This is a genomic window from Haemophilus sp. C1 (genome assembly GCF_001276515.1).
GTDB lineage: Bacteria > Pseudomonadota > Gammaproteobacteria > Enterobacterales > Pasteurellaceae > Haemophilus.
The window spans coordinates 1-57,671 of the sequence record NZ_LDVZ01000008.1 but is presented as its reverse complement, the minus strand read 5'-3'; the positions used below and the strand labels follow the sequence as shown (position 1 = coordinate 57,671).

52 protein-coding genes and 4 pseudogenes (1 of these 56 running past the window's edge) are annotated in these 57,671 nt (G+C 37.9%); 22 read left to right on the top strand and 34 right to left on the bottom strand.

The features are described 5' to 3' along the window. The 4 genes in view from yidC to rpmH are tightly spaced (at most 12 nt apart) and all read right to left on the bottom strand, a layout consistent with a single transcriptional unit that may run on beyond the window. On the bottom strand, nt 1-746 hold the start of the coding sequence (yidC, locus tag ABW51_RS04745) for a membrane protein insertase YidC (protein ID WP_053465781.1). It extends 883 nt beyond the left edge of the window; the window shows 746 of its 1,629 coding nt (coding positions 1-746); it begins with the start codon at nt 744-746; the stop codon falls past the left edge of the window. After that, the gene (gene yidD, locus ABW51_RS04740; RefSeq protein ID WP_005631409.1) at nt 746-1,006 is read right to left on the bottom strand and encodes a membrane protein insertion efficiency factor YidD; all 261 of its coding nucleotides are present in this window, start codon (nt 1,004-1,006) and stop codon (nt 746-748) included. The genes yidC and yidD overlap by 1 nt, the downstream gene beginning before the upstream one ends. Continuing rightward, on the bottom strand, nt 970-1,329 hold the full coding sequence (rnpA, locus tag ABW51_RS04735; RefSeq protein ID WP_053465780.1) for a ribonuclease P protein component: 360 nt from the start codon (nt 1,327-1,329) through the stop codon (nt 970-972). The genes yidD and rnpA overlap by 37 nt, the downstream gene beginning before the upstream one ends. 12 nt (nt 1,330-1,341) lie before the next feature. Further along, a complete protein-coding gene (gene rpmH, locus ABW51_RS04730) occupies nt 1,342-1,476 on the bottom strand; it encodes a 50S ribosomal protein L34 (protein ID WP_005539760.1) in 135 nt (44 codons plus the stop codon). Nucleotides 1,477-1,730: 254 nt separating this feature from the next. On the opposite strand from rpmH, the gene dnaA reads away from it, so the two are divergent. From dnaA to ABW51_RS04710, 4 genes are all read left to right on the top strand, one after another. Continuing rightward, nucleotides 1,731-3,095: a chromosomal replication initiator protein DnaA gene (gene dnaA, locus ABW51_RS04725; RefSeq protein ID WP_053465779.1), complete on the top strand. Its 1,365-nt coding sequence runs from the start codon at nt 1,731-1,733 to the stop codon at nt 3,093-3,095. A 12-nt stretch (nt 3,096-3,107) separates the two neighbouring features. Next, complete coding sequence (dnaN, locus tag ABW51_RS04720) at nt 3,108-4,208, top strand: DNA polymerase III subunit beta (protein ID WP_053465778.1); 1,101 nt, start codon at nt 3,108-3,110, stop codon at nt 4,206-4,208. Between the two features lies 1 nt (nt 4,209). Continuing rightward, a complete protein-coding gene (gene recF / locus ABW51_RS04715) occupies nt 4,210-5,289 on the top strand; it encodes a DNA replication/repair protein RecF (RefSeq protein WP_053465777.1) in 1,080 nt (359 codons plus the stop codon). Between the two features lie 240 nt (nt 5,290-5,529). Continuing rightward, nucleotides 5,530-9,837: a S6 family peptidase gene (locus ABW51_RS04710; protein WP_053465776.1), complete on the top strand. Its 4,308-nt coding sequence runs from the start codon at nt 5,530-5,532 to the stop codon at nt 9,835-9,837. Nucleotides 9,838-10,122: 285 nt separating this feature from the next. Here ABW51_RS04710 and mtr read toward each other — a convergent pair whose 3' ends face one another. After that, nucleotides 10,123-11,379 carry a tryptophan permease gene (mtr, locus tag ABW51_RS04705; protein WP_053465775.1) on the bottom strand — a complete coding sequence of 419 codons (1,257 nt, stop codon included), beginning with the start codon at nt 11,377-11,379 and terminating at the stop codon, nt 10,123-10,125. Nucleotides 11,380-11,500: 121 nt separating this feature from the next. Here mtr and ABW51_RS04700 point away from each other — a divergent pair, with 121 nt between their 5' ends. Further along, the gene (locus tag ABW51_RS04700; protein ID WP_053465774.1) at nt 11,501-12,280 is read left to right on the top strand and encodes a M48 family metallopeptidase; all 780 of its coding nucleotides are present in this window, start codon (nt 11,501-11,503) and stop codon (nt 12,278-12,280) included. Nucleotides 12,281-12,307: 27 nt separating this feature from the next. Here ABW51_RS04700 and ABW51_RS10550 read toward each other — a convergent pair. The 7 genes and pseudogenes from ABW51_RS10550 to ABW51_RS04670 form a co-directional block, all read right to left on the bottom strand. Continuing rightward, nucleotides 12,308-12,409, bottom strand: a pseudogene (locus ABW51_RS10550) (IS3 family transposase); the annotation flags it as partial. Nucleotides 12,410-12,518: 109 nt separating this feature from the next. After that, nucleotides 12,519-12,794, bottom strand: a complete 276-nt coding sequence (locus ABW51_RS04695; RefSeq protein ID WP_053465773.1) for a hypothetical protein — start codon at nt 12,792-12,794, stop codon at nt 12,519-12,521. A 158-nt stretch (nt 12,795-12,952) separates the two neighbouring features. Next, the gene (locus ABW51_RS04690) at nt 12,953-13,276 is read right to left on the bottom strand and encodes a helix-turn-helix domain-containing protein (RefSeq protein WP_053465772.1); all 324 of its coding nucleotides are present in this window, start codon (nt 13,274-13,276) and stop codon (nt 12,953-12,955) included. Nucleotides 13,277-13,364: 88 nt separating this feature from the next. Continuing rightward, nucleotides 13,365-14,681 carry an MFS transporter gene (locus ABW51_RS04685; protein ID WP_053465771.1) on the bottom strand — a complete coding sequence of 439 codons (1,317 nt, stop codon included), beginning with the start codon at nt 14,679-14,681 and terminating at the stop codon, nt 13,365-13,367. 55 nt (nt 14,682-14,736) lie between these two features. Continuing rightward, complete coding sequence (gene menH, locus ABW51_RS04680; RefSeq protein ID WP_053465770.1) at nt 14,737-15,480, bottom strand: 2-succinyl-6-hydroxy-2,4-cyclohexadiene-1-carboxylate synthase; 744 nt, start codon at nt 15,478-15,480, stop codon at nt 14,737-14,739. Between the two features lie 61 nt (nt 15,481-15,541). Then, nucleotides 15,542-17,248, bottom strand: a complete 1,707-nt coding sequence (gene menD / locus ABW51_RS04675) for a 2-succinyl-5-enolpyruvyl-6-hydroxy-3-cyclohexene-1-carboxylic-acid synthase (RefSeq protein ID WP_053465769.1) — start codon at nt 17,246-17,248, stop codon at nt 15,542-15,544. A 14-nt stretch (nt 17,249-17,262) separates the two neighbouring features. Further along, on the bottom strand, nt 17,263-18,534 hold the full coding sequence (locus tag ABW51_RS04670) for an isochorismate synthase (protein WP_053465794.1): 1,272 nt from the start codon (nt 18,532-18,534) through the stop codon (nt 17,263-17,265). 155 nt (nt 18,535-18,689) lie between these two features. Here ABW51_RS04670 and ABW51_RS04665 point away from each other — a divergent pair, with 155 nt between their 5' ends. Together ABW51_RS04665 and ABW51_RS10045 are read left to right on the top strand one after the other, a co-directional pair. Continuing rightward, the gene (locus ABW51_RS04665; protein WP_053465768.1) at nt 18,690-19,904 is read left to right on the top strand and encodes a pyridoxal phosphate-dependent aminotransferase; all 1,215 of its coding nucleotides are present in this window, start codon (nt 18,690-18,692) and stop codon (nt 19,902-19,904) included. A gap of 498 nt (nt 19,905-20,402) precedes the next feature. Further along, a pseudogene (locus tag ABW51_RS10045) lies at nt 20,403-20,667 on the top strand (transposase); the annotation flags it as partial. A 48-nt stretch (nt 20,668-20,715) separates the two neighbouring features. On the opposite strand, the gene leuD reads toward ABW51_RS10045, so the two are convergent. From leuD to leuA, 4 genes are all read right to left on the bottom strand, one after another. Then, nucleotides 20,716-21,318: a 3-isopropylmalate dehydratase small subunit gene (leuD, locus tag ABW51_RS04660; protein ID WP_053465767.1), complete on the bottom strand. Its 603-nt coding sequence runs from the start codon at nt 21,316-21,318 to the stop codon at nt 20,716-20,718. Between the two features lie 24 nt (nt 21,319-21,342). Further along, on the bottom strand, nt 21,343-22,752 hold the full coding sequence (gene leuC / locus ABW51_RS04655) for a 3-isopropylmalate dehydratase large subunit (protein WP_053465766.1): 1,410 nt from the start codon (nt 22,750-22,752) through the stop codon (nt 21,343-21,345). Between the two features lie 76 nt (nt 22,753-22,828). Beyond that, entirely contained in the window at nt 22,829-23,905 is a 1,077-nt protein-coding gene (leuB, locus tag ABW51_RS04650; RefSeq protein ID WP_053465765.1) for a 3-isopropylmalate dehydrogenase, read from the bottom strand. A 162-nt stretch (nt 23,906-24,067) separates the two neighbouring features. Further along, nucleotides 24,068-25,615, bottom strand: coding sequence for a 2-isopropylmalate synthase (gene leuA / locus ABW51_RS04645; protein WP_053465764.1), 1,548 nt, complete (start codon nt 25,613-25,615; stop codon nt 24,068-24,070). Nucleotides 25,616-26,157: 542 nt separating this feature from the next. Here leuA and dprA point away from each other — a divergent pair. The 5 genes from dprA (at nt 26,158) to smpB (ending at nt 30,470) form a co-directional block, all read left to right on the top strand. Next, a complete protein-coding gene (gene dprA / locus ABW51_RS04640; protein WP_053465763.1) occupies nt 26,158-27,279 on the top strand; it encodes a DNA-processing protein DprA in 1,122 nt (373 codons plus the stop codon). Nucleotides 27,280-27,331: 52 nt separating this feature from the next. Continuing rightward, on the top strand, nt 27,332-28,108 hold the full coding sequence (gene yaaA, locus ABW51_RS04635; protein ID WP_053465762.1) for a peroxide stress protein YaaA: 777 nt from the start codon (nt 27,332-27,334) through the stop codon (nt 28,106-28,108). Then, complete coding sequence (locus ABW51_RS04630; protein WP_053465761.1) at nt 28,101-28,682, top strand: hypothetical protein; 582 nt, start codon at nt 28,101-28,103, stop codon at nt 28,680-28,682. The genes yaaA and ABW51_RS04630 overlap by 8 nt, the downstream gene beginning before the upstream one ends. Before the next feature lie 95 nt (nt 28,683-28,777). Continuing rightward, the gene (pfkA, locus tag ABW51_RS04625) at nt 28,778-29,743 is read left to right on the top strand and encodes a 6-phosphofructokinase (RefSeq protein ID WP_005633361.1); all 966 of its coding nucleotides are present in this window, start codon (nt 28,778-28,780) and stop codon (nt 29,741-29,743) included. Between the two features lie 244 nt (nt 29,744-29,987). Beyond that, complete coding sequence (smpB, locus tag ABW51_RS04620; RefSeq protein ID WP_053465760.1) at nt 29,988-30,470, top strand: SsrA-binding protein SmpB; 483 nt, start codon at nt 29,988-29,990, stop codon at nt 30,468-30,470. Nucleotides 30,471-30,524: 54 nt separating this feature from the next. Here smpB and ABW51_RS04615 read toward each other — a convergent pair whose 3' ends face one another. After that, complete coding sequence (locus ABW51_RS04615) at nt 30,525-31,313, bottom strand: outer membrane protein assembly factor BamD (protein WP_053465759.1); 789 nt, start codon at nt 31,311-31,313, stop codon at nt 30,525-30,527. 107 nt (nt 31,314-31,420) lie between these two features. Between ABW51_RS04615 and rluD the strand changes: the two genes are divergently transcribed. Together rluD and pgeF are read left to right on the top strand one after the other, a co-directional pair. Next, nucleotides 31,421-32,395 carry a 23S rRNA pseudouridine(1911/1915/1917) synthase RluD gene (gene rluD, locus ABW51_RS04610; RefSeq protein ID WP_053465758.1) on the top strand — a complete coding sequence of 325 codons (975 nt, stop codon included), beginning with the start codon at nt 31,421-31,423 and terminating at the stop codon, nt 32,393-32,395. A 1-nt stretch (nt 32,396) separates the two neighbouring features. Beyond that, a complete protein-coding gene (gene pgeF, locus ABW51_RS04605; RefSeq protein ID WP_053465757.1) occupies nt 32,397-33,131 on the top strand; it encodes a peptidoglycan editing factor PgeF in 735 nt (244 codons plus the stop codon). A gap of 43 nt (nt 33,132-33,174) precedes the next feature. Here the strand turns inward: pgeF and mnmA are convergent, their stop codons facing one another. The 10 genes from mnmA to ABW51_RS04555 form a co-directional block, all read right to left on the bottom strand. Further along, entirely contained in the window at nt 33,175-34,326 is a 1,152-nt protein-coding gene (mnmA, locus tag ABW51_RS04600; protein ID WP_156262549.1) for a tRNA 2-thiouridine(34) synthase MnmA, read from the bottom strand. Between the two features lie 116 nt (nt 34,327-34,442). After that, on the bottom strand, nt 34,443-34,703 hold the full coding sequence (gene nqrM, locus ABW51_RS04595) for a (Na+)-NQR maturation NqrM (RefSeq protein WP_005629187.1): 261 nt from the start codon (nt 34,701-34,703) through the stop codon (nt 34,443-34,445). 2 nt (nt 34,704-34,705) lie between these two features. Continuing rightward, a complete protein-coding gene (locus ABW51_RS04590; protein WP_053465755.1) occupies nt 34,706-35,746 on the bottom strand; it encodes an FAD:protein FMN transferase in 1,041 nt (346 codons plus the stop codon). Between the two features lie 144 nt (nt 35,747-35,890). Then, nucleotides 35,891-37,126, bottom strand: a complete 1,236-nt coding sequence (nqrF, locus tag ABW51_RS04585; RefSeq protein ID WP_005629183.1) for an NADH:ubiquinone reductase (Na(+)-transporting) subunit F — start codon at nt 37,124-37,126, stop codon at nt 35,891-35,893. A gap of 12 nt (nt 37,127-37,138) precedes the next feature. Next, nucleotides 37,139-37,735 (bottom strand): NADH:ubiquinone reductase (Na(+)-transporting) subunit E, encoded by a 597-nt coding sequence (nqrE, locus tag ABW51_RS04580; RefSeq protein WP_005631374.1) that lies wholly within the window; start codon nt 37,733-37,735, stop codon nt 37,139-37,141. A gap of 3 nt (nt 37,736-37,738) precedes the next feature. Then, nucleotides 37,739-38,365, bottom strand: coding sequence for an NADH:ubiquinone reductase (Na(+)-transporting) subunit D (locus ABW51_RS04575; RefSeq protein ID WP_053465754.1), 627 nt, complete (start codon nt 38,363-38,365; stop codon nt 37,739-37,741). Then, nucleotides 38,365-39,099: a Na(+)-translocating NADH-quinone reductase subunit C gene (locus ABW51_RS04570; protein ID WP_005629176.1), complete on the bottom strand. Its 735-nt coding sequence runs from the start codon at nt 39,097-39,099 to the stop codon at nt 38,365-38,367. The genes ABW51_RS04575 and ABW51_RS04570 overlap by 1 nt, the downstream gene beginning before the upstream one ends. Continuing rightward, complete coding sequence (locus ABW51_RS04565) at nt 39,092-40,327, bottom strand: NADH:ubiquinone reductase (Na(+)-transporting) subunit B (RefSeq protein ID WP_005631373.1); 1,236 nt, start codon at nt 40,325-40,327, stop codon at nt 39,092-39,094. Before ABW51_RS04565 ends, ABW51_RS04570 begins: the two co-directional genes overlap by 8 nt. Before the next feature lie 2 nt (nt 40,328-40,329). Further along, nucleotides 40,330-41,673: a Na(+)-translocating NADH-quinone reductase subunit A gene (locus tag ABW51_RS04560; RefSeq protein ID WP_053465753.1), complete on the bottom strand. Its 1,344-nt coding sequence runs from the start codon at nt 41,671-41,673 to the stop codon at nt 40,330-40,332. A 295-nt stretch (nt 41,674-41,968) separates the two neighbouring features. After that, nucleotides 41,969-42,280, bottom strand: a complete 312-nt coding sequence (locus ABW51_RS04555) for a BolA family protein (RefSeq protein ID WP_005631371.1) — start codon at nt 42,278-42,280, stop codon at nt 41,969-41,971. 92 nt (nt 42,281-42,372) lie between these two features. On the opposite strand from ABW51_RS04555, the gene ABW51_RS04550 reads away from it, so the two are divergent. The 4 genes and pseudogenes from ABW51_RS04550 (at nt 42,373) to raiA (ending at nt 46,552) form a co-directional block, all read left to right on the top strand. Continuing rightward, nucleotides 42,373-42,972 carry a YajG family lipoprotein gene (locus ABW51_RS04550; protein ID WP_053465752.1) on the top strand — a complete coding sequence of 200 codons (600 nt, stop codon included), beginning with the start codon at nt 42,373-42,375 and terminating at the stop codon, nt 42,970-42,972. Nucleotides 42,973-43,204: 232 nt separating this feature from the next. Beyond that, a complete protein-coding gene (gene gorA / locus ABW51_RS04545; RefSeq protein WP_053465751.1) occupies nt 43,205-44,575 on the top strand; it encodes a glutathione-disulfide reductase in 1,371 nt (456 codons plus the stop codon). 90 nt (nt 44,576-44,665) lie between these two features. After that, nucleotides 44,666-45,997 (top strand): annotated as a pseudogene (locus ABW51_RS10040) (IS3 family transposase). A 231-nt stretch (nt 45,998-46,228) separates the two neighbouring features. Then, nucleotides 46,229-46,552, top strand: coding sequence for a ribosome-associated translation inhibitor RaiA (raiA, locus tag ABW51_RS04515; RefSeq protein WP_009499739.1), 324 nt, complete (start codon nt 46,229-46,231; stop codon nt 46,550-46,552). A 159-nt stretch (nt 46,553-46,711) separates the two neighbouring features. Here the strand turns inward: raiA and ABW51_RS10340 are convergent. Continuing rightward, a pseudogene (locus tag ABW51_RS10340) lies at nt 46,712-46,998 on the bottom strand (IS3 family transposase); the annotation flags it as partial. Between the two features lie 238 nt (nt 46,999-47,236). On the opposite strand from ABW51_RS10340, the gene ABW51_RS04510 reads away from it, so the two are divergent. From ABW51_RS04510 to tsf, 4 genes are all read left to right on the top strand, one after another. Beyond that, a complete protein-coding gene (locus tag ABW51_RS04510) occupies nt 47,237-47,995 on the top strand; it encodes a class I SAM-dependent methyltransferase (RefSeq protein ID WP_053465747.1) in 759 nt (252 codons plus the stop codon). Nucleotides 47,996-48,004: 9 nt separating this feature from the next. Further along, nucleotides 48,005-48,430, top strand: a complete 426-nt coding sequence (locus tag ABW51_RS04505) for an ACT domain-containing protein (protein WP_053465746.1) — start codon at nt 48,005-48,007, stop codon at nt 48,428-48,430. 166 nt (nt 48,431-48,596) lie between these two features. Further along, nucleotides 48,597-49,319 carry a 30S ribosomal protein S2 gene (rpsB, locus tag ABW51_RS04500; RefSeq protein ID WP_005645552.1) on the top strand — a complete coding sequence of 241 codons (723 nt, stop codon included), beginning with the start codon at nt 48,597-48,599 and terminating at the stop codon, nt 49,317-49,319. Between the two features lie 133 nt (nt 49,320-49,452). Continuing rightward, nucleotides 49,453-50,304: a translation elongation factor Ts gene (tsf, locus tag ABW51_RS04495; protein WP_053465745.1), complete on the top strand. Its 852-nt coding sequence runs from the start codon at nt 49,453-49,455 to the stop codon at nt 50,302-50,304. 168 nt (nt 50,305-50,472) lie between these two features. Here tsf and lpxD read toward each other — a convergent pair whose 3' ends face one another. The 6 genes from lpxD to uppS form a co-directional block, all read right to left on the bottom strand. After that, complete coding sequence (lpxD, locus tag ABW51_RS04490) at nt 50,473-51,498, bottom strand: UDP-3-O-(3-hydroxymyristoyl)glucosamine N-acyltransferase (RefSeq protein ID WP_053465744.1); 1,026 nt, start codon at nt 51,496-51,498, stop codon at nt 50,473-50,475. Nucleotides 51,499-51,510: 12 nt separating this feature from the next. Next, nucleotides 51,511-52,119: an OmpH family outer membrane protein gene (locus ABW51_RS04485; protein WP_053465743.1), complete on the bottom strand. Its 609-nt coding sequence runs from the start codon at nt 52,117-52,119 to the stop codon at nt 51,511-51,513. 110 nt (nt 52,120-52,229) lie between these two features. Continuing rightward, on the bottom strand, nt 52,230-54,608 hold the full coding sequence (bamA, locus tag ABW51_RS04480) for an outer membrane protein assembly factor BamA (RefSeq protein WP_053465742.1): 2,379 nt from the start codon (nt 54,606-54,608) through the stop codon (nt 52,230-52,232). Between the two features lie 19 nt (nt 54,609-54,627). After that, the gene (gene rseP / locus ABW51_RS04475; protein WP_053465741.1) at nt 54,628-55,959 is read right to left on the bottom strand and encodes a sigma E protease regulator RseP; all 1,332 of its coding nucleotides are present in this window, start codon (nt 55,957-55,959) and stop codon (nt 54,628-54,630) included. 9 nt (nt 55,960-55,968) lie between these two features. Next, on the bottom strand, nt 55,969-56,835 hold the full coding sequence (locus ABW51_RS04470) for a phosphatidate cytidylyltransferase (RefSeq protein ID WP_053465740.1): 867 nt from the start codon (nt 56,833-56,835) through the stop codon (nt 55,969-55,971). A 21-nt stretch (nt 56,836-56,856) separates the two neighbouring features. Continuing rightward, nucleotides 56,857-57,576, bottom strand: a complete 720-nt coding sequence (gene uppS / locus ABW51_RS04465) for a polyprenyl diphosphate synthase (protein ID WP_053465739.1) — start codon at nt 57,574-57,576, stop codon at nt 56,857-56,859. Between the last annotated feature and the right edge of the window lie 95 nt (nt 57,577-57,671).

Genomic DNA, 57,671 nt, shown 5'->3' with positions numbered 1-57,671 from the left:
ACCCAACCAGCTTTAGTATCAATAGAAAGATTATTATCCTTCATGTCACCAAAACTATATTTTTTATAGTTTGTTTCTGAAGAAGAATATGCGCCACCAGTATAAGTTGGCATTGCTACATTACCAGAGCTTTCAACGATAGAATGTTTCAATTGACCATAAGGCTCAACTTCAATAGCTTGACCACTTTGGTTATCAATCTTGTAATCTACGCCTAAATCATAGCTACCACGTTTTAATACGAAGATTTTTTCATAAGTGACACCATCTTTTTCAAAAAGAAGAGGCACAGAAAGAGACGCTTGACCATCTGCTAATTTAAAATTATCACCTTCAATTTGATATTGCGCACGACCAGAACGAGTATCGATACCGTTTTTACCAATTAAACCACTTTGTGCAATATACACATGTTCTTTGGTGTCTTTTAATAACTCAAACGGTGTTTTTGAATCCAATTCAGCATCATATTTTAATAATTCAGAACTAATTACATCACCACCTAAAGTATCAACTTTCAAACGGAATACATCGTTTTCAAGGGTAATAATACGGCCATGAGTTTGAGAATCTGCTACAACTTGTGAATTAGAAGAAGGAGAACTTGCCGGAACATCAGAATTGGCAGTCATTGAAGTTGTTTGCTCAGTTGGCACCTGTGGATTTTTATCCAACTGCCATTGCTGATAAACAAGGAAAGAAATAAAAATTAGCGCTAACACTAATAGGCTACGTCTTGAGTCCATTATTTTTTCTCATCGTTATTATTGATTTTAGGTGGAACAGGATCGAATCCACCAGCGTTCAAGGGGTGACATTTTAATACACGTTTTAGAGTAAGCCAACTACCTTTTAACAATCCATGTGTTTTTAACGCTTCAATGCCATAGCAAGAACAAGTAGGCACAAACCGACAACGCGGTCCGATAAGAGGACTAATAACAAGTTGATAGAAACGAATAAATCCAATTAAGATTTTTGCACCAAACGAATGTGTCGTTGCCATAATTTTTCTAAGATTTGCACAAAAGAGCTATTATCAAGCTTACCAATACCACCTTTTGCAACAAAAACAAAATCACATGCTGGTAAACGATGTTGCGATAAACGAAAACTTTCTCGTACTAAGCGTTTAATACGATTACGATCATGAGCTCGTTTTAAATGTTTTTTAGCCACAGTCAAACCTAAGCGAGGACGCTCAAGATTATTTTTTCTGGCAAGGATGGTTATTTCTGGAGTGCTAGCTCTGAACGGTTGTTCGAAGACATTTTTGAATTGAACGGGAGTTAACAAACGTAACTCCCTTGAAAAGTTCAGCTTAACCACTAAGAACGCTGATTATGCAGATAAACTTTTACGACCTTTAGCACGACGACGCGCTAAAACTTGACGGCCATTTTTAGTTGCCATACGAGCACGGAAACCGTGAGTACGACTACGTTTTAATACAGAAGGTTGAAATGTACGTTTCATTGTAATCTACCTAAATCCAGATTATGAGTTAATAAAAATAGAGCGCAATTTTAATCATAAAATACGCGTTCGTCAAATAAGAAACGGAAATTTTTCGGGAAAAACTCTCGGACTTCCAAAATCGGGGGGATTATACGGATTTTTGTATAAATCTCAAGCCGATTTTTTAGAAGATCTTTCCACTCATTTATTGTAAAATCTCCGCTAATTTTTACCGCACTTTTCTCTATTACAAAAACAACAAGGATCCTTTTGTGAATCTCTCAAATCTTTGGCAAAGTTGCCTGTTACAACTTCAAGATCAAGTTTCAGCCAGCGATCTTAGCACTTGGCTTCGCCCTTTACAGGCTGATGTAGTATCAGATAACCACATCGTATTATACGCATCGAATATGTTTGTGAAAGGTTGGGTGGAAACTCATTATCTCGCACAAATCCAGCAAATTTGTCAAACACTTGCACAAAATCCTGAACTGCGCATTTCTTTAAAAGAAGGGGTCAAACCAGCACCTAAAGTAGTGGAGAGTGCACCAAGTGACAATCCTAAAAAAGAAAGTGCGGTAGATTTTCAAGCTGAATCTAGTGCTTCAGTAAAATTTGAATCCCATCTAAATACTAAACACTTATTTGATAACTTTGTTGAAGGTAAATCGAACCAACTCGCACGCGCAGTCGGTCAAAAACTTGCTCAAGCTCCAGGCGAACCTTCGGCCAATCCTTTCTTTTTATATGGTGGTACAGGTTTAGGTAAAACCCACTTATTACACGCAATTGGCAATGGCATTTTAGCCAATAAACCGAATGCGCGCGTGCTTTACATTCACGCAAATAACTTTATGCAACATATGGTAAAAGCAGTGCGTGACAATAAAATGGATCAGTTCAAAAAATTCTATCGTTCTCTCGATGCGCTTTTAGTGGATGATATTCAATTTTTCGCTGAAAAAGAAAAAACCCAAGAAGAATTCTTCCATATATTCAATAACTTATTTGAAACGGGTCGCCAAATTATCTTAACGTCAGATCGTTATCCTAAAGAAATTGAAAAAATTGAAGAACGTTTAAAATCACGTTTTGGCTGGGGCTTAACAACAGCTATTGAGCCGCCCGATCTTGAAACTCGCGTAGCGATTTTATTGAAAAAGGCGGAAGAACATAATATGCATTTACCAGAAGAAGTCGCTTTCTTCATTGCTCAACGCTTGCGTACCAACGTGCGTGAACTCGAAGGGGCATTAAATCGAGTGAAAGCAATGCAAGACTTCAAAGGAGGTGACATTGATATTGATTTCGTGCGTGATACCTTGAAAGATATTTTGGCTCTGCAAGAACGCTTGGTTACCATTGAAAATATTCAAAAAGTAGTAGCTGAATATTATCGAATTAAGGTTTCAGATTTAAAATCAAAAAGTCGAGCGCGCTCAGTGACTCGTCCTCGCCAAATTGCAATGGCGTTAGCAAAAGAACTCACAAACCGCAGTTTACCTGAAATCGGTCGTGCCTTTGACCGTGATCACACTACCGTATTAAACGCTTGCCGCGAAGTACCAAAATTCCGCGAGCAAGACAATAGCATTCAAGAAGATTGGGCGAATTTAATCCGCACTTTGTCCGCATAAAAGGAGAACGCAATGCAATTTAGTATTTCAAGAGAAAATTTATTAAAACCGTTGCAACAAGTATGTGGCGTATTGAGTAGTCGTCCAAACATTCCTGTATTAAACAACGTGTTGTTGCAAATTGAAGACCATCGATTGACTATCACAGGCACAGATTTGGAAGTCGAATTATCGAGTCAAACTCAGCTTTCATCGTCTTCTGAAAATGGCACCTTCACGATTCCAGCAAAAAAATTCTTAGATATTTGCCGCACTTTATCTGATGATTCAGAAATCACGGTTACTTTTGAAGAAGATCGTGCATTAGTGCAGTCTGGGCGTAGCCGTTTTACACTGACAACCCAACCTGCAGAAGAATATCCAAACCTCACGGATTGGCAATCTGAAGTAGATTTTGAACTACCGCAAAATACCTTACGCCGTTTAATTGAAGCCACTCAATTTTCCATGGCAAACCAAGATGCGCGCTATTTCTTAAATGGCATGAAGTTTGAAACAGAAGGCAATTTATTGCGTACTGTGGCAACAGATGGCCATAGACTTGCGGTGTGCACCATCTCGCTTGAACAAGAATTACAAAATCATTCTGTGATTTTACCGCGTAAAGGCGTGTTAGAACTTGTTCGTTTATTAGAAACAAGTGATGAACCAGCGCGTTTACAAATCGGTACCAACAATTTACGTATTCATCTAAAAAACATTGTATTTACATCAAAATTAATTGATGGTCGTTTCCCTGACTATCGCCGAGTGTTGCCTCGTAATGCAACAAAAATTGTCGAAGGCAGCTGGGAAATTCTTAAACAAGCCTTTGTACGCGCATCAATCTTATCGAATGAGCGCGTGCGTAGCGTGCGTTTAAACTTAAGCGAAAACCAACTAAAAATTACGGCTTCCAACACCGAACATGAAGAAGCGGAAGAAATCGTAGATGTCAATTACAATGGAGAAGAATTAGAAGTCGGTTTTAATGTCACCTATATTCTTGATGTGCTAAATGCGCTTAAATGCAATCAAGTTCGCATGCGCCTAACTGATGCCTCTTCTAGTTGCTTAATCGAAAACTGTGAAGACAACAGTAGCGAATATGTAATTATGCCAATGCGTTTATAATATGGCGATTTCGCGCTTACTGGTCGAAAAATTTCGTAACTTAACAGCCGTGGATCTTGATTTTGATCCCGGCTTTAACTTTTTGGTTGGCAACAATGGTAGCGGGAAGACAAGCTTATTAGAAGCAATTTTTTATCTTGGTCACGGACGCTCATTCAAAAGTGCGGTAACAAATCGCATCATTTCTTACGACGAACCTCACTTTACCCTATTTGGACAAATCCAAGAAAGCCAACATCAATGGTCAGTGGGATTACAAAAACTTCGTCAAGGCAACACGTTAGTAAAAATTAACGGTGAAGATGGCAATAAAATTTCCGATCTTGCTCATCTTTTGCCAATGCAATTAATCACCCCAGAGGGCTTAACCTTACTGAATGGTGGGCCAAGTTATCGCCGAGCGTTTTTGGATTGGGGACTTTTTCATCATCAAACAAGTTTTTATGCAGCTTGGAGCAATCTTAATCGATTACTCAAACAGCGAAATGCCGCCCTTGCACAAAATCAGCCCTACTCCGCTATTAAAGTTTGGGATGTCGAGCTTGCCAAACTCGCTCATCAAGTGAATCAATGGCGTTCCGAATATGCAGAAGCGCTACGCCCTGAAATCGAGCAAACTTGCCAACTTTTCCTCCCTGAATTAGACATTAATGTCAGCTTTCATCAAGGATGGGAAAAAAATACGGATTATGCAGAGGTTCTTGAGCAAAATTTTGAACGAGATCGCGCCTTAAATTACACATTTTCCGGACCTCAAAAAGCTGATTTTCGTTTCAAAGCACAAGGATTGCCAGTGGAAGATGTACTTTCTCGTGGACAGCTTAAACTTTTAATGTGCGCATTAAGACTGGCTCAAGGCGAGCATTTAATGAAAGAAAAGCAACGCCATTGTATTTTTTTGATCGATGATTTTGCATCAGAATTAGATCAATATAAACGAGCACTGTTGGCAGAACGATTACAACAAAGCGGTTCACAAGTGTTTGTTACAGCCATTACTCAAGAACAATTAAAAGAGATGCAAGTCGAAAACAGAAAAATGTTTTCAGTCGATAATGGAATCATTAAAGCGTTAGATTAGATCAAAAGTGCGGTGAAAAATAATTGAATTTTTAAAAGTTACATAATTATCATTAGCCAGTAATTTATTGGTGAATATGATTCACTTTTTAAACAATTTATGGTAAAAAAACTCCCCTAAAATAAAACTAGCAAATTAACACCGCAACACATCTCCAAGATTTGAATCACCTCATAGCCGTAATATAAAACTGGTCCTATAAAATCTACTTTTTAAAATCAATTTATAAGGACAGCCAACATACTAAATAAAAAATTCAAACTTAATTTTATTGCCCTAACTGTCGCCTATGCACTAATCCCTTATACAGAAGCCGCGTTAGTTAGAGACGATGTGGATTATCAAATATTCCGTGATTTTTCAGAAAACAAAGGAATGTTCTCTGTGGGGGCAACAAATATGCTGGTAAAAGATAAAAATAATAAAGATTTGGGCACTGCCTTACCTAACGGTATTCCGATGATTGATTTTAGCGTGGTAGATGTAGATAAACGAATTGCCACCTTGGTGAATCCACAATATGTAGTAGGCGTAAAACACGTTGGTGATAATGTGAGTGAACTTCATTTTGGGAATTTGAATGGACATAGAGAACGAGGTAATGCTAAGTCACACCGAGATGTATCGTCCGAAGAAAACCGATATTACACCGTTGAAAAAAATAGTTTTCCTTCTGAATTGACGAGAGATCCTATAACTAAAGAAGAACATTCTCAAAAACGCCGTGAAGACTACTATATGCCGCGCCTTGATAAATTTGTGACCGAAGTCGCTCCTATTGAGCCATCAACCGAAAGTAGCAATAAGGGCGAATATAACAACACCGATAAATATCCTGCTTTTGTAAGACTTGGAAGTGGTAGTCAATTTATTTATAAAAAAGGAGATAATTACAGCTTAATTTTAGATAACCATGAAGTTGGAGGGGATAATCTAAAATTGGTTGGTGACGCCTATACTTATGGTATTGCTGGAACGCCTTATAAAGTGAATCATACAGACGATGGACTCATTGGGTTTGGTGATTCAACCGAAGATCATAACGATCCAAAAAAGATATTATCTCGTAAACCGCTTACTAATTATGCTGTCTTGGGAGATAGTGGCTCACCGTTATTTGTTTATGATAAATCTAAAGAGAAATGGCTTTTCCTTGGTGCTTATGATTTTTGGGGAGGGTATAAGAAAAAATCTTGGCAAGAATGGAATATTTATAAGCCAAAATTTGCAGAAGAAATTTATAAGAAAAATGATGCGGGTTCATTAACAGGCTCTTCAGAATCCTATAATTGGAAAACTTCAAATGACTCAAGTGTTATTTATAATGATGCTACTTCTTTGAATAAGATAAATAACAAGAATGTGACCTTTAATGGAAATGGAACAATTACTTTAGAGAATAATATCAATCAAGGCGCAGGTGGATTGTTCTTTAAGGGTAATTATACAGTTGAAGGCACTTCCAATGATACTACTTGGAAAGGGGCTGGGATTTCTGTTGATGAAGGAAAAGAAGTTGTTTGGAAACTACATAATCCAACATCTGATCGTTTAGCAAAAATTGGTAAAGGTACATTAGTTGTTGAAGGAAAGGGAGAAAATAAAGGATTGCTTAAAGTTGGTGACGGTATCGTTATCTTAAAACAGCAAGCTGACACCAATAATAAAGTACTGGATTTTGCACAACTAGGAATTTTGAGCGGTCGCCCAACAGTTATACTTACAGATGATAAACAGATTAAACCTGATTCAATTTATTTTGGTTTTAGAGGGGGACGATTAGATTTAAACGGTAATTCACTTAAATTTGATCATATTAGAAATATGGATGAGGGGGCTAGATTAGTTAATCACAATACCAGTAAATCCTCTAATGTAACTATTACTGGGGATAATTTGATTACAAATTTAAATCAAATTAATCAAATATATACGATGCAACCACGAGATGAAGAAAACCCTTTACGAGTTACTCCTGTGCCATATGGTAAACACCTCTATTATAGTAGTGAATGTAGAATATATTATGCCTTAAAAAGAGGTTCTAGTCCTCGTGCTGAAATGCCTTGTAATGGAAAAGAAAATAATCAAGATTGGCTATATATGGGTGAAAATGAAACAGATGCCAAAATAAATGTAATGAATCATATCAACAATGAGCGTATGAATGGTTTTAATGGCTACTTTGGTGAAGATGATGGTAAAGGCACAAATGGTGAATTAAATATCACTTTTAGCGGTAAAACCGATCAAAATCGCTTTTTATTGACAGGCGGAACAAACCTTAACGGTGAATTAAAAGTTGAAAAAGGTACATTATTCCTTTCCGGCAGACCAACACCACACGCAAGAGATATTGCTAATATTTCTTCAACGGAAAAAGATCAACACTTTACTGAAAATAATGAAGTGGTGGTAGAAAATGACTGGATTGACCGCACTTTTAAAGCAACCGTAATAAAAGTGAGTGGCAATGCCACCCTTTATTCAGGACGCAATATTGCAAATATTACTTCTAATGTCACAGCCTCAGATAATGCTCAAGTGCATATTGGCTATAAAGCTGGGGATACGGTCTGTGTGCGTTCTGACTATACAGGCTATGTGACTTGCCATAATGGTACTTTATCTACAAAAGCACTCAATAGTTTTAATCCAACTAATTTGCGCGGTAATGTAAATTTAACCGAGAGTGCAAACTTTACCTTAGGCAAAGCCAATTTTCATGGCTCAATTCAGGCAGGTGGAAACAGCCAAGTACGTTTAACCGAAAATAGTAAATGGTATTTAACTGACGATAGCAATGTTAATCACTTAAATGTAGACAATGGACATATTCATTTAAATACAGCAGAGAATGAAAACAGTGTGAAAAAATATAACACGCTGACTGTGAATAACTTATCAGGCAATGGGCATTTCTATTACTTGACTGATCTTACTGATAAGCAAGGCGATAAAGTAGTGGTAAAAAACTCTGCTTCAGGTGATTTTAAATTAAATGTGTCATTAGTTGGGAATACCGTTGATTTAGGTGCTTGGAAATATGAATTACGTAAAGATAATGGAATTTATCGCTTATATAATTCAGAAGTTGAAAAAAGACATCAAACCACAGAGGCTACTCAAGTAGATCATAAAAATGAAGAAACGGTTAATGTTGTTGATACTCCTCTACCCACTCCAAATTCTGCGACGACCACCAATGTAGCCACAAAAAATCAAGATAACGATTTTAATAGAACTGGCACAGGACATTCAATTGTTATTGATATACCTGAACAAGTAATGATTACACATAAAAGCCCAGATGGGGAAATCTTAGCAGAATACGTTGTATTAAAATCCGCATTTAATAATTCACTTGATAAAAATAAAAAATCTTTTAATGGATTAATTGCGACCGAAATGAAATCGAGCGGAAAAAATGCTTATATTATTACTTACAAAAAAGTAGAGGCTGTTGAACCGCAAAATAAATCTGAAGAGACTGAAACTTCCTCTCAGTCTGAAGTAAATAAATCAGAAACAGCTCAACCTGAAAATACGGCGGCAGAAACAGTAACGTCTGAAAAACGCCCTGAGGAAACCGCTCCACTAGAAGTGAGTGTGACTGATAATTCTACTCAGCCTGAAGCAGGCAAATCAGAAAAAACTCAACCTGAACTGCGAGATCTCATTAGTAAAAACACCAATGCTGTACTTTCTGACTCAATGGCAAAAGCACAATTTGTTGCATTAAATGTTGGAAAAGCGATTTCTCAACATATTAATCAACTAGAAATAAATAATGAGGGGCAATATAGCGTTTGGGTATCTAATTCTTTGATGAACGAAAATTATTCCTCAAGCCAATATCGTCGTTTTAGTTCTCAAAGTGTAAGAAGCCAATTAGGCTTAGATAAATCTGTGACGAGAAATATTCAGCTAGGTGGTATATTGACTTATGTTCGGAATAGTAACAGCCTTGATGAGGCAACAAGTAAAAATACTCTAGCACAAGTTAATTTCTATTCTAAATATTATGCGGATAATCATTGGTATTTGGGCATTGATTTAGGCTACGGCAAGTTCCAAAGCAACCTACAAACCAATAATAATGCTAAATTTGATCGTCATACAACACAAATAGGCTTAATAACTGGCAAAGCGTTTAACATAGGGAATTTTAGGGTTAAACCAAGTGTAGGTATTCGTTATGGCTACTTATCAAGCTCTAATTTTGCATTAGGTCAAGATCGCATTAAAGTAAGCCCTATATCCGTCAAAACAACCTTTGCTCAACTTGATTTAAGTTATACCTATAACTTAGGTGAGTTTTCTATTACACCAATTTTATCTGCTCGATATGATGTAAATCAAGGAAACGGAAAAATTAATGTAAATGGATATGATTTTTCTTACAACGTTGAAAATCAACAACAATATAATGCTGGCCTTAAATTGAAATACCATAATGTAAAATTAAGTTTAATTGGCGGATTAACAAAAGCTAAACAAGCAGAGAAACAAAAAGCTGCTGAAGTAAAACTAAGTTTTAGTTTTTAATACGCCTATTTGAATTAGCGTTATAGATTGCAAAGCCCTATGTATGATTTGCACCCCAAAAGTTGAACGAAACAATCAACTGATTAAGGTGCAAATTTTTTATGGTTAAATCCCCCGTCATTTAAACAACAAGTGATCAATTTTTGATCTTTAACACAGTAAAAATTGCTTTCAGTGTAAAATAAAAGGACTAAGCCCTGTGAGTTACAGAACTCAGTCCTTAATTTAACAATCTAACTTTTTGAGAGTTAATCAGTTATACACCTTTATTGTATCGAGTAAAACTTATCCTGTGAAATTGGCAAACCATCCTAAGTTTGCACCGACTTGTGCCACAATGTTTAACACACCGAATAAGATCACAAAGCCAATCATAAAATTGCCACCGTAAACTTTATAACTCGCTTGTGGGAACTTTTGACGGCTTGCTTTAGCAAGAAGTGCTGGTACGATTGCAGCCCAAATGGTTGCTGCTAATCCTGCATAACCAATGGCAATCACAAAGCCATAAGGGAATTGTAAACTTAATAATAGTGGTGGTAAAAATGTCACTAATGTGGTTTTTGTTCGTCCTAACAAGCTGTCGTCAAATTTAAACAGATCCGCAATATAGTCAAATAATCCTAAAGTTACGCCTAAGAATGACGTAGCAATCGCCATATAAGCAAAGAAATTTAATGCGACGGCAAGGTATTCTACTTCAATATATTTATGTAACGCCTCTAGTAATGCGGAAACATCGCCGCCTTTTTCAATTACCGGAGCAAATTCGGTGCGTGGCAAATTACCTTGCACAGCAAGTTGCCATAAAACATAAATCACAAGTGCTAATCCCGTACCAATAAAGATTGATTTCATCACACGACGACCATCACGATCGTAATATTTGACGAGACTCGGGACATTTCCGTGGAAACCAAACGACACGAGACAAACTGGAAGTGCGGTCAATAAATAAGGTAAATATGTTTGCTCGCTTTCAGCAGCGGTATTGAATAAAACTGCTGTTTTTACAGAGCTTAATAAACCAATGGTAGAAAGGAAAAAAGCGATAACCATCCCGACAATTAACAGGGTTGTGAAACGATCTACCGCCTTAGTTGAAATCCATACAAAGGCGGCAAGAATAAGGCAGAAAATTAAAGATCCTGAAGTTCTTCCAATATCCACCGCATTTTCAGCAGAACTGAATGCTTGGTTGAGCAGATTTTGTGTAATGCCTCCGCCTGAGGTTATGTAGGCGTAAGTCAAAATATACAAGACGAAAGCAACAGAAAGACCGTTGATAATATTCCAACTTTTTCCTAATAAATCTTTAACGATGGTGTCAAAACTTGAACCTGTTGGATAATGCAGATTAGCTTCTAGGATCATTAATCCTGATGTGGTCATACAAAACCAAGTATAAATTAAAGCGAGAATCGAACCAATAAACCATACACCCGCCGTTGAAGTTGGGTTAGCCAGCATGCCCGCACCAATTGCTGTACCAGCGATGATCATCGCACCGCCTAAGAGAGATGGGGATTTGTGTTGTGTCATAAAATGCCTCTAAAAATAAATTTGCACTATTATAGTAGTGCAAAAGGAAAGTGCAATATATTTATATCGACAAAAAATAATTAATTCATATAATCAGCGTCAGTTCAAAAAAGGGTTATTTATGAAAAAACAACTTAAAAGTTTTGCTTTTGCTTTATTAGCTAGTTCGCTTATAACGGCTTGTGCAGATTCGGCTTCTATAAATCGAGAGGCTGCGAGTAGCTATGCACAAGAAATGGGAAAAATTCGTACGCAGGGTGCAATTGATACTTCATCAAATACCGCAAAACGAATTCACCATGTGTTTCATAAAATGGTGAATTATGCAAACCAAGCTAATGAAACTGGGCAACAATTTAACTGGCAAATTAATGTTATTAAGTCAAAAGAACTCAATGCTTGGGCAATGCCTGGTGGTAAAATGGCGTTCTATACTGGGTTAGTTGATACTTTACAACTTAATGATAACGAAATCGCGGTTGTAATGGGGCATGAAATGGCTCATGCATTAAAAGAGCACGGTAAAGCCAAAACTAACTTTGGAACGGTTAGTAATATTGTCGGAGCTATCGGTGGAACAGCATTATCTATTGCAGTTGGGACGGATGTGACTGATTTGGTTTCGCTTACTAAAGATTTTGCTTTAGATAAACCTTATTCTCGTAGTGCTGAAACTGAAGCAGATGAAGTAGGGCTAATGTTAATGGCTCGTTCTGGATATAATCCACAGGTAACACCAGGATTGTGGCAAAAAATGGCAAAAGTGTCTGGTGGTTCTCGAGGGGCTCTTGATGCATTAGCCTCTACTCATCCTAGTGATCAGTCCCGTCAAGAAAACTTACAACGTTTATTGCCTGAAGCGATGGAGCTTTATAAAGCCGCTAAAGATAAAAATGGCTAAATAAATTTAGTCAAAAAATGATCTGCCTCAAAATCTGGACGATAAATTCAAGGACTGACAACGATATTGTATCGGACTCCGTCCTTTTAATTTCAGTTGGATCCGACGGTGGTTATAATAGTCCAAATAATCCCTTACCTATTCACCTGTCTATTCTTTCGTTTTATTGAGTTATATCCTGCTCGACAAGTATTCTACGATAAGCACTCATCTGATACAGCCAGCCTTGGTCTGAATGTTAAATCAAGCCCTCAACCTTATTCTGGCGTTTGCCCGCCATGTTTAACATTGACTTGTGCCCCATCTTTTGCTTTACCGTTACCCATTTTTGATTCGGGGCAGTTATCGTAAAATTACGCTCAAAACGATTCGGGACAATATGGCCTATTGTGTCTCGATAGGTCATGAATTTCTTGCGTTTTCTTAACCGCACTTGGCGTCCAAGTACCGCATTAGAAGTTGGATTTTCTTGTGCTTTACCGTTGGCAGACAGGCTGAACACTTCGGTAGCCATAATCAGGATAATTGGCTTTGATGCGTTTAATGGCCTTTTTCAGCTACGCCCCTTATCCAGTTTAATCTGAAGTTTAGCAAAAAATGCACTACGTGCTAACCGTACAAATCCTAAAAGCCATTTTAATGGGTACGTTCTTAACCTTTGGATAATTTCCTTTACTCGGCTTCGTACTGAAATCTGAGCCTTCTCAATTCATTTAGGTAGGCTTCAAGCTGTAAAATTCTCAGGCGTAAAGGCTCTTCTTCAGTTTTGGGTAGAGGTGGCATTTTTGCATATTTGGGTTTCATCGGCGGTCGTCCTGATGGTTTACGGGGAATAAGTTCTTTTATGCCACTTTTTTCAAACCGTTTCAACCACGTACAGACTAGGGAGTTGGAAGGAATATTGTAAAAACACGCAGCTTCTCTGATACTCATTTTCCCATTCAAAATAGAGTGGAAAGCCTGTAATTTAAATTCTATTGTGTAATGTTTACCCATAAAAAAATCTGCACCTCAATTGTTGGTTGTTGAGTCCAACTTTTAGAGTGCAGATCAAATTTTCACCGCTCTTTTTTCTTAACTAGGATTAGATTTGTGTTAAATCTACGTTTTTAGTTTCTTTTGACGCTAATAATGCCAATAGCGTCATGAGGGCATTGATTGCTAAATAAATCCCTACGCCCATCACACCAAATGACGCATTAATTTTTAAAGAAATCATCGCCGCAATCGTTGCACCAATAATTGATGCTAAATTATAGGCAAGAGAGGCACCTGAATAACGCACTTCCGTTGGGAATAATTCTGGTAATAACGCAGCCATTGGACCAAATGTCATTCCCATAATCGCCATACCAATCACTAAAAATACAAATACGCTAACTGGTGTACCATTTTCTAAGAATAATGGCATGGTTAAACCAAGCACACCAATAGCTACAGTCACCCAAATTAACCATTTACGGCGACCAATTTTATCGGCATAAACACCAGAAATACTGATAAAAATACCAAATACAATGGCACTAATTAATAACAAACCAGTAAAGGTATTTGCTGGGATACCTAAGCCAAGCGCATAACCTGCTTCAGAAAGCTTTGGCGCGGTTCGAGAATATGCCTGAGCAAAAGCCGTCATAATGTAAAACAGAGAATAAGTTGCCACCATAATAAATGTACCAATGATCATTGGTTTTAAGTGTTTGGTAAACACAACACTCACTGGTGCATTCAATTTTTTGCCTTTTTGCTCTGCTTCCACAAATACGTGGCTTTCGTGTAAAGTTAAGCGAACATATAAGCCAACTGCAACTAATAAAATAGAAGATACAAACGGAATACGCCACGCCCATTCAACAAGTGCATTATGACCAAGTAAATAGCTAACTAAGAAGAACGTTCCATTAGCGACAAATAAACCAATTGGCGCACCTAATTGAGGAAAAGTACCGTACCACGCACGTTTACCCTCTGGCGCATTTTCTGTTGCAACTAAAGCTGCACCGCCCCATTCGCCACCGAGTCCAATACCTTGACCAACACGGCATACGCAAAGCAAAATCGGTGCCCAGATACCGATTTGAGCATAGTTAGGAAGTAAACCAATTACTACTGTTGAACCGCCCATTAAAACAAGGGAGGCAACCAAGGTTTTTTTACGACCAATTTTATCGCCGAAGTGACCAAATAATGCCGAACCAATAGGACGTGCAAAAAATGCAAGCGCAAGCGTAGAAAGAGAAAGTAAATCATTAGAAAGTGGATCATCGCTGTGGAAGAATTGCGTATTGAAAACTAATACAGCGGCAGCTGCATAGATATAATAATCAAAAAATTCGATTGCTGTACCGACCATCGAGGCTAACGCCACTTTCATCGGATTATTGCGAAGTTGTGTAGACATTGTGTTTCCTTAGAAGTTTATTATAAATAGAAAGGATTGAATCCTAGCATTTTAACTAAGGTCTAGCAATTTTTAATATGCAATTTTCTATTTTTTTAGAGAAATATTTTGAATTTTCTAAATGTGAGTTATGCCCAGCACAGGGAATTGTCACTAAATTAATTTGATTTTCTTTCGTAATAGTTTGAAATTTATGATCTCGTTCGCCACAAAAATAAAAAAATGGCAAAGAACTTAACCGCACTTTTTCACTAAAATCAGGTTGTTTGGATAGACTTGTCGCCAACAACATTTTGCCAATATTTTCCCCGCAATTTGATTTTCGTTTTTCAACCAACTGTAATCTTTCTTCTGCAGTCAAATGGGAAAACACAGGTTGTTGATACCAATCATTTAACACATTTTCTGGCGATTGTTGTATAAAACGTTGAGCCCAAACAAAATCCAGCTGAAAACGAACTTGCTTTTCTTCGTCAGTTTTTAAACCTAGATTCGCCCCTTCTAAAATAACGCCTTGCAAATTAGATCTTTCCACCTGAGCTTGCAGTGCATAATACAAAGCAATCCGTCCGCCTAAAGAATACCCAACAAGAAAATAGGGTTCATTTTTTACCGCACTTTTAATTTGCTGAGATAAATACTCCGCCGTTTCTTCAAAATTTGTAACTTCAACGCCTTTGGCTTGTCCATGAAAAGGCAAATCTAGCGCAATACAATTAAAGTGCGGTAGATTTTCAATGACTTTTTGCCAGTCGTTTTTTGTACCAAGAAGTCCGTGAAGAAAAATGATGTTTATCATTGAAAGGATTATTGATAGAAAATAATAAAATATGGCGGACTAAAGCCCGCCTACAGAATACTTAAGCACCAATCACGGCGTGACTAATTTGCTCGATTAAGCGTTTATACAAACCACTACCATCACTCGGATTGGTTTTAATTTCAATTAACGTTGCCTTGCGACGACTATAAGCCTGTTTAACAACGGAATTAAGATCTGCCCAAGTATAAGGATGAGCGTATTTGAGATCGAACATTGCCGCGATTTGAGAAAAATCGCCATTATGCGGTAATCGATAGAACTGATCTTTGACTTGTTCATCCACAGGTAACATATCAAAAATCGCACCACCATTATTATTGATCACAAAGATTACCGTTGGTTGCGTAACGTTTTTGAATAATGCGAAAGAATTTAGATCATATAAAGTGGACGTATCGCCAATTACCGCAACAACAGGTTTATTTGAACCTATACCAATTCCAGCTGCCGTAGCCAACAAACCATCAATTCCACTCGCGCCACGATTGGTATAAACAGGATAACTTTCTGGTAATTGCGTTAGCGCATCAACCAGACGAACAAGTAAACTATTACCTAAAAATAAAACACCGTTATAAGGTAAAAGTGTTGGTAAACGTAATGCGAACGAGGCTTCCGTTAAATTTCCGCCTACTTGCTGTTCAATAAAGGTCGCACAGAACTTAGATAAAGCTAATGGCTCAAGCAACCAAGGCTTTTGGCGTAAAGGAGGATGCGCACGCAACCAATGATGTGCTTTAGCATTAAATCTTGTCAGCGAATGATGATAAGGATCTAATGCCTTACCGCTTTGTTCAACCAACCAAAATTCACCTTTAAACGCCTGTAAGAATTGATTAATTCGTTTACTAATAAAGCGTGCACCAAATTGAATAACAATATCAGCTTGCAGAAGTTTTTCACGAACAGTTTGGTTTGCGAGCCAAATATCTTCATAAGGCGTAGTTGGAACAACACCAGATTGAATATCCGTCAGCAATACCCAGCCCATTGAGGTTGCCCAAGAATTAATACTCATCGCTTGTTCTGCAGGTAATTGACCAACCACAACGACACCACGCTTAGTGCGCCAATGATCCCAGTTTTCATGCATTAATACTTCGTTCTGTTGCGCTTCCACATTCATCCAAGGCTTAGTTTGAATTAACCAGCGCTGTAACGGTTGCAGCCAAGGGTGAGAATCTACAGCCTCACCAGTTGCATCATAAAGTGGCTCGGCAAATGGTACATTAATATGAACAACGCCACCTTGTTGTTTTTGCTGGAAAGCAGCCTGTTCAAGTAAAGAAATTAACCACTGCGCAGAATAATTCGCATTCGGTTTAGGTAAATTAACATTTGAAACCGGATACTGACCAAACATATTTTGCTGCAAAATCGCCTGATTTGCACCGCACTCCCAAAGTTCTGGTGGACGATCCGCAGTTAAAACAAATAAATTCACACCGGTTTGGCGTGCTTCAATAATGGCAGGATAAAGGTTTGCAGTCGCCGTGCCTGATGTCACGATAATGGCAACAGGTGATTGAGTTGCCTTAGCAATACCCAAAGCAAAAAAACCTAAACCACGTTCATCAAAATGTGTATGACAAGTGACTGCCCCCGCATTTTGCAAACGTACGGCTTCAAGAGTTAAAGGTGTCGAACGCGAACCTGGCGCGATACAAACGTGAGAAACGCCTTGGCGCACCAAGGTTTCTAAAATCACTTTCGACCAACAACGATTAAACACGCTTACCGACATTTTTTTCTCCGTTATCATTTTTCTTCTGCAAACAAGGAAATCAACCCTGCTGCTTTACGTTCAATTTCTTTCCATTCTTCCAATGGCTGCGAGCCTGCCACAATGCCCGCGCCAGCAAATACACGAATACGATGACCCTCAATAAAGGCGGAACGAATCGCCACACAAAATTCTGAACATGCATCGCTCATCATACCCAATGTTCCCGCATACCAGCCTCGATCAAAGGTTTCAATTTCTGACAAAATCATTTTGGCTTGTTGCTGTGGCAAACCAGATACTGCAGCTGTAGGATGAATCGCTTTTAATATATTGACATCTGCATAATGTGCGGTCAAATTTGCACGAATTTTACGAATCAAATGTTGTACTTTACGTAACGGTTTCAATTCCACATTGCTTACATCAAAACTTTCTACTTGCTTACGTAAATTCTGCGAAATATCTTCTACGACCAACCAATTTTCTTTTAAATTTTTCTCGTCATTTAACAACCAATTAGCTTGAGATTGCGTTTCTTCCTCACTTTCAGAAACCGATGCCGTACCCGCCAGAGCCTCGGTTAACAACAAGTTATACTCACGAGCAAATAGGCGTTCTGGCGTAGAGCCAACAAAAACCGAATGAGGATTTTCAGCCCACAAAAAATGATAACAACCTTGATTTTGTTTTTCGCTTTCTGCTAAAAAATCGTACGCATTAATCGCTTGCTTTAAATGAAAAGTGGTTTCATTGGCTAATACAATTTTTGTTAGTTCCCCACTTTTAACTTCTACCAAAGCCTGATTTACCCAATCACACCAAGTTCTTTCGTTAGCTCGAGGATCTGTATGCAAAGGAATCTGTTTTGGCAAAGCAGAAAGTGCGGTGATATTTTCAAAAGTTTTGAGATAAGCTAAGGAATCATTAGCACTTTGTTCATCTTTCACAAAAAATGATACCAACATACCTTTCTCATCCTGTTCAACAAGAACTTTGGGTAATACAAATTGTGCAGTACCTTGAAATTGCAAACCGCCTACCAGTGGGAAACCGCTTTCTTCAATAAACTCTTGTGCTAAATTTAACTGTGAAAATGACCGCTCTTCACCAAGAGCAGCCAATGCTTTTGCTTCATCACGAAAATGTAAATAAAATTGTGGATACGCAGATTGACCTTTCAGCCAAGCCAACAAATCAACCTTGTCCAGTTTCACCTGAAAACGGACAAGTTCATTCATTGATTGCTGTAAATATGCGTGAATTTGCGATTTTAACTCGCCCATTGCCTGCGCTAAATAACTCATTAGATTTTGTTTTAAATACACAAAAATTAGCCGTATTCTACCGCAGATTGTTAATGACAAAAAATTTTTTTACAGAATCTTTTCAATATTGAAAATTCAGCGTAAATTAACCGCACTTTTCTCGAAAAATTTATTAGATACAAAAGGATTTCACTATGCGATTATTCCCAAAATCCGACAAATTAGAACACGTATGTTATGACATTCGCGGGCCAGTGCACAAAGAAGCACTACGCTTAGAAGAAGAAGGCAATAAAATTTTAAAACTTAATATCGGCAACCCCGCCCCTTTCGGCTTTGAAGCACCCGATGAAATTTTAGTGGACGTGCTACGTAATTTGCCATCGGCTCAAGGCTATTGTGATTCAAAAGGGTTATATTCTGCTCGTAAGGCGATTGTGCAATATTATCAATCAAAAGGGATTCACGGTGCGACCGTCAATGATGTGTATATTGGTAACGGCGTATCTGAGCTTATCACAATGGCAATGCAAGCATTGCTCAATGATGGTGATGAAGTACTTGTGCCGATGCCTGATTATCCGCTTTGGACTGCAGCGGTAACCCTTTCTGGCGGTAAAGCTGTTCATTACCTTTGTGATGAAGAAGCAAATTGGTTCCCCGCTATTGATGATATTAAAGCCAAGATGAATGCGAAGACTAAAGCGATTGTCATCATCAACCCAAACAACCCAACTGGAGCGGTGTACAGCAAAGAATTATTACAAGAAATTGTAGAAATCGCTCGCCAAAATAATTTGATTATCTTCGCTGACGAAATCTACGACAAAATTTTATACGATGGCGCAGTACATCATCACATTGCCGCACTTGCCCCTGATTTATTAACCGTTACGTTAAATGGTTTATCAAAAGCTTATCGAGTTGCAGGCTTCCGCCAAGGCTGGATGATTTTAAATGGTCCAAAACATAATGCGAAAGGTTATATTGAAGGTTTAGATATGCTGGCATCTATGCGTTTATGTGCTAACGTACCAATGCAACATGCAATTCAAACCGCACTTGGTGGCTATCAAAGTATTAATGAATTTATTTTACCGGGCGGCCGATTACTTGAGCAACGAAACAAAGCCTATGATCTTATTACTCAAATACCCGGTATTACTTGCGTAAAACCAATGGGGGCGATGTATATGTTCCCAAAAATCGATGTGAAAAAATTCAATATTCACAGTGATGAAAAAATGGTGCTTGATTTACTCCGCAAAGAAAAAGTGTTACTTGTGCACGGTAAAGGATTTAATTGGCATTCTCCAGATCACTTCCGTGTTGTTACTCTTCCTTATGTAAATCAACTTGAAGAAGCCATTACAAAATTAGCAAGATTTTTGTCGGACTACCGTCAATAACTTATATTTTGACCAAATAATAAAGAAGACTAAATAATCTGCCCCTAAAGTTGGACTAAACAACCAACTGACTAAGGCGCAGATTTTTTATTGACTAAATACACTCTATCTGCCAAACAACAAGTGAGGGATTTTTATCTTCAACACAGTAAAAATTGTTTTCTCATCCAAACATATTTTCAACCTCCCGAACAAATATTAAATCGTCAAATTCTCCTTAATGTCCAATATATTTATCATACGTTGGGTTTTCTTATGATTGATGTTGAGGAGGACTTAGAGCTAGAGTAATAAGAGGATAAACGTAACATTCATGATTATCACGATAATCCGTATAATTTGTTGTGATATCGTCTTATCTTTATCGATTTGTTCTTTCAAATGATAAAAGAAAATACTGAATAATCCCCCATTAAATCAAACAATATCTGAAGTGAAAAGCCATTATGCAATAATTGGACAAATTTTATTGCACTGTAGTGCGAGCAAAGAAAATAATATCAAATGAGAGGTTATCAATAAATCCTATTGAAAAACAGTATTCAACAAAGTATGCCGAGAAAAAGAAATTGTTTAGATAATGCGGTGACGGAGAGCTTATTTGGGCAGTAAAAAAGGAAGACTACAATGGAAAACAATTTGATACTTTTGATCAACTAGAAAAATAATTCATGAGTACATTCATTATTACAATCATGAGCGTACTCAGTGTAAACTAAAAGGACTAAGCCCCATGGAGTATAGAACTCAGTCCTTAATTTAATAGTCTAACTTTTAGGGTTAAATAAAAAACACCTAACTTTTATCTTTTTTAGCGTAAGAACGCTGGGATGTTTTTCTCGTATTCTGAGATTTTGTCTTCGTGTTGAAGGGTTAAGCCGATATTATCCAATCCGTTTAACAAACAATGACGGCGGAATTCATCCAGTTCAAAGTGATAGACTTTGTCACCTACAGTTACGGTCATCGCTTCTAAATCCACATGGATTTGTTTACCTTCATTTGCCCATACCCATTGGAAGATTTCTTCCACTTCTTCTTCGCTTAAGCGAATCGGTAACATATGATTATTTAAGCTGTTGTTATAGAAAATATCTGCAAAACTTGGTGCAATCATTACTTTAAAACCATAATCTGCTAATGCCCAAGGCGCATGCTCACGAGAGGAACCACAGCCAAGGTTTTTACGTGCTAATAAAATGGTTGCGCCTTGATATTGTGGATAATTCAACACAAATTCCGGATTAGGCTTGCTGCCTTCTACATCTAAATAACGCCATTCGTGGAATAAGTGTTTGCCGAAACCCACGCGAGTAATGGCTTGTAAAAATTGTTTTGGGATAATTGCATCGGTATCTATATTTGCCGCATCCAATGGTACGACTAAGCCTGAAAGTTGTTTAAATCCTGCCATTTTTCTTTTTCCTCTTTTTGCACTTTAATTTAATGCCACTTCACGAATATCAACAAATTTACCGAACATTCCTGCCGCTGCCGCCATAGCAGGGCTTACTAAATGGGTACGTCCATTACGACCTTGACGACCTTCAAAGTTACGGTTAGATGTGGAAGCACAACGTTCCCATTCGCCTAAACGGTCATCGTTCATCCCTAAACACATAGAACACCCCGGATTACGCCATTCCGCACCTGCTGCAATAAAGATTTTATCCAAACCTTCTTTTTCTGCTTGTTCTTTCACTAAACCTGAACCCGGCACCACTAAAATCCGTTTTACGTTATCGGCTTTTTTGCGTCCTTTCATCACCGCCGCTGCTGCGCGTAAATCTTCAATGCGCGAGTTGGTGCAAGATCCGATAAATACTTGATCAACTTTAATATCTTTTAAATTAGTGCCAGCTTCCAAGCCAATATAATGTAAGGCTTTTTCCGCCGAAGCACGTTGTACAGGATCTGCCATTTCTTGCGGATTTGGTATGGTTTCATTCACAGAAATTACCTGCCCAGGGTTTGTCCCCCAAGTTACTTGTGGTGCGATGTCTTTTGCATCCAATATCACCACTGTATCAAATGTTGCATCCTCATCAGATTTTAAGGTTTTCCAATAAGCGACAGCATCATCCCAATCTTTACCTTTCGGTGCATGTGGACGACCTTTTAAGTATTCGAAAGTAGTTTCATCCGGTGCGATTAAACCTGCTTTGGCACCCATTTCAATCGCCATATTACAAACGGTCATACGGCCTTCCATAGAAAGATCACGAATCGCTTCGCCGCAGAATTCCACTACATGGCCTGTACCGCCCGCCATAGTGGTTTTACCGATAATGGCAAGAATAATGTCTTTGGCGGTAATGCCCGGTGCCACTTTGCCTCGAACTTCAATTTTCATACTTTTTGCGCGAGCTTGTTTTAGTGTTTGAGTGGCTAATACATGTTCCACTTCAGAAGTGCCAATACCAAATGCTAAAGCACCGAAAGCACCATGAGTAGCTGTGTGGGAGTCACCGCAGACGATTGTCATGCCTGGCAAAGTTAAACCTTGTTCAGGCCCCATAACATGTACAATGCCTTGCTCTTTGGTTGTCATATCAAATAATTTGATACCCGTCGCCTTGGTATTTTTATCAAGTTCTAACACTTGAATTTTCGCTTGACCTTCAAGTTTATTGACATCTCGTACTTGAGTAGAAATGCTGTGATCCATTGTGCCGAAAGTTTTGTTCACTTGGCGCACTTGGCGCCCCGCAACACGTAAACCATCAAAGGCTTGCGGGCTGGTTACTTCGTGAATCAAATGACGGTTAATATACAAAATTGGCGTTTCGCCCTCTACTTCATACACAATGTGTGAATCAAATAATTTTTCGTAAAGTGTTTTTGCCATAATATTTTTCTCTATTCGTTAAGGGAAGTGCGGTTAAAATTCGAAGTGTTTTTCAACCGCACTTTAATTATTTTTATTAAATTGCTTGCGTAATCAATGTACCCATTTCTGCCGTTGAAACTGGTGTAGAATCATCTGCTAAATCAGCGGTGCGATGTCCGTTTGCCAAAACGTTTTGTACCGCACTTTCAATGGCATCTGCTGCTTCGTTTAAGTTGAAGCTATAGCGCAACATCATCGCTGCAGAAAGAATTTGTGCGATTGGGTTAGCAATGCCTTTGCCTGCGATATCTGGGGCTGAACCACCAGCAGGTTCATATAAACCAAAACCCTCTTCATTTAAACTGGCAGATGGCAACATTCCCATAGAACCCGTGATCATTGCCGCTTCGTCAGAAATAATGTCGCCGAAAATATTAGAGCAAAGTAAAACATCAAAAGATTCTGGTGCTTTGATTAATTGCATTGTGGCATTGTCGATATAAATGTGTTCTAAAGTGACTTCAGGGTAGTCTTTTGCCATTTCTGTCACGGTTTCACGCCATAAAATAGAAGACTGCAATACGTTCGCTTTATCCACAGAAGTGACTTTTTTATTGCGCTTCATTGCTGCCTCAAAAGCGGCTCTAACAATACGCTCAATTTCATATTTGTAATACACTTCCGTATCAAATGCTTTGGTTTGTGAACCTTCACCTTCACGGCCTTTAGGATGACCGAAATAAATCCCGCCCGTTAATTCACGCACAACCACCATATCAAATCCTTTCGCTGCAATATCTGCACGTAATGGACAGAATTTTTCTAAACCTTTATAAAGGGTTGCAGGACGAAGATTACAGAATAATTTGAAATGTTTACGCAAGGGCAATAATGCACCGCGTTCTGGTTGTTGATCTGGTGGTAAATTTGTCCATTTAGGGCCACCCACAGAACCAAATAAAATGGCATCCGCTTCATCACAGCCTTTTAAAGTTTCTGCAGGTAACGGGCAGCCACAATGATCAATTGCAGCACCACCGACAAAAAACTCGTTAAAGTTAAGTTTAAAACCAAATTTTTCTTGGACTTTGTTTAATACTTTAATGGCTTCAGCCATTACTTCGGGACCAATACCGTCTCCTGGTAGAACAGCGATGTTGTATAATTGCATATTGTTTTCCTATTTCAGTCACACTAAAGTGCGGTTAATTTTCTCTCATCTTTTGTGAAGAGGGTCTGGAGGAGATTTTAACGATATAAAATTCACCACTGAGGTTGATGTTACTTCTGCCAAATCTCCCCTAACCCATCTTTGCTAAAGAGGGGGATTGGGTTAGTGATGTTTATGGCTTTTAATGTCTGCCACTTTATGTGCGCGATAAATGGCATTAATTGCATGAACTAAAGCAAGTGCGGAAGATTCAACGATGTCTGTCGCTAAACCAACACCATGGAATTTACGGCCTTCATGTTCAACCACGATATCCACCTGACCTAAGGCTTCAGCACCTTCGCCTTTTGCAGTTAAGTTGTAGTGGGACATTTTGATTTCTAAGCCAGTTAAATTTAAGATTGCGTTATAAACGGCATCCACCGGGCCATTACCACCAATTGAAGACGTACTTAATTTTTCGCCATCTAATTCCACTTGAACAAAAGCGGTTGCCGGATATTCTTTCGTTGAATGAGCAGAAAGTTTATCTAATACCAAACGATCTTCATCCCCTTGTTGCATATCGATAAATGCCAATGCTTCTAAGTCATAATCGAATACCTGACCTTTTTTATCCGCCAATTTTAAGAACGCATCGTACAATTTATCCAAATCATAATCTTGTTCGTTATAGCCCATATCTGTCATATGACCTTTCACAGCCGCACGACCAGAACGTGCAGTTAAATTCAATTTTTCTTTTTTCAAACCGATGGTTTCTGGTGACATGATTTCGTAGGTATTTTTGTTTTTCAACATACCATCTTGATGGATACCAGAAGAATGGGCAAAAGCATTTGAACCCACAATAGCTTTATTTGGTTGAATTGGCATATTACAAAGTTGGCTAACCATTTGACTCACACGGTGAATTTCTTGAGTGTTGATACGAGTATCCACGCCCATAAACTCTTGGCGAACTTTCATTGCCATTACCACTTCTTCAAGAGAAGTATTGCCCGCACGTTCCCCAATTCCATTAATAGTACATTCAATTTGACGCGCACCATTTTGTACTGCGGTTAAAGAATTAGCGGTTGCCATACCTAAGTCATTATGGCAATGCACAGAAATCACAGCTTTGTCGATATTCGGCACGCGATTGCGCACTTGAGCAATAATGTTGCCGTATTCATTTGGTAAACAAAAACCTACTGTATCAGGAATATTTACCGTAGTTGCACCCGCATTGATTGCGGCTTCAACAATGCGACAGATATTATCAATACCTGTACGGCCGGCATCTTCGCAAGAGAACTCAACATCATCCGTATAATTACGTGCACGTTTCACTGCTGCAACAGCCATTCCTACTACATCATCAAAAGAACGTTTTAATTTCGCTTCAACGTGTAATGCCGAGCTTGCAATAAAAGTATGAATACGAAATGCTTCAGCAACTTTCAATACCTCGTATGCGGCATCAATGTCTTTATCTACGGCTCGAGATAACGCGGCAACACGAGCGTTTTTGATATAGCGTGCAATGGTTTGTACCGATTCAAAATCCCCTTGAGAAGAAACGGGGAACCCCACTTCCATTACATCCACGCCTAAGCGTTCAAGTGATAAAGCAATCTGTAACTTTTCTTTTACCGTCAAACTTGCTTTTAATGCCTGTTCCCCATCACGCAAGGTAGTATCAAAAATAATAACGCGATCTGTCATAACAATGTCCTTACTAAAAGTCCTTCTGAAATCACTCCAAAGTGCAGTGCATTTTCCTGTATTTTTTAGACAAAAAACCCGCAACTTATAAAGTGCGGGTTTAAAATTGGGTATTTACATCTGACTGTTTTTCATCCACAACTTAGCCGCACACAAAGTGTGAGAGCAGCAGGTTGAGAGATAAAGAAACAATACGAGACATAAATAAAAATCCTTCTGTGTAAAACGCTTTTCATATTACAAATAAAAAACTGGCTGTCAAACTATTTTTTAGCGTTTTATATCAAAAACAATCATTCAAACACAAGATAAAATATACATTTAACTAATAAATTTAAAATAAAAAGAATATTCAACCAAGTTAATTGCATTCAGCAAATTTTTATTATTGAATTTTTTACATTTTCAAAATAAGAAAAATTTTGCAATTTTTTACTCATCAAAAAGAATTTTTGCTATCTACATCGCAAAATACTTTCAAGTTAATCGTTTCTTTCACTCGTTTTTTCCATACTACATTTTCAAATCAAAAAGGAAAAAGCATGCAAGATATTACCTACACGCTACTCCGCCTAATGCAAGTCCCTAAACTTGGCGGAGTTGGCATTGATAAAATTTTATCCAATATTACGCTAGATGAGTTGCTCAATTATGATGATGTTGCTTTCCGACAAATGGGATGGGGCGCCATTCAAATTCGTCGTTGGTTCAAGCCTGAAGCAAAATTTATTGAACCTGCACTAGAGTGGTCACAAAAAAAGGGAAATCATTTAGTGAATTATTTTTCCCCTTTTTACCCCTTTCTATTGAAACAGATAGCAAGCTTTCCTCCTCTGCTATTTGTAAAAGGAAATTTGACCGCTCTTTCACAACGTCAAATTTCGATGGTGGGAAGTCGCTACTGCACGGCTTATGGTGAATATTGGGCTAAATATTTTGCTACGGAACTTTCATTGGCTGGCTTTACGATCACTAGTGGACTCGCATTGGGAATAGATGGACATTGCCATCAATCAGTTGTTGATATTCAAGGACAAACCATAGCGGTTTTGGGAAGCGGGCTAGAACAAATTTATCCCGTAAAACACCGAAAACTTTCAGAACTTATTTTACAAAACAACGGTACATTAGTTTCTGAGTTTTTACCAAACCAAGCACCAATTGCGACAAATTTCCCTCGTCGTAATAGGATTATTAGCGGGCTTTCGGTCGGAACATTAGTGGTTGAAGCCACACAAAAAAGCGGCTCTCTGATTACCGCTAGGTATGCATTGGAACAAAACCGAGAGGTTTTTGCTGTGCCAGGCAATATTCAAAGTGAATTTAGCCAAGGCTGTAATCTCCTAATTAAACAAGGCGCAATGTTGGTGGAAAATGCAAAGGATATTTTGGAAACACTCTACCAACATTCTATCCATAGCCAAACTGAAATCGATTTTGATCAGATCGCAGTGCCTAATTACACACCTCCACCCGATCCTCGGCGATTAGTAGAAGCACCAAGTCACCCAAAACTTTACTCGCGTATCGGTTACACGCCAGTGAGCATTGATGATTTAGCTGAAGAATTTAACTTGAGTGTCGATGTTTTACTTGTTCAGTTGCTCGATCTTGAATTGCAAGATCTTATCATGAGTGAAAATGGGCTATATAAACGCGTCTAGTGTAAATTTTTATGCTAATATACGCCCATTCTTTTTTCATAAAAGGACGATTATGTTAGCCATTATCTCCCCTGCGAAAACCCTTGACTTTGAAAGTGCGGTAAAAAATTTTCCTGTTTCTCAACCGCACTTTACTGATTACAGCGAACAACTTATTGAGGTTTGTCGTAAACTTTCTCCGCAAGATCTTTCATCGCTTATGTCTATCAGCGATAAGTTAGCTGGTCTAAATGCAGCACGCTTTGCAGAATGGACAAAAATTCACAATGAAAACAATTCCCGCGCTGCATTATTTGCATTTAAAGGCGATGTTTATACTGGTTTAGATGCTGATTCCCTTTCAGAAGATGATGTTGTTTTTGCTCAATCCCATTTACGTATGCTTTCTGGGCTTTATGGGCTTTTAAAACCACTTGATTTAATGCAGCCTTACCGATTAGAAATGGGCACAAAATTAGCTAATCCAAAAGGAAAAGATCTGTATGCCTTTTGGGGAAATGTGATCACGCAAGCAGTTCAACAAGCTATTGATGCACAAGGCGATAATGTGTTAGTCAATTTAGCCTCTGATGAATATTATAAATCTGTTAAAGAAAACCAACTTAACGCCAAAATTATCAAGCCAGTTTTCTTAGACAATAAAAATGGAAAATATAAAGTAATTAGCTTTTATGCTAAAAAAGCGCGAGGATTAATGTGCCGTTATCTTATTCAACATCGTTTAACCGAAATTGAACAGTTAAAAGAATTTGATTTAGGTGGTTATTGGTTTGATTCAGCATCATCAACTGAAACCGAATTTGTCTTTAAGCGAGATATTAATGAATAAAATTTTTGTTATTTTGACCGCACTTATACTTTCAGGCTGTGCAACTAAGCTGACCCAATTAAATGTGCCTACGCAGTTAGAACATAATGGCAAACATTATGTACTTACTGGCAACCAAGATTTAGGAACCATTGCACGCTATGTTTATGTGGCTAAGCCAGATACGCTAGAAAATTGGCAATCTGAAATTGAAATTCTCTTTGATCGTAATCAACCAGCGCGTTCAATTAAAGAACGCATTGCATTGAGAGAACGTATTTATCGTAATACAGGCGTAAAAGATTTCCATTTCGATGCTATTCCAGAAAATTCAACCAATCCAAATGAATTAAATGGATATGTCATCTATTCGCCAACGAAAGAAAATCCATCTTGGCAAGTCAATGTGATGAAAGGACGACAATTACCACAATGTGGCTTTGTTCAGTATCAATATTCGCAAAAAGTACAACAACCAACACTTTCTAAACATTTATCCGTCGATAAAGTGCAACAACATTTGCAAAAATACATTGTGGATATAGAAAGAAAACAGTTACAAAATTTGAAATGGCAATTGTTCTGTGAAAAATAATGTAGATCAAAATCTCATCAGATTTTGCTAGAGCAGATTCTTTGAATGATGTAATCTTATGCCCATTTTCAATTATGGTTAAAAGTAGGTAAATTATGATTAAAAAAATTGCAGTTTTAACAAGTGGTGGCGATGCGCCGGGTATGAATGCCGCAATTCGTGGCGTAGTACGTTCTGCACTTGCAGAAGGCTTAGAAGTATTTGGTATCTATGATGGTTACCAAGGCTTATACAACAATAAAATCAAACAATTAAATCGCTATAGCGTATCTGATGTAATTAATCGTGGCGGTACTTTCTTAGGTTCTGCACGCTTTCCTGAATTTAAAGATCCAAATGTTCGTGCGAAATGCGCAGAAATTTTACGTTCTCACGGCATTGATGCCCTCGTGGTTATCGGTGGTGACGGTTCTTATATGGGGGCTAAATTATTAACCGAAGAACATGGTTTCCCTTGTGTTGGCTTACCCGGTACTATTGATAATGATGTTGCAGGTACTGACTACACCATTGGCTATCAAACCGCATTACAAACTGCAGTGGATGCAATCGACCGTTTACGCGATACCTCAAGCTCACACCAACGTATTTCTATCGTTGAAATTATGGGTCGCCATTGTAGTGACTTAACGATTTCTGCTGGCATCGCTGGCGGTTGTGAATATATCGTCGCATCAGAAATTGAATTTAATCGAGAAGAATTAATTCAACAAATTGAACGTAGCATTATTCGTGGTAAGCGCCATGCAATCATTGCAATCACTGAACTTTTAACCGATGTTCATTCCCTCGCAAAAGAAATTGAAGCTCGCGTTGGGCATGAAACTCGTGCAACTGTTTTAGGGCATATTCAACGTGGCGGTTCTCCTTGTGCATTTGACCGTATTCTTGCTTCACGTATGGGCGCATACGCGGTAGATTTATTGCTACAAGGTAAAGGTGGCTACTGCGTAGGCATCCAAAATGAACAACTTGTTCACCATGATATTATCGATGCAATTAATAATATGCATCGTGAATTTAAAGCTGATTGGCTTAAAGTGGCAAAACGTTTGGAATAATCGTTTATTCACTTTATATAAATCACCAAAACTTAATTAATGTTTTTATCTCACTTAAACAGACACAGCAATGTGTCTGTTTTTTCTTACAAATGTGCGGTGATTTTTTCTTGAATTTTCTATAAATCCTTTATCTTTTAAAGTTTGAAAATAAACGCGACTGCCAGTTCTCCCTAGATGATCTTTTTTGCTATAAAAATAGATATCCGATAAAATGCGCCAAGCAAAATAAGGTATAAAAATTATGACAAAGAAAAAAGTAAAACCAGGATCAAATACTATCGCACTGAATAAACGTGCGAGACATGATTATTTTATAGAAGATGAAATTGAAGCAGGTCTTGAACTACAAGGCTGGGAAGTCAAATCCATGCGCGCAGGCAAGGCAAACATTAGCGATAGTTATGTCATTTTCAAAAATGGCGAAGCCTTTTTATTCGGTGCAAGCATTCAGCCATTAAATGTTGCATCAACGCATATTGTTTGTGATCCAACTCGCACTCGTAAGTTATTATTAAACAAACGCGAATTAGCATCCCTATTTGGCAAAGCAAACCGAGACGGTTTTACCATCGTAGCACTTTCTCTTTATTGGAAAAGTGCATGGGCAAAAGTCAAAATTGGTTTAGCCAAAGGTAAAAAACAACATGATAAACGCGATGATCTTAAAGAGCGTGAATGGAAAGTAACAAAAGATCGCATTATGAAAAATGCACATCGAGGATAATATATAGCAAAAAGCCCGAAATTATTCGGGCTTTTTATTCATATCTTCTTATGACTATTTAGCAGTCGGAACTTTTAATTCTGGCTCATCTGGTTTTTCAATTGGAGCAAAAGTTTTATCTTTATTCGCATCAATAATTTTTTGGGTATCATTGGCTAATGCTGTTAAACCCATTTTTTCATACGCTTCTTTCATCAAAGATAAACCTTCATAAGTTGCTTTAGCATCAGGATATTGTTTCAACATTCCAACTACACGGTTTGACACTGCAACCCAAGCATCACGTTTTGCATAGAATTTTGCAATATCTAACTCATGACGAGCAAGCGCATCTTTAATATAAGCCATACGCGCTAAAGCATCTTGAGCATAAGGGCTATTAGGGAATACACGAACTAAATTTTGGAAATTAGAAAAAGCGGTACGCATAGAAGTGGTTTCACGTGTCGCACGATCAATTCCAAAGAAATCTTGAATGAAATTATCACCTGTTGCAGCATTGGTTAACCCAGCCATATAGACTGCATAGTCTTGGTTCGGACTTTGTGGGAATTGATGTAAAAAGCTATCTACCGTCAATAATACTTGCGTATAATCTTGTGCTTTATAGTTTGCATAAATTAAATCTAGCATCGCCTGTTCTTGATAAATACTACCAGGAAAACGTTCAGTCGCCGCTTTTAAATAACGAATAGCCTCAGAATAACCGCCTTCTTGTAATGATGTAATACCTTTAGTGTACAACTCATTTACTGATGCTTGCTCAACATCTTTTGAACCACTTGAACATCCTACAACCAATGCTGCCACGGCAAGCAATGCCAAAGATTTTATTTTACGCATTGTTTTTTCCTTAATTTTTACGAAAACCAATAAATAAGATACAATTGTCCGCTATTGTATAGAACATTAATCAATAAGCCAACTTTTAAAATTTTTGAGAGCTATTTATGCCACAAATTACCCTTTCCGCTGAAGTACAGCCAGAACAAATGGGACAGCGTTTAGACCAAACACTTGCAGAGTTGTTCCCTGAATATTCTCGCTCCCGATTAAAAACATGGATTGAAGCCGATCTCGTAAAACTTAATGATCGTATTACCAATATTCCGCGTGAGAAAGTGCTCGGAGGAGAAAAAATAGAAATCACCGTAGAAGTGGAAGATGAGACACGTTTTGAACCAGAAAATATTCCATTGAATATCGTGTATGAAGATGATGATATTATTGTGATTAACAAACCCAAAGATCTTGTGGTACACCCCGGTGCTGGCAATCCAAATGGAACAGTGCTCAATGCGCTACTCTATCATTATCCGCCGATTGCAGAAGTACCAAGAGCAGGAATTGTGCATCGATTAGATAAAGATACGACAGGTCTAATGGTTGTTGCGAAAACTATTCCAGCACAAACTAAGTTAGTACGCGACTTACAAAAACGCAAAATTACGCGTGAATATGAAGCTGTAGCCTCAGGCATTATGACTAAAGGCGGTACTGTAGATCAACCTATGGCTCGTCATGCAACCAAACGTACTTTAATGGCGGTTCATCCAATGGGAAAACCAGCTGTCACCCATTATCGTATTATGGAAAATTACCGTAACTACACCCGTTTACGTTTACGTTTAGAAACGGGGCGTACCCATCAAATCCGTGTTCATATGGCACATATTGCCCATCCATTGCTAGGCGATCAAACCTATGGCGGACGCCCTCGTCCACCCAAAAATGCGAGTGAAGACTTTATGGAAGTATTGCGTAATTTCAAACGCCAAGCTTTACATGCAGTTATGTTACGTTTATCCCATCCAATTACGGGGGAGATGATGGAATGGTATGCGCCACTGCCTGATGATTTCGTTGAATTGCTTAATGCACTCAAAGCTGACTACCTCGAACATCAAGATGAGTTAGATTATTAATATGCAAGCAATTAACCCAAATTGGAACGTTCCAAAGAATATTCATGCATTTACCACTACTCGTGAAGGGGGCGTGAGCTTAGAGCCTTATTTGAGTTTCAACTTAGGCGATCATGTCGGTGATGATAAAAGTGCGGTAAAAACTAACCGTACTTTATTAGTAGAAAAATTTGGTTTGCCGCAAACACCTATATTTTTAACGCAAACACACAGTACTCGAGTGATTCAATTACCCTATTCAGAAACAAATCTTGAAGCGGATGCTGTTTATACGAATGTTCCTCATCAAGTTTGTGCAGTGATGACTGCAGACTGTTTGCCTGTTTTATTTTCTACAACATCTGGAAATGAAGTGGCTGCTGCACATGCTGGCTGGCGTGGTTTATGTGATGGCGTATTGGAAGAAACTGTCAAATATTTTCAGGCTAAATCTGAAGATATTATTGCGTGGTTTGGCCCTGCAATTGGTCCAAAGGCCTTTCAAGTTGGGATTGATGTTGTAGAAAAGTTTGTTGCAGTAGATGAAAAAGCCAAACTCGCCTTTCAACCTGATGTAATAGAAGATGGTAAATACCTAGGTAATCTTTATCAAATCGCAACTCAGCGATTAAATAATCTCGGCATTACGCAAATTTATGGTGGAAATCACTGTACATTTAACGAAAAAGAAAAGTTTTTTTCTTATCGCAGGGATAATCAAACGGGACGAATGGCAAGTGTCATTTGGTTTGAATAAATAGTTTAAAAGCGCATTTTACGCGCTTTTAGTAATCTTTGCTTTATATTCTTTCTTCAATAATCCCGCCGCCCAAACAAACTTCGCCAAGATAAAATACGGCAGATTGCCCTGGGGTTACTGCTGATTGAGGTTCATCGAAAATCACTCGAATTGTTTCATCATCAATTGGTTTAATCACACAAGGAATATCTTGTTGGCGATAGCGTGTTTTTACCGTGCAACGTAATAACTCTCGAATTGGTTGGCGATCAACCCAATGTAATTGGCTGGCAATCAATCCTTTTGAAAATAAACGAGGATGATCATGACCTTGTGCAACAATAAGTTCGTTATTTTCTACATCCTTATCTACCACATACCAAGCTTCATCTCCTGCATTTTTTAAACCTCCGATGCCTAATCCTTTACGCTGTCCCAACGTGTGATACATCAAACCATCATGACGACCAATAATTTCGTCATCTACAGTGCGAATATTACCCGGTTGAGCAGGTAAATAGCGTGCTAAGAAATCCTTAAATTTACGCTCTCCAATAAAACAAATACCGGTAGAGTCTTTTTTCTTCGCTGTAATTAAACCAAGATCTTCAGCAATAGAGCGAACAATGGGCTTCTCAATTTCACCAACAGGGAATAAACTTTGCCCTACTTGTTTATGGCTTAAGGTATAAAGAAAATAACTTTGATCTTTATTAGCATCTAAACCACGTAATAATTTTGCATTTTCATCATCACCAACTCTACGTACATAATGCCCTGTTGCAATGTAATGGGCACCAAGATCTTCAGCTGCATATTCTAAAAATGCTTTAAATTTAATTTCTTTATTACACAAAATATCTGGGTTCGGCGTGCGTCCTGCTTTATATTCAGTTAAAAAATGCTCAAAGACATTATCCCAATATTCTGCTGCAAAATTAATTTTATGTAGTTTGATCCCCAACTTATCACATACAGCCTGAGCATCTGAAAGATCAGCTGCGGCTGTACAGTAATCCGTATCATCATCTTCTTCCCAGTTTTTCATAAACAGGCCTTCCACCTGATAGCCTTGCTGTTGAAGAATAAAAGCTGACACAGAAGAATCCACGCCGCCAGACATACCACAAATCACTTTTTTGGTAGCATTTCTCGCAAGCTGTACTTGCGTCAGTTGAGGAAAGTGTTGATTATAAGTATTTGAAATTAACATATTTCTCCCGTAACTTCGGTTAAGGCGAAGCACATTGGTAATTGAATGAGAAAACGGCAAAATAATTTTGCCGTTAAGTTTATTTTGCACATAAAGTGCGGTCATTTTTGAGCAAGTTATTTCACTTCATAAAATTGCGAGTCATCATCTTTTTTCGCAAATTTTTGCTCATATTCAGCTTTTGCTTGTTCATCGCCTGCATCTAATTTTGATTGAAGCGTGTCACAAGGTTTATCACAATCGCAAGCTTTGGCAATACCAAGGGTAGATAAACCACCGCAGCTGCCTTTTAAACTTTGTTTTTTGATAATAAATCCGATAGACATCAACAATATAATTGCGACGAAAGCGATTAAAGTAAAAAATAAAGTTTGCATAACTATTCTTTTGTTTCTGTTAATTTTTTGAACGCAGAGGATGATTTTGTGACAAAACCATTATCTGTTTTAATGATTAAGTAAACGGCAAGATTATTTTTCTCTGCCACTTCTAACGCCTTGTCTTCACCCAGCACAAATAAACCTGTTGATAAACCATCTGCAGTCATTGAGGTTGGAGCAAGGACCGTAATTGAGGCTAAATGATGCTGAATTGGGTAACCTGTTTTCGGATCAATTTCATGAGCAAAGCGTTTACCATTTTCTTCAAAGTAAATACGATAATCGCCAGAACTTGCCATTCCCATATTATCTAATCCAATGACAGCTTCAACCGCTCTTTCACCTGTTGTCGTTGGTTTTTCAATTGCGATCTGCCAAGGTTTGCCTTCAATATTTTTTCCTTTCGCACGAATTTCACCGCCGATTTCAACCATGTAATTCTGAGCATTTAGTTGTTCTAACTTTTCAGCGACCTGATCAACGCCAAAGCCTTTAGCAATAGAGGACAAATCGACATAAACTTGAGGAAGTGCTTTGCTTAATGTCGGTTTGGCAGCACTCATATCGAGGGCAATTTTATCAATACCAACCCATGCTTGGCGTTCAGCTAATTGTTCTGGCGTAGGTTGTTTTTCTGGACGTTTTTCCGGGCCAAATCCCCATAAATTAACGACAGGGCCAACAGTTACATCCAATGCACCTTCAGTCACTTTATTTAAACGAATCGCTTCGGCCAATACTTTGGCAAAATCTGCTGAAATCTCAATCGGTGTATTCACTTGAGTATTTTGATTGAAACGGCTCAGTTCCGAATCTTTTTTGTAAGTGGACATTTTCGCGTTCACATCTTTTAAAATTGCTTCAATTTCTTCATGCGTTTTTTCAGATGTTGCATTCATTGAGCCTTCATCAAGGTATTTAACATGATAAGTCGTTCCCATTGTTTTACCACTTAATGAGATAACTTTTGTTTCTTTTTGACAGGCTGCAAGACTTAACGCCATTGCTACCGCCATGATACCACTTATTAATTTTTTCATCTGGATTTCCTAAATTTGTGAATTACTGGCAAACTCAACAAAACTTACCTGTAATCATAGAAAATTTTCTAAAGATACCTTAAATTTTGACCGCACTTCATCACAAAGTGCGGTCAGTTTTTATGATGAATTGATTAACTAAAATCAGCCACCAAAGTCATCTAATAAAATGTTTTCATCTTCAACACCAAGATCCTTCAGCATTTTAATTACAGCTGCATTCATCACTGGAGGTCCACACATATAGTATTCACAATCTTCTGGTGCTTCATGATTTTTCAAGTAGTTTTCATAAAGTACATTATGAATAAAGCCTGTATAGCCAGTCCAATTATCTTCAGGCAATGCGTCCGATAATGCAACATGCCATACAAAGTTTGGATTTTCAGCTTGTAATTGGTCAAAGTCTTCTTGATAGAAGATTTCACGTTTAGAACGTGCACCATACCAGAATGACATTTTACGTTTAGAGTGGAGACGTTTTAACTGGTCAAAAATATGAGAACGCATTGGAGCCATACCCGCACCACCACCGATAAATACCATTTCTGCATCAGTTTCTTTCGCAAAGAATTCACCAAATGGACCAGAAATAGTAACTTTGTCACCTGCTTTTAATGACCAAATGTATGAAGACATTTGACCAGGAGGTGCATCTGGTTGACGTGGCGGAGGCGTTGCAATACGTACGTTAAGCATAATAATGCCTTTCTCTTCAGGGTATGAAGCCATTGAGTAAGCACGAATAATATGCTCGTCAACTTTAGAGACATAACGCCATAAATCATATTTATCCCAGTCTTCATGGTATTCTTCAGGAATATCGAAATCCTTATAGTTCACCACATGTGGATCAGCTTCGATTTGAATATAACCACCCGCGCGGAAAGGTACTTCCTCGCCTTCAGGAATAGCCAATTTAAGCTCTTTGATAAAGGTTGCTTTGTTATCGTTAGAAATAACAGTACATTCCCATTTTTTCACGCCGAAGATTTCTTCTGGAAGTTCAACTTCCATATTACCTTTCACGTTAACTTGACAAGCTAGACGATAACCTTCTTTTGCTTCACGTTTGTTAATGTGAGAAAGTTCGGTTGGAAGAATTTCTCCGCCACCATTTTTCACTTTAACAATACATTGACCACAAGAGCCACCACCGCCGCAAGCAGAAGACACGAAAATACCTTTACTTGCTAAAGCCCCTAATAATTTGCCACCTGCAGGTAATGTGATCGCTTTTTCAGGATCGTCATTAATGCCGATAGTAATATCACCAGAATCGACTAATTTTGATTTCGCAAATAAGATTATCGCCACTAACACTAATACAATAACCGTGAATGCGGCAATACCGAGTGCAAGAATTACTGAATCGCTCATTGATTACACTCCTTATAATTGAATACCAGAGAAAGACATAAAGCCCAACGCCATTAAACCAACAGAGATAAAGGTAATACCTAAACCTTTTAACCCAGCAGGAATATCTGCGTATTTCATTTTCTCAGTTAAGCCAGCAAGCGCCACAATCGCTAACATCCAACCTAAACCAGAGCCGAAACCGTACACGATAGATTCAGGGAAATTATAATCACGTTGAACCATGAAAGATACCCCACCAAAGATCGCACAGTTTACTGCGATTAACGGTAAGAAAATCCCTAATGCGTTATAAAGAGATGGCATAAATTTGTCTAATACCATTTCAAGAATTTGTACTAAACCAGCAATAACCCCAATGAAGGTGATGAAGTTCAAGAATGATAAATCTACACCTTCAATTAAAGCATTTTCTTTTAACACATTTGCATAAATTAATTGGTTTACTGGCACGGCGATACCAAGAACGAAAGTTACCGCAATACCAAGACCAAACGCAGTGGATACCTTTTTAGATACCGCTAAGAAAGTACACATCCCCAAGAAGAAAGAAAGTGCCATATTTTCAATGAAGACTGCCTTAACAAATAGGCTAATATAATGTTCCATTGATTACTTCTCCTGTTGCTCTGGTTTCCAAGTTCTTAATCCCCAGATAACAAATCCGATGATAAAGAATGCACTTGGTGCAAGTAGAAATAAACCATTTGCTTGGTACCAACCACCATTTTGAATAGTTTCAAAAATAGTCATACCAAATAATTTACCTGAACCGATAAGTTCACGGAAAAATGCTACGATAATTAACATCGCACCATAACCTAAACCATTACCGATACCATCTACAAAACTTTCAACTGGAGGTAACTTCATCGCAAATGCTTCAGCACGTCCCATTACGATACAGTTAGTAATAATCAAACCAACAAATACCGAAAGTTGTTTAGATAAACCATAAGCGTAGGCTTTTAATATTTGGTCAACAACGATTACAAGTGATGCAATAATTGCAAGTTGCACAATAATACGAATACTGTTTGGAATGTAATTGCGAATCAAAGAAACAAAGAAACTTGATAACCCAGTTACCAAACTCACCGCAATCGCCATTACAACAGCAGTTTCTAATTTTGTTGTTACCGCTAATGCAGAACAAATACCCAAGATTTGTAATGCAATTGGGTTGTTCTTAACAACCGGAGCTAACAACAGATCTTTATAATTTACTTTTTCAGACATTAGTTTGCTCCCGCATGAAGTTTTTCAAGATATGGACCAAAACCGTTCGCACTAAACCAATAATCAAATGTACCTTGTACACCATTACCAGTTAAAGTCGCGCCTGATAAACCATCAATACTATGCTCATCTTGTGGAGCTTGCCCTTTCACGATGTGAATTGCAGGTTGATGTTGTTCATCAAACAATTTTTTACCTTTAAATAAACTTGCCCAGTTTGGATTTTCAATCTCACCACCCAACCCTGGTGTTTCACCATGTTGGTAGTAAGTGATTCCATTAATAGTATTACCATCTGGTTGAACAGATACTAAACCATACATCACTGACCACAGGCCTGTTCCATAAATAGGTAAAATAACTTGTTGAGTTTTACCTTGTTCATCTTTTACAAGATAAACTTCGGTCGTTTTGCTACGAGAACGAATACGTGCTTTATCGGCATCAGCAGGAATAGCTTGTTGGCTATCATCTGCTTGTTGTGTGTATTCACCCGTTGCTAAATCAACGAAACGGGGCTCGATAAATTTTGCATAAGTTTCTTTTACATTCGTATTTTCTTGTAAAAGGCCAGCTACATTTAAGATATTTTTTTGTTTATCGAGTAACTTTTGTTCTTCTTGTGCAGGCTTTAACATTACTGCGGAACCAGCAACAATAATGGAACAAACTAAACTCAGTAGCAATACGACAAGAATTGTGCCGCCTACGCTGTCTTTATTAAACTTAGCCATTTGTTCTTGCTCTCCGACGTTTGATATTTGCTTGAACAACGATGTAGTCGAAAATCGGTGCAAATAAGTTTGCAAATAAAATCGCTAACATCATGCCTTCCGGATAAGCTGGGTTTACAGTACGAATTAATACAGCCATTACACCAATTAATGCACCGTACCACCACTTACCTGCATTGGTAAAGGATGCTGAAACAGGGTCTGTTGCCATAAATACCATACCTAATGCAAATCCACCTAAAACAAGGTGCCAATGCCAAGGCATTGAGAACATTGGGTTAGTATCAGAACCAACTAAATTGAATAGAGTTGAAGTTGCAATCATACCAATCATCACACCAGCAATGATGCGCCATGCAGCAATACGAGTGAACACAATCACTGCACCACCGATTAAAATTGCAAGCGTAGAAACTTCGCCCATTGAACCAGGTAAGTTACCAACAAAAGCATCCATCCAAGTGATTGGAGCACCAGTTACTGTGTGTTGTAATGCTCCCTGACCACCTTGTGACCACTGTGAAAGTGCGGTTGCGCCAGAGAAACCATCTGCAGCAGTCCAAACAGTATCGCCTGAAATTTGAGCTGGATAGGCGAAGAATAAGAAAGCTCGACCAGCAAGTGCAGGGTTCATGAAGTTACGACCAACGCCACCAAAAATTTCTTTTGCAACAACGATACCAAAAGTAATACCTAATGCGGCTTGCCATAATGGCAATGTTGGTGGAACGATTAACGCAAATAAAATGGTTGAAACGAACATCCCTTCATTTACTTCATGGCCTCGCACCACTGAGAATAACAATTCCCAAATTGTACAAACGGTAAACACCACTAAGTAAATTGGTAAGAAGAAGATCGCTCCTAGTGCCATTTTGGAGCCCCAAGTTGCATTGGCAGTTAAATCTAAACCTAATGAACTTGCAAGGGCATAGTGCCAATCGTTAGCAATTAGTTGATCTAAATTGCCTAATTGATTTAAGGCTGGAATAGCTTGGTTACCCACATTGTACATCCCATAGAAAATCGCAGGGAACAACGCAAGGAAAACCGTAATCATCATACGTTTTGAGTCTAACGCATCACGAACGTGAGTGTTTTTGTGCGTTACTGTACCTGGTGTATAAAGCAAGGTATAAATCGATTCAAAGATCGGATAAAGCTTGCTGTATTTACCACCTGGTAAAAACGCGGGTTCCATTTTTTCAAAAAGATTTTTCAAACCCATTTTTAACCTTCCTTCTCAATCTTATCTAGTACTTGACGCAAGATTGAACCGTATTCATATTTGCCCGGGCAAACGAAAGAACATAACGCTAAGTCTTCTTCGTCTAATTCAAGACAACCTAACGCTTGCGCACCATCAGTATCGCCCACGATTAAATCACGTAATAATAATGTCGGTAAAATATCCAACGGCATCACGCGCTCATAGCTACCAATTGGTACCATTGCACGCTCACCACCATTTTCAGCAGTAGTGAAGTTGAATAATTTCTTACCGAAGTGCCCCAACACTGTACGAGTAATTGAATATTTATTTGATTGCGGAGTAATCCAGCCAAGGAATTCTTTCTCATTACCTTCAGCAATTACCGAGACTTGCAATGCATAACGACTTAAATAGTCATGAGCACCGTTTGCTGTTTGACCACAAAGCACTGAACCAGAAATTACGCGATTTTCACCCGCACTTAATTCATTTTGGGTTAATTGAGAGAGATTAGCGCCAATTACAGTGCGAATTAAACGAGGCTCTTTCACTTGCGGACCAGCAAGAGAAATTACACGTTCAACATAAAGCTCACCTGTTGTAAATAATTTGCCCACCGCAATCACATCTTGATAATTAATGTGCCATACAGTTTTATTTACACCAACAGGATCAATAAAATGAATATGAGTACCAACAAGACCTGCTGGGTGGACGCCACCAAAATCATGAATCTGTAAATTTTCAAGATCAACAGTTGGAATATTGGTATCACCTGCTTTACACAAGTGTAACGGTTTAGAAGGGAATAAACGACTTAATACGGTTAAACCATTCGTGAAATCTTGCCAAAATTCTTTTAGCACGATTGCAGGGGCTGCGGCTAATGGATTGGTATCCATTGCATTCACAAAAATTGAGGCTGGTTCACTATCAATCGCAGGCACTTTGCTAAATGGACGAGTGCGTAAGGCAGTCCATAAACCTGATTCCACAAGGTTTTGTTTTACTTGTTCGGAAGAAAGCGTATTCAGCTCATCTGCGCTATATTTTGTGAAAGTGATTTGCTCATCACCTTCAGCGTTGATTACCACAGATTGTAATACACGTTTTTCGCCACGATTGATCGCAGTGATAGTACCGCTTGCAGGGGCTGTAAAAATCACACCAGGATTTTTCTTGTCTTCAAAAAGCACTTGACCTTTCTTAACAACATCGCCTTCGCGCACCTTCATCGAAGGACGCATCCCCACATACTCCTCACCAAGAATCGCAACTTGATTCACAACATTACCGTTGTGGATTACTTGTGCTGGTTTTCCTGCAATAGGAAGATCCAAGCCTTTCTTAATTGTAATCATACTGTTTGCACTACTTTTCAAGGTTAAAAATACGATTGCAAATAAGCTAACTTAAATGCAATCTCGTGTTTGAGCGTAGTAAAATGCCTTTAATAAAGACACTAATACCACAAAAATAAAAAACTCAAATCGGTTAATTTCACGATAAACATCCTTATCGAAAAATTGAATTTGGACAAAATTAAACGCCTTATTCTAGCGAAAATCTGCTTTTTTCGCTACTTAAACACCTACTTTTTTGTAAAAAACCTTTTGCGATATATCAAAAAAATGTTACATCTTCATAACAAAAAAATTAATGTCCAACACCTGCGCATTTCGTTGAAGCAGGAATTTTCTCATTTAACTCGCTCCATTCCTCTGCAGTAAACAAGTGCAACGCTAACGCATGAACACCGCTATTAAGCTCATCTGCAAGCAATTGATAAACACTTTGATGGCGTTGAACTTTACGCATACCTTCAAAAATATTACTCACAATCACACATTTAAAATGAGATTCCGTACCACGACCAGAACTATGTAAGTGGCTTTCATTTTCTACACTAAAAAAGTGCGGTTGAAATTCTAGTTGAATTTTTTGTTCGATAGTTTGTTGAACAGACATCATAAATCTCCACAAAATCACAATGAAACGCTATACATTAGCAATGAAGTTTGTAAGAATAACATAGTTTTAACTGGCTCATTGGGGAAATTATGACATTATCAAACAAAATCAAAACATTATCAGCAGTAACTATTGCAGCAGCTACGCTATTCCTTGCTGGCTGCCAAGCACAATCAAATACATTAACGTTCACACCACCAGCACCGAATGCCACAATGAACATTAATCAAAATGCGATTGTGTATGTAACAACGAAAGATAGCCGCACAACGCAAGATATCGCGAGCTATACCAAACGTGGAGAACTCATTAAATTAAATTCATCACCAAGTGTTACACAATTATTCCAACAAGTAATGCAACAAAATCTTATTAGTAAAGGTTTCAGAATTGGGCAATCCAATGGATCAAATGCATGGGTAACTGTGGATGTACGTGAATTTGCTACGCAAGTAGAACAGGGTAATCTTCGTTATAAACTTAATACCAAAATTCAAGCAACTGTTTATGTTCAAGGCGCAAAAGGTTCATATAACAAAGCATTTAATGCTACTCGTTCACAAGAAGGCGCATTAAACGCAGATAATGACGAAATTCAAAAAGTTCTGTCTCAAACATTTAACGATATTGTGAATAACATTTATCAAGATCAAGAGGTATCCGCTGCGATTAACCAATATTCTAATTAATCACATAGCTAACTAGATATCTCTTAAGTGAGGAAGATTAATATAATCTTCCTCATTTTTTTATAATTCCATCTCATTCTACATACTACTTTTCCCATAAAATAATCTAAAGCTAATCATCTGTTCAAAAAGAATAAAAATATTCATAAAACCAATTACATCAATTTATAGCATTCTTCATAAAAATTAGGCAAAATACGGAAAATCTTTGAGTTCAAAAAAGGATCAAACTATGACTAAACATTATGATTACATCGCTATTGGCGGTGGCAGTGGCGGTATTGCTTCTCTAAATCGTGCTGCAAGCTATGGAAAAAAATGCGCAATCATTGAAGCCAAGCATCTTGGCGGCACTTGTGTAAATGTAGGTTGCGTACCTAAAAAAGTAATGTTTTATGGTGCACACATTGCAGAAGCAATTAACAATTATGCGCCAGATTATGGTTTTGATGTTGAAGTGAAAAAATTTGATTTTTCAAAACTAATTGAAAGTCGCCAAGCCTATATTGGTCGTATTCATACATCTTATAACAATGTATTAGCGAAAAATAACATTGATGTAATTAACGGTTTCGGAAAATTTGTAGATGCTCATACTATTGAAGTAACTCTTGCTGATGGTACAAAAGAACAAGTAACCGCAGATCATATTTTAATCGCAACTGGTGGTCGTCCATATCGTCCAAATATTAAAGGACAAGAATACGGCATTGATTCAGATGGTTTCTTTGCATTAACCGAATTACCAAAACGCGCTGCTGTTATCGGTGCCGGCTATATTGCCGTTGAACTTTCTGGTGTATTAAACAGCTTAGGCGTGGAAACGCATTTATTAGTGCGTCGCCATGCGCCAATGCGTAATCAAGATCCATTAATCGTAGAAACACTAGTGGAAGTGCTTGCGCAAGATGGAATTCAATTACATACCAATTTCACACCATCTGAAATTGTTAAAAATGCAGATGGTTCTCTTACAGTAAAATGTGATGGTCAATCTGATATTACTGTGGACTGTGTTATTTGGGCTGCAGGTCGTGTTCCAGCGACAGATAAAATTGGCTTAGAAAATGCTGGTGTAGAAACAAATGAACACGGCTATGTCAAAGTAGATAAATATCAAAATACCAATGTGAAAGGCATTTATGCAGTAGGCGATATTATCGAAAACGGCATTGAATTAACACCAGTTGCAGTTGCAGCGGGTCGTCGCCTTTCTGAGCGTTTATTCAATAATAAACCGACTGAACATTTAGATTACAATTTAGTTCCAACCGTTGTATTCAGCCATCCACCAATCGGCACTGTAGGTTTAACTGAACCTCAAGCTATCGAACAATATGGTGCTGAAAATGTTAAGGTATATAAATCCTCTTTCACAGCAATGTACACTGCGATAACTCAACATCGCCAACCGTGCAAAATGAAATTGATTTGTGTGGGTAAAGATGAAAAAGTCGTGGGTTTACACGGCATTGGTTTCGGTGTAGATGAAATGATTCAAGGATTCGCTGTAGCAATTAAAATGGGCGCAACAAAAGCTGATTTTGATAACACTGTGGCTATTCACCCAACGGGTTCAGAAGAATTCGTGACCATGCGTTAATCTTCAAAGCAAAGAAAAAAGAGCGGTAAATTATGATCTGCACCCCAAAAGTTGGACTAAATAACCAACTAACTAAGGTGCAGATTTTTTATGACTAAATTCAACCAATCCTTCAAACAACAAGTGATCGATTTTTATCTTCAACATGGTAAAAATCGTTCTCTCACCAGACAGCATTTTCAACTTGCAGAACAAACATTAAATCGTTGGATTAAACAATTCAATCACAATAGAAACAATGGATTAGAAGTCAGAGGCAAGAAACAAACGTATTCTCCAGAATTTAAACTCTCAGTTGTTCAAGCGGTTAAACAAGGAAACTGTTCTGCAGAATCTGCTTGTCTTCATTTCGGTATTGCTAATTCAGGGATAATCAGTCAATGATTACAAGCCTTCGAAAGACAAGGTATAAACGGTTTAATGCCAAAACCTAAAGGTCGTTCCAATATGAAACCTAAATACCCCAAAATGCCTCCTAACCCCAAAACTGAAGAAGAACGATTGAAATATCGTATTCTAGAACTTGAAGCGGATAATGCTATTCTAAAAAAGTTGCAGGCGATCAACCAACAAAAAATGCAGAAAAAGCCGCAATCGTCAAAGTATTAAGGATAGATTTTCTACTTCAGATATTGCTAGATTTACTGGGATTGGCACGCAGTGTTTTCTTTTATCATTTGAAAGAAAAAATTGATAAAGATGACACAATTTCACAAGAAATTATGCGGATTTATCGTGATAATCATGAATGTTACGGTTATCGTCGTATTACTTTGTAACTCAGAAAAACCTTCAACATCAATCATAAGAAAGTTCAACGTCTGATGAATGTATTAGGCATTAAGGGAAAGGGGAAAAATAAGAGAAAAAAATACCGCACTTACCAAGGTGAAATAGGTCGTATTGCTGATAATTTATTAGCACGTAACTTTACCGCAAACCGACCAAACGAAAAGTGGGTAACAGACCTCACTGTATTGAAATGTGCTGAAGGTAAGCTGTATTTGTCGTCCATTAAAGACTGATTTAATCATGAAATTATTGCCTATGATTTATCAAGAAGCCCGAATTTTGAGCAAATCACTCGAATGATGGCGCAAGCGGTAACAAGGCTTAATGGGGAAACGCCTATTTTACATTCAGACCGAGGATGACAATATCAAATGAGAGGGTATCAAGCAATCCTTTTAAAACACGGTATTCGACAAAGTATGTCGAGAAAAGGAAATTGTTTAGATAATGCGGCGATGGAGAGTTTCTTTGGGCGGTTAAAAACAGAATGCTACGAGGGGAAACAGTTTGATACTTTCGAACAACTCGAAAAACGATTCATGAGTACATGAATTATTACAATCATGAGCGTATTCAGTGTAAACTAAAAAACTAAGTCCTGTGGAGTACAGAACTCAGTCCTTGAACTAAATCAGTCTAACTTTTTGGAGCAGATCAATCCACACCTTTTTTTCTTATCACAATTTCCCATCCTAACAACTTATCTTAGAAAGAAAAGCAGATTTTTTTAGAAATTAGACATAGATCATATTTTTAAAAATTACTTTGACATTTCCTCTTAAAACCCTTGAAAACCTGAATTAACAAAGCTATTTTGTAGTTAAAGAAAACTGTAAATCACGCAACAAAGAGGTAAATGCTATGACACTTAATATCACCAGTAAACAAATGGAAATCACCCCTGCAATTCGTGAACACGTGGAGGAAAGACTCGCAAAATTAGGTAAATGGCAAACACAGTTAATTAACCCCCATTTTGTTTTAAACAAAGTACCGAATGGATTTACTGTAGAAGCATCTATTGGCACACCACTGGGCAATTTATTGGCAAGTGCAACCTCAGATGATATGTATAAAGCAATTAATGAAGTTGAAGAAAAATTGGAACGTCAGCTCAATAAACTTCAACATAAAAGTGAATCTCGTCGAGCAGATGAACGATTAAAAGATTCGTTTGAAAGTTAATATTGAAAATAAACTAAAGAAAGAAAAGCAAAAGGACGGTGAAATTTTATCCATCCAAAAAAGTTAGGTTATTAAATCGAGGACTAAGCTCTGTGATTCACAGGGCTTAGTTTTTTAGTTTACACCGAATACTCTCATTGTGGTAATAATGAATACCCACTTTTCATGACAAAAGAAAACACTGAGTGCTAACTCCATCAAATCAAGCAATATCTGAATCAGAAAGTCCATCCTTAATACTTTGACGATTGTTATTTTTTCTGTTTTTTTGTTAGTTGAGACCTATAACTTTTCTAGAATAGTATTCTCCGCATAAAGTTTGAGATTCTCTAATTCCAACATTTCTTCTCGTATTTTGGGATTAAGTGGCATTTGGGGGGCATAGGAGGGCCTTTAGGTATTAAGCCGTTTATACCTTGTTTTTCAAAAACTTGTAACCATTGATTCTACCAAGATTAAATTGTTTACATTCAACGGTGTAATATTTGTTAGGGACGTTTAAGATTCCTTTGGGGAGAGAATGATTTTTATTGCATTGAAGATAAACATTGCTCATTTGTTGTTTGAGGAGTTGGTTATAGTTAGTCATAAAAAATCTACACTTTAATCAGTTAGTTGTTTTAATATGAATTTCGGGACAGCAGATCAATATTTCCCTTTTTTATTTGTAATATAGGATACGAGATGAATAATAAAACTAGCGTTTATGACAAAGAAAACTTCTTTGAGCTTTATCAGAAACTCCGCGCAAATCCAATTAGTCTCAATGAAATTGTTGAAAAGCCTACTATGCTCTCACTGTTGCCTGATTTAAAAGGGAAAAAATTACTCGATTTAGGCTGTGGCACTGGAGGACATTTACAACTTTATCTAGAACGAGGGGCAGATAAAGTGATAGGAACCGATCTTTCCGAAAAAATGCTCGAACAAGCTGAAAAAGATCTGCAAAAATGCGGTCAATTTTCTGGACGTTTTTCGTTATATCAGTTACCGATGGAAAAATTAGCAGAATTGCCAGAAAGTGATTTTGATATCATTACCAGCTCTTTTGCTTTTCATTATATTGAAGATTTTCTCGCTTTATTAGCTTCTATTGCCAACAAACTTAAGCCTAACGGCACATTAGTTTTTTCCCAAGAGCATCCGATTACGACTTGCCATAAAGAAGGGGAACGCTGGGAAAAAAATGAGAAAAAACAGCAACTCGCTTATCGTTTAAATCATTACCGTGATGAAGGACTGAGAGAGAGAAATTGGTTTCAACAACCTTTCAAAACCTATCATCGTACTACCGCCACAATTATTAATAATTTGATAGAAAAAGGTTTCCAAATAGAACAAATGGCAGAACCTATGCTGGCAGAAAAACCTGAATGGCAAGCAGAATTTAAAGATTTACAACATCGCCCCGTGTTATTATTTGTAAAAGCGACAAAAAAATAGAGAGAAAATATGAAAAATCCAATAACGAATCTTAATCTCCTCTTAGCCTCAATGGAACCCACTTTAAATTCGGGCATTTATTATTTCGCTACCTTAAAACCTGAGCAAGATTTACCGCTTTCTGCACTCATTGCTACTATTCGTGAAGAAGAAGGCTTATCCGTTGTTGTCACAGAAGAAACTGCCCAAAATTACAAACTAGCAGTGCAGTTTAAAGCAGCTTGGATTACCTTGACCGTTCATTCCGATCTCGCCGCTGTAGGCTTAACCGCCGCCTTTGCCAAAGTATTAGGCGAAGCGAATATAAGTTGTAATGTCGTGGCTGGAAATTGTCACGATCATATTTTTGTACCTTATGAAAAAGCCGATATTGCAATGATAACCTTGCATGCATTGCAACAAGCTTCAAGCGAAAATAGTCAAAAAATAAACTAGAATTTCACCGCACTTTATGATATAAATCGCACCTCTCTTTTTACCATTAGAAAAGAGTAAAATTTTTAACTCAAACAACACACACATATCATCAAGGCTTCATCGGGGTGCCAAACGGTCGATGAGCTGATATGTGGAGGCTCAACCCCAACAAAAGGAAAATATTATGGCACAAGTTTCAATGCGCGACATGATCAACGCGGGCGTACACTTCGGACACCAAACTCGTTACTGGAACCCACAAATGAAACCTTTCATTTTTGGTGCTCGTAACGGTGTTCATATCATCAACTTAGAAAAAACTTTACCTTTATTCAACGAAGCTTTAGCGGAATTAACTCGCATTGCTAGCAACAACGGTAAAGTATTATTCGTTGGTACAAAACGTGCAGCATCTGAAGCAGTTCAAGCAGCAGCATTAGATTGTCAGCAATATTACGTAAACCACCGTTGGTTAGGTGGTATGTTGACTAACTGGAAAACCGTTCGTCAATCAATTAAACGTTTAAAAGATTTAGAAACCCAGTCTCAAGACGGTACTTTTGATAAATTAACCAAAAAAGAAGCGTTAATGCGTAGCCGTGAGATGGAAAAACTTGAATTAAGCCTTGGCGGTATCAAAGATATGGGCGGCTTACCAGATGCGTTATTCGTTATCGGTGCAGATCACGAACATATCGCGGTTAAAGAAGCAAACAATCTGGGTATTCCTGTATTTGCTATCGTTGATACTAACTCAACTCCAGCTGGCGTAGATTTCGTTATCCCAGGTAACGATGATGCGACTCGTGCTATCCAACTTTACGTTTCTGCAGCTGCAGCAGCGGTTAAAGAAGGTCGTGGTAACGAAGCTCAAGTTGCTGAAGAATTAGCAGCTGACGCAGAATAATTTAAGTTTTGCAATAAGGCGAAGCCCTTAATAATCAAACGATTAATTGGCATAGGGGCTAAAATTTAGCCCCTATATTTTTATCTAAAAGTGCGGTCACAATAAATCGCATTTTCGACAGAGGATTTTTAAAATGGCTGAAATCACAGCATCATTAGTAAAAGAACTTCGTGAACGTACCGGTGCCGGTATGATGGAATGTAAAAAAGCATTAGTTGAAGCAAACGGTGATATCGAGTTAGCAATCGACAACATGCGTAAATCTGGTCAAGCTAAAGCAGCTAAAAAAGCAGGCCGTGTTGCAGCTGAAGGTGTTATCCTTGCTCGTGTAGAAAATGGTTTCGGTGTATTAGTTGAAATGAACTGTGAAACCGACTTCGTAGCAAAAGATGCTGGCTTCTTAGGTTTAGCAAACGAAGTGGCTGATTTTGCAGCAGCACACAAAGGTACCACTATCGAAGCATTACAAGCGCAATTTGAAGAAAAACGTGCTGCATTAGTTGCTAAAATCGGTGAGAACATGAATATTCGTCGTGTTGCTTACTTAGATGGTCAAGTAATTGCACAATACTTACACGGTGCAAAAATTGGCGTATTAGTTGCGGGCGAAGGTTCTGCTGATGAACTGAAAAAAGTAGCAATGCACGTAGCTGCATCTAAACCTGAATTCGTGAACCCAGAAGATGTATCTGCTGAAGTGGTTGAACACGAACGCCAAATCCAAATCGATATTGCGATCAACTCTGGTAAACCAAAAGAAATCGCAGAGAAAATGGTTGAAGGTCGTATGAAGAAATTCACTGGTGAAGTTTCATTAACAGGTCAAGCATTTGTAATGGATCCTTCTGTATCTGTAGGGGATTTCTTAAAATCAGTAAATACTTCTGTTTCTAACTTCATTCGTTTAGAAGTAGGCGAAGGTATTGAGAAAAAAGAAGAAGATTTTGCTGCTGAAGTTGCAAAAATCACTGGCGGTAACGCATAATTCTTTAACGATAAAAAATGTATGCTTGTAAGCCCAATTTAAAGTTGGGCTTATTTATTTTTAAAAGAATTTCAACTTATTTCGTTAAGTAAATTTTATACACATAAAAATCTGCATTTTAATCAGTTATTAAACTTGTAAAATGCAGATTAAATGATGGGGTATCAATTAAGAAATTTTCTTTTCTAACGCTTTTAAACGTTTATTTATTCCATCAATACCTAACGTTAGTGCTGCTGTTTTACGCCATTCTTTATTCGTTTGCAATGGAATACCAGAGGAATATACGCCAGGCTCTGTAATTGGGCGCATAACCATTCCCATTCCAGTAATGGTTACTTTATCACAAATTTCCATATGACCATTAATCACACTTGCACCACCAATTAAGCAATAGCGACCAACAGTTAAGCTACCTGCCATAATAACGCCACCCGCAACCGCTGTACCTGTCCCGATATGAACATTATGTGCAATTTGACAAAGGTTATCGATGATCACGTTATCTTCAATAATTGTTGCGTCTAATGCGCCTCTATCGATACAGGTATTCGCACCAATCTCAACGTTATTACCAATTATTACTTGTCCTACTTGTGGAATTTTAACCCAACGACCACGATCATTTGCGTAACCAAAACCATCACTACCGATGACTGTTCCTGATTGAATTAAGCAATTAGCGCCAATCTCAACGTTATGGTAAACAGTTACATTAGCCCAAAGTTGAGTGCCTGAACCGATCTTGGTATTTTTACCAACAAAGCAATTTGCGCCAATGATCACGTTATCACCAAGTACAACACCTTCTTCAATCACAGCATTCGCACCAATTGAAACATTCTCACCTAAAGAAGCACTATCAGAAATTACCGCACTTTTTGCAATGCCTTGCGCTGCTTTTGGCGTGCTATCCATATATTGCGCTAAAATGGCGTAAGCGACATAAGGATCTTTCACAATAAGCAAATTGCTTTCTGAAGAACAGTGTTCGACATCCTCTTCAGAAACAACCAAAATTCCTGCTTTAGAATCTTTCAATAATGCACGAAATTTTGCGTTAGAAATAAAAGTAAGTTGATTTGATTGGGCTTTATCGAGTGGAGCGATATTCTCAACAACAACATCGGCGTTACCGCGAACGGTAGCGCCGATTTGAGTTGCCAATTCTTGTAAAGAATAGGATTTTTGCATTATGAGAACCTATTATTTTTTCTCTTCTGCTTTAGCAGGTGCTGCTTTTTCACTAGCAGGAATAGATTTTAACACTTCTTCTGTGATGTCTTTACCCTCTACCGCAAATACAACTGAATTTGCATCAAGCACATAAGTATAACCTTTCGCTTTTGCTAAATTATTTGTAGCAGTTTGAATACTATCTAATAATTTACCACGCTCTTCTGCTTGACGTTTTTCATTTTGCGCTTGGAACTCTTGAACTTTTTTATCTTGTTCCTGCATTAATTTTTGTAATTCAGCATCTTCAGCCGCACCTAATTTATTAATTTCCTCTTGGCGTTTTTGAATATCAGCTTGACGTAAGCGAGGTGCATCTTTTTCTAAATCTGCAACTTTTGCTTCTACTTTTTTACGAGCAGCAGCAATTTTATCATCAACTTCTTTTTTGCTTGCTGCTAATTTTTCAGCTACAGGTTTAAATTCAGCATCGAGTTTATCCGCTACAGCTTGACGGTCTGGGTGATGTTGAAAAATATAACCTGCATTAATAAAAGCAATTTTTTCTTCAGCTGCAGCATAGCCTGAAGCAAGTGCAATACCTAAAGCAAGTGCGGTTACTTTTGCGATGTTTTTCATTTGATAAAGATCCTTAATTAAATAGAGGTTTGTTTAATATTTTCTCTGCCCAATTAAATTAGGCAGAGAACGTTGTTTTTGAGTTCTGATGAAGAAAAAAGTTCAATTTATTAGAAAGAACCTCCAATACTAAATTGGAACTGTTCGACATCATCATTTTCATATTTTTTAATCGGTTTGGCATAAGAGAATACCAATGGACCAATAGGAGATTGCCATTGGAATCCGACACCTGTAGAGGCGCGAATACGGCTTGATTTGCCATAATCGGGCAATTTTTCTAATACACTGCTCTCTAATCCATTTTTATCTGATTTCCATTTAGTATTCCAAACACTTGCCGCATCAACAAATAGGGAGGTTCGGACCGTATTTTGGCTTTTATCACTCACAAATGGAGTTGGCACAATTAATTCTGCAGTTGCGGTTGCAATTGCATTGCCACCAACAACATCTGAGCTGACTTTTGTAAATTTACCATTTTGATCTTGGTAAATTGCGTTAGGACCAATACTACCATAAGCAAAACCACGTAATGAACCGATGCCACCCGCCGTATAAGTTTGATAGAACGGTAAACGCTTGTTTCCAAAACCATTTGCATATCCTGCAGATGCTTTTGCAGATATAACCCAACGGTGATCTCTGTCTAATGGGTAGAATCCTTGAACATCTGCACTTAATTTATAATATTTATTGTCTGAGCCAGGAATAGTAACTCGTCCACCAATACTTGCTTTTACCCCTTTAGTTGGGAAATATCCCCTATTAAGGCTGTTATAGTTCCAACCAAAAGAAAAATCAAAGTCACTGGTTTTGATTGAATTTCCATTAAAATTCATGGAACCAAGATATAATTCACGGTTATATTCTGGAGCAAAGTTACTGATCTTATTATAAGTATAACCCAATCCAACATAGTAAGAGTTATTTTCATTTACAGGGAAACCTAAAGTGACATTACCACCGTAAGTCGTACGTTTATAATTAGAAGAGGTATCATTTCTAGAGTTGTCATAGTTTTCAAAGAAAACACTTCCACCAAGACTTACGCCATCTTTAGTAAAGTAGGGTTCGGTATAACCCAAATTGACACTAGTACCATAATCATTTTTCGTACCAGCTATACTTACTGCTGCTCCTGTTCCCAAGAAATTATCTTGTTTAACACTAGCTTGATAACTAATACCACTCTCTGTACCGTAACCAATACCAAAGTTGATACTACCTGTATTACGCTCTTTAACTTTATACACAACATCAACTTCGTCATCCGTACCTTTTACAGGATCAATTCGGTTTTCTACGGTTTCGAAGAATCCCGTACGATCTAAACGGATTTTACCTAACTCAACTAATTGCGAGTTATACCACGCCCCTTCTTGCTGGCGCATTTCTTGACGTAAAGTACTATCTGCTGAAACAGTATTTCCTTCAAAGCGTAGTTGACGAACAGTTAAACGTCGACCAGCATCAACAACAAAAGTAATTGCTAAAGTTTTATTCGCATCATCAAAATCAGGTACAGCATTCACTGTTGCACTACCGTAACCACGTTCACCCAATTTTGCTTTAATCGCATTTTCAACATCGGCAATATCACTGCGACGGAAAGTGTCATTTAAATGTAATGAAGAAAGTAACGGTTCAAGTTCAGAAGCCATACCACCCACATTACCAACAATACGAGCACTACGAAGGTTATACTGTAAACCTTCATTTACATCAATAGTTACATTTACTTTCGTTTTTTCATCATTTAGCTGTACATCAGTTTTAGTGATTTGTGCTTTAGCATAACCATTATTTAAATAATAATCACGAATTGACTGTAAATCTTTCTCGAACTGAGCACCTTCAAATTTATTACCCCATAATTTCCACCAAGAATCAGGTTGTAATTCCATTTGCTCTTGCAACGTACTGCTACTAATAGATTCATTACCATTGAAAGTTAATGATGCTAATTTTGCAGTATCATCTTCATTGATCTGAATTAAAATTTCAGCACGGTTATTTGGTAACGTATTCACAATAGGTTCAACGGTTGCGTTATAGCGACCTACACTTGCATAGTGCTCTTTTACACTTTTTGCAAATTCATTTAATTTTTCTCGAATTAAAACATCGCCAACTTTAAACCCGTTAGCATCTAAGTTTTGTTTAAGTGCTTCAGTTGGAATAACAGAGTTACCTTTGATTTTAACATCTGAAATGATCGATTTAGCCACAACGCTAACAACAAGTACATCGCCTTCTTGATGTGCATTCACATCATCGAATCGACCACTTACGAATAAAGAGCGGACAATATTAGCCACATCATTGTCAGTCACACGCTGACCGACACGAACAGGTAGACTTGCTCGGATTTGTTGTTCTAAGTCACCTTGAACACCATCCACACGAATATCTTTTGCCACAAAAGGTGCGGCAAACGCAGTCGTTGTCGTACCGAATAATAAACTTGCGATTAGAAGTTTTTTCATCGATTGTATCCTATATAAATTATAGACGTAAAAAATCATTAAATAATGCAAACACCGTTAAGCTTAATAACAGTGCTGCGCCAATTCGATAACAGATGCTTTGCACCCGCTCAGAAACAGGTTTTCCTTTAACAGCTTCCATTGCTAAAAAAACTAAATGACCGCCATCTAATACAGGCAATGGGAATAAATTCATAATGCCTAAATTCACACTAATCAATGCCATAAAACTTAAAAAATACACCAATCCAATATTAGCGGATGCACCAGCACCTTTAGCAATAGAAATCGGGCCGCTTAAATTGTTTAATGACAAATCACCCGTAATTAATTTTCCTAACACTTTCAAGGTTAACACAGAAAGTTGACCAGTCTTTTCAATGCCTTTTTGCAATGATTCAAGAATATCATATTTTAATTCTGTACGATATTCATCAGATAATTTTACGAAAGTTGGGCTTAAACCTACAAACCATTTTCCACTCTGATTACGCACTGGAGTGATAATTTTGTCAAGCGTTTCCCCATTACGTTCAACTTTAATAGAAAAAGATTCGCCTTGTTCGACCTGTTTTATAAAATCTTGCCAAGGAAGTGCGGTTAAATTTTCTTTTAAAATTTTATCACCGATTTGTAAACCAGCTTTCTCAGCGGGAGAATCTTGAACAACTTTAGAAAGCACCATTTCAACTTTAGGACGCATAGGCATAATCCCTAATGCCTCAAAAGCACTTTCTTTTTCAGGATCAAAAATCCAATTCGTAAGATTTAAAGTCCGCTGTTGTTCAATATTAGAACCAAAAGGAGAAAGGGTAATCTCAATATTAGGCTCACCCATTTTTGTGGCAAGTAGCATATTAATAGTTTCCCAATCTTGAGTTTCTTCGCCATCAACCGCTAGAATTTGTGTATTAGGTTCAATGTGCGCTTGTGCCGCGATTGAACTTGGCGTTATCGATTCAATCACAGGTTTAACACTTGGCATTCCATAAAGGTAGATGACCCAATAGGCAAAAATCGCAAAAATAAAATTTGCCAAAGGACCGGCGATAATCACAAATGCGCGTTGTAATACGCTTTTACTATCAAATGCTTGTGACTTTTGTTCAACTGGAACCGCTTCATTACGTCCATCAAGCATTTTTACATAGCCACCTAAAGGAATCATTGAAACCGCAAATTCTGTACCATGCTTATCGACACGTTTCCAAATTACCTTACCAAAGCCAATTGAAAAACGATGGACTTTTATACCGCACTTTCTAGCAGCCCAAAAGTGACCATATTCGTGAACGGATACTAATACCGCAATAGCAATGATAAAAGAACCTAGCGACCACAAAAATGACATTCAGAATCCTCATAACACAAAGAAATAGAAGTAGCTGAAAAAAGGTACCGCGGCAGTCAAGCTATCAATGCGATCTAACACACCGCCATGACCAGGAATCAATTGGCTGCTGTCTTTAACTCCCGACTCACGTTTAAACATACTTTCAGTTAAATCACCCAATACCGAAATTGCAACTGTTGCAACGGAAAGGATAACAAATCCAGAGATATTCCGCTCACCAACTAAAGCATCGCCAGAGAAATGAATAAATACAAAAGCAAGCACTAACGCAGTAATTAAGCCACCAACAACGCCTTCCCAGCTTTTACCTGGTGAAACTTTTGGCGCAAGTTTACGTTTACCAAATGCGCGTCCACTAAAATAAGCACCAGAATCAGCAGCCCAAACAAGCACAAATACATAAAGTAATAAAAATAAGCCGTGATAAGGATCATGGGTATAGTGCTCTAAACGTAAACGTAATACCCCCGCGATAAATGGTATTAAAGTAGAAAAGGCAAATAAAAGCTGTAAAAGAGGATTTTTAGACCAAAATTTAGCTGATTTAGGATAAGTCACTACAAGCAATAAAGCTAAAATCCACCAACCAACAGCGTTCATCAATAAAAGCTGAAGATGCTGTTCAAACACACGACCGGCATCTAAATAGTTGCCCTCAGTGTAGAGCCATAAAAAAATAAAAGCACCTAAAAAAGCAGCAACACAAAAACGCGCTAAAGGCTGTTTAAGGCGAGCAAACTGAGTCCATTCCCAAACGCCTAAAGTCGCCACAGCCCCTAGAGCGAGGGCAAAATAAAAAGGCGTGAATAAAAATAGCGCACATAACACCGCTGCGATTAACACAATGGCAGATAAAACTCGTTGTTTAAGCATAATTTTAATCCATTTATTGAATCATTCTGTCCCACCAAAACGGCGATGACGTTGTTGATAACAGGCGATGGCGCGGTTAAATTCCGCCTCATCAAAATCTGGCCACAGCACATCAGAAAAATAAAGTTCTGCATATGCAATTTGCCATAATAAAAAATTACTAATTCGTTGTTCACCACTGGTACGAATCAACAGATCTACTGGTGGTTCATCTTGTGTCACCAAATGACGCTGAAAAGCAATTTCATCAATCTCGTCAACGCTCATTTCATTATTTTTTACTTTTTCTGCGAGTTGCTTTGTCGCCTGTACAATATCCCAACATCCACCGTAATTTGCAGCGATATTGAGCGTAAGTGCGGTATTTTTTTCTGTTAAATTTTCCGCTTTTGAAATTTTTTCTTGCAAAGATTCACTAAAACGAGATACATCGCCAATAATTTTCAGACGAATATTATTTTTATGTAATTTTTTCACTTCGCGATCTAAAGCTTGCATAAAAAGCGTCATTAACGCACTGACTTCTTGCTCTGGTCGATTCCAATTTTCGCTACTAAAGGCATAAAGTGTAAGAAAATTTACTCCAGTTTGGCGAGCATAACTTACCGCTCGGCGAACTGCAGATACACCATTCGTATGGCCAAAAATGCGCATTTTATTTTTCTGTTTTGCCCACCGCCCATTACCATCCATAATAATGGCAACGTGTTTTGGAATATTGTTTTGATCGAGTTCTATCATTATTTTTATTATAAAAAGATCCCTATAAATTCGGCTGTGAACTATATCATAAGTTGTATTTGCTTGCTATGGATTAGCGAGTCCCAATCCACACT

Coding starts and splice junctions, on each gene's coding strand:
- dnaN (WP_053465778.1), top strand. CDS start 3,108: ATGCAATTTAGTATTTCAAGAGAAAATTTATTAAAACCGTTGCAACAA.
- ABW51_RS04565 (WP_005631373.1), bottom strand. CDS start 40,327: ATGGGTTTGAAAAATCTTTTTGAAAAAATGGAACCCGCGTTTTTACCA.
- rluD (WP_053465758.1), top strand. CDS start 31,421: ATGCCACAAATTACCCTTTCCGCTGAAGTACAGCCAGAACAAATGGGA.
- nqrE (WP_005631374.1), bottom strand. CDS start 37,735: ATGGAACATTATATTAGCCTATTTGTTAAGGCAGTCTTCATTGAAAAT.
- nqrF (WP_005629183.1), bottom strand. CDS start 37,126: ATGAGCGATTCAGTAATTCTTGCACTCGGTATTGCCGCATTCACGGTT.
- mtr (WP_053465775.1), bottom strand. CDS start 11,379: ATGACACAACACAAATCCCCATCTCTCTTAGGCGGTGCGATGATCATC.
- leuA (WP_053465764.1), bottom strand. CDS start 25,615: ATGACAGATCGCGTTATTATTTTTGATACTACCTTGCGTGATGGGGAA.
- ABW51_RS04590 (WP_053465755.1), bottom strand. CDS start 35,746: ATGAAAAAATTAATAAGTGGTATCATGGCGGTAGCAATGGCGTTAAGT.
- yidD (WP_005631409.1), bottom strand. CDS start 1,006: ATGGCAACGACACATTCGTTTGGTGCAAAAATCTTAATTGGATTTATT.
- raiA (WP_009499739.1), top strand. CDS start 46,229: ATGACACTTAATATCACCAGTAAACAAATGGAAATCACCCCTGCAATT.
- pgeF (WP_053465757.1), top strand. CDS start 32,397: ATGCAAGCAATTAACCCAAATTGGAACGTTCCAAAGAATATTCATGCA.
- ABW51_RS04550 (WP_053465752.1), top strand. CDS start 42,373: ATGACATTATCAAACAAAATCAAAACATTATCAGCAGTAACTATTGCA.
- tsf (WP_053465745.1), top strand. CDS start 49,453: ATGGCTGAAATCACAGCATCATTAGTAAAAGAACTTCGTGAACGTACC.
- leuB (WP_053465765.1), bottom strand. CDS start 23,905: ATGCAATTATACAACATCGCTGTTCTACCAGGAGACGGTATTGGTCCC.
- ABW51_RS04665 (WP_053465768.1), top strand. CDS start 18,690: ATGCGATTATTCCCAAAATCCGACAAATTAGAACACGTATGTTATGAC.
- ABW51_RS04700 (WP_053465774.1), top strand. CDS start 11,501: ATGAAAAAACAACTTAAAAGTTTTGCTTTTGCTTTATTAGCTAGTTCG.
- ABW51_RS04630 (WP_053465761.1), top strand. CDS start 28,101: ATGAATAAAATTTTTGTTATTTTGACCGCACTTATACTTTCAGGCTGT.
- ABW51_RS04695 (WP_053465773.1), bottom strand. CDS start 12,794: ATGGCTACCGAAGTGTTCAGCCTGTCTGCCAACGGTAAAGCACAAGAA.
- smpB (WP_053465760.1), top strand. CDS start 29,988: ATGACAAAGAAAAAAGTAAAACCAGGATCAAATACTATCGCACTGAAT.
- ABW51_RS04555 (WP_005631371.1), bottom strand. CDS start 42,280: ATGTCTGTTCAACAAACTATCGAACAAAAAATTCAACTAGAATTTCAA.
- nqrM (WP_005629187.1), bottom strand. CDS start 34,703: ATGCAAACTTTATTTTTTACTTTAATCGCTTTCGTCGCAATTATATTG.
- ABW51_RS04505 (WP_053465746.1), top strand. CDS start 48,005: ATGAAAAATCCAATAACGAATCTTAATCTCCTCTTAGCCTCAATGGAA.
- leuC (WP_053465766.1), bottom strand. CDS start 22,752: ATGGCAAAAACACTTTACGAAAAATTATTTGATTCACACATTGTGTAT.
- yaaA (WP_053465762.1), top strand. CDS start 27,332: ATGTTAGCCATTATCTCCCCTGCGAAAACCCTTGACTTTGAAAGTGCG.
- rseP (WP_053465741.1), bottom strand. CDS start 55,959: ATGTCATTTTTGTGGTCGCTAGGTTCTTTTATCATTGCTATTGCGGTA.
- rpmH (WP_005539760.1), bottom strand. CDS start 1,476: ATGAAACGTACATTTCAACCTTCTGTATTAAAACGTAGTCGTACTCAC.
- leuD (WP_053465767.1), bottom strand. CDS start 21,318: ATGGCAGGATTTAAACAACTTTCAGGCTTAGTCGTACCATTGGATGCG.
- uppS (WP_053465739.1), bottom strand. CDS start 57,576: ATGATAGAACTCGATCAAAACAATATTCCAAAACACGTTGCCATTATT.
- menH (WP_053465770.1), bottom strand. CDS start 15,480: ATGATAAACATCATTTTTCTTCACGGACTTCTTGGTACAAAAAACGAC.
- rpsB (WP_005645552.1), top strand. CDS start 48,597: ATGGCACAAGTTTCAATGCGCGACATGATCAACGCGGGCGTACACTTC.
- mnmA (WP_156262549.1), bottom strand. CDS start 34,326: ATGTTAATTTCAAATACTTATAATCAACACTTTCCTCAACTGACGCAA.
- menD (WP_053465769.1), bottom strand. CDS start 17,248: ATGTCGGTAAGCGTGTTTAATCGTTGTTGGTCGAAAGTGATTTTAGAA.
- ABW51_RS04560 (WP_053465753.1), bottom strand. CDS start 41,673: ATGATTACAATTAAGAAAGGCTTGGATCTTCCTATTGCAGGAAAACCA.
- pfkA (WP_005633361.1), top strand. CDS start 28,778: ATGATTAAAAAAATTGCAGTTTTAACAAGTGGTGGCGATGCGCCGGGT.
- ABW51_RS04510 (WP_053465747.1), top strand. CDS start 47,237: ATGAATAATAAAACTAGCGTTTATGACAAAGAAAACTTCTTTGAGCTT.
- ABW51_RS04690 (WP_053465772.1), bottom strand. CDS start 13,276: ATGGGTAAACATTACACAATAGAATTTAAATTACAGGCTTTCCACTCT.
- dprA (WP_053465763.1), top strand. CDS start 26,158: ATGCAAGATATTACCTACACGCTACTCCGCCTAATGCAAGTCCCTAAA.
- ABW51_RS04485 (WP_053465743.1), bottom strand. CDS start 52,119: ATGAAAAACATCGCAAAAGTAACCGCACTTGCTTTAGGTATTGCACTT.
- ABW51_RS04575 (WP_053465754.1), bottom strand. CDS start 38,365: ATGTCTGAAAAAGTAAATTATAAAGATCTGTTGTTAGCTCCGGTTGTT.
- ABW51_RS04615 (WP_053465759.1), bottom strand. CDS start 31,313: ATGCGTAAAATAAAATCTTTGGCATTGCTTGCCGTGGCAGCATTGGTT.
- bamA (WP_053465742.1), bottom strand. CDS start 54,608: ATGAAAAAACTTCTAATCGCAAGTTTATTATTCGGTACGACAACGACT.
- ABW51_RS04685 (WP_053465771.1), bottom strand. CDS start 14,681: ATGTCTACACAACTTCGCAATAATCCGATGAAAGTGGCGTTAGCCTCG.
- lpxD (WP_053465744.1), bottom strand. CDS start 51,498: ATGCAAAAATCCTATTCTTTACAAGAATTGGCAACTCAAATCGGCGCT.
- ABW51_RS04670 (WP_053465794.1), bottom strand. CDS start 18,534: ATGAGTTATTTAGCGCAGGCAATGGGCGAGTTAAAATCGCAAATTCAC.
- gorA (WP_053465751.1), top strand. CDS start 43,205: ATGACTAAACATTATGATTACATCGCTATTGGCGGTGGCAGTGGCGGT.
- ABW51_RS04570 (WP_005629176.1), bottom strand. CDS start 39,099: ATGGCTAAGTTTAATAAAGACAGCGTAGGCGGCACAATTCTTGTCGTA.
- recF (WP_053465777.1), top strand. CDS start 4,210: ATGGCGATTTCGCGCTTACTGGTCGAAAAATTTCGTAACTTAACAGCC.
- ABW51_RS04470 (WP_053465740.1), bottom strand. CDS start 56,835: ATGCTTAAACAACGAGTTTTATCTGCCATTGTGTTAATCGCAGCGGTG.